Here is a 57,671-nt window from a genome sequence, read left to right on the forward strand (position 1 = left end):
CCAGCACGGCGGCGGCCAGACCCACCGCGCTTCGCTGAGCACCGGCATCGGCGACCTGGACAACGATGGCTACAACGCCTTCGTCACCGCGGAATGGCGCCACCAGGGCGGCATCAAGCTGTCGGACCGCGACCAGTACGGCTGGGCCAACCGCGATTGGCGCGGCCGCGGCGGTAACGACCTGACCCTGGGCGTGCCGACCTCGCTGAACGGCTTCGTGACCCCGGCCAGCTCGCCGTTCCTGTACAACCCGACCGGTACGGGCGGTGCCAATAACGCGGCGAACTTCCTGTTCCTGGATCCGAGCTGCAACTACACCAAATACCGCGCGGGCCAGTGCTCGGTGACCGACAACGCCAGCTACATCCAGCCGGAAAGCGAAAACCTGAACCTGCTGGTCGGCATGACCAAGAAGCTGAACGCCGACTGGGAACTGGCCTTCAAGGGCTCGATGTTCAAGCGCGACAGCCTGAACAACCGCGGCGTCGGCCCGACCTATTCGTCGAGCACCTACGCAGGTACCACCACGCTGAACAACGGCGTGCTGAAAACCGGCGTCGGCCGCATCCCCAGCACCGTGTTCGCTCCGGGTGCCAGCATCGGCGCGGGCGGCATGACGAACCCGTTCGTCGCCGGAACCGCAACGGATGCCAACGGCAACCTGATCAATCCGGGTAATGCCCGCCTGTACGGCTACATCCCGGGCATTGATGCGGCCAGCGTATCGGACAACACCTCGACCACGACCCGCTTCGCCCTCGACCTGACGGGCCGCGCCTACGGCTGGGACCTGCAGCTCGCCGGCGGCCTGACCAAGGTCAAGGTCGACATCGACTACAGCGGCTACGTCGATCGTAATGCCCTGTACAACGCGATCAATGCAGGCCAGTGGAACGTCCTGGGCGGCAACTCGCAGAGCCTGCTCGACCAGGTCTCGCCGCGCTTCTCGAACACCCTGACCTCGAAGCTGAACTACTTCGACGCCGTCGGTTCGCGCGAACTGATGCAACTGGGCGCCGGCCCGCTGGCCCTGGCTGCCGGCCTGCACTGGCACAAGCGTACCTGGGACGCGCCGGCATCGTCGCTGACCGCCAACGGCCTGGTCGGCAACACCTCGGCGTTCGTGGTGGGCGACGAAACCAATACCGCCGCCTTCGCCGAACTGCAGGCGACCCCGATCAAGAACCTCGAGCTGCACGTCTCCAGCCGCTACGACCACTTCGACACCTACGGCAAGTCGTTCACGCCGGCGGCCAGCTTCAAGTGGACCCCGTCGCAGATGTTCGCCCTGCGCGGTACCTTCGCCCGCGGCTTCCGCGCACCGAACCCGGCTGAAACCGGCAATGCAGGTTCGTTCTTCCTGTTCAACGGCCTGAACGACCCGCTGCTGTGCGCCAACGGCCCGCGCGCCGCCGGCACCCCGGTCACCGGCGCCTGCAACATCCAGCCGACCTACGTGCAGACCACCAGCCAGGACCTGTCGCCGGAAAAATCGAAGTCGTACACCCTGGGTATCGTGGTCGAGCCGCTCAAGGGCCTGAACGCCACCCTGGACTACTACAAGATCGACGTGAAGAACCAGATCGTGACCGCAGCCGGCAACGATCCGAGCTACGTGCCGACCTTCGTGCGTAATGACCCGACCCCGATCGACCTGTACACCGGCAACGGCAATGAAGTCGCCGTGGGCACCCCGGCCGTCGGCACCATCGCCTACGCACAGTCGCCGTACATCAATGCCGGTTCGACCAAGACCGACGGCATCGAAGCGGACATCGGCTACCGCTGGCGCCTGCCGAGCGATATGGGTGTCGTGCGCGCGAACCTGAGCGCAGCCCATACGTTCAGCTACGAGCAGTCGGTCGCCGGCGTGACCTACCAGCTGGCCGGCACCCAGGGCCCGTCGGTGGTCTCGGGCGCAACCGGTTCGCCGAAGAACCGTGCCCAGTTCAGCCTCGGCTACTCGAAGGGTCCGCTGGACGTGAACGCGACGGTGAACTACACCAGCAAGTTCTCGGCCCTGGATCCGTCGGTGGGCGGCACCAACTGCGCAACGGCATCGGCTGACATCACTGGCCGCGCCTACTTCCAGGACCTGGACCAGCCGGAGTACTACTGCCACGTCGCATCGTTCACCGTCACCAACCTGAACGTGCAGTACAAGCTGAGCCAGAACCTGACCCTGAAGGGCTCGATCCTGAACCTGTTCGACAAGCAGCCGCCGTACGACCTGAGCACCTACGGCAACTCGAACGTGCAGACGTCGTACAACGCCTCGCTGCACCAGGCGGGCGCCGTCGGCCGCTTCTACAGCCTGGGCCTGGCCTACACGTTCTAAGCTTCGCTTGAACGGATGACGGCGCCAGCGCCGTCATCGCCGTCTCCACGACAGGGGCGGGCGAGTCATCATGCATGACTCGCCCGCCCCGTTTTCGTTAACGGCCGCCTTTCGTCGATTTCACCGGTAACCATTGTTCGGCAGTGAACAGGCCGACCGATACGTTGTTTCTTCCCAACGGTCTCTTCAAGAAAACCTGTTCTACAAATGCCGTGAAAATGCGCTAACACTGTGCATTTCCAGATGAAGACGACGCCCGGTGAGCATTATGGGTGCAATGCAATAATCCCGCTCGCTGTACCGATCCGCAGCGTTTCACGATATTGCGCATCCGGGAACCCTGGCGCAATTCACTGCTTGTAAATACGTATTTTCTGTTGCAATCGCACATTGTCACGAATATTCACGCACTATTTCGGTGCTAACAAATAGTGTTCTTGTCGTAAAGATTGTGTCATTTCTCGAATTGACTCTTGAAGAAAGGATATGTTTTTATGACATGCATATCCGCTGGCCAAGAAATGTTTGTTTTCGGCGGATAGAAGAGAGAAAAACCCGTTTCGTGATTGAAAACAGATGCGGCCGGCGTCAGCGCCGGCTTCGATAACAGAACAGGAAAGATCACATGTTGAAGAAAACTGTCGTAGTCCACGCGCTCGCCCTGGCGTTCGGGGGCACCGCCCTCGTACTGGGCGTTGCTTCGCCCGCTTTCGCACAGTCGAACGCCACCGGCACCGTGTCCGGCCGCGTGGAAGGCACGCCGGGCGCCAGCATCGCGCTGACGAACGTCGAAACGGGCCTGCGCCGCACGGCAACCGTCGACGCCGCCGGCCGTTACCAGGCAACGTCGCTGCCTCCAGGGCACTATCGCGTGGACCTGCTCCAGAACGGCAACGTGGTGCGCAGCACCGAAGTCGACGTGCTGTTGGCCCAGGGCGTCGACGCGTCGTTCACCAATGTCCAGGAAGTCCAGGTGACGGGCCGCCGCAGCCGCATCGACCTCACCACGGCCGCCAACGGCGTCACGTTTACCGCCAAGGAACTGAACAAGCTGCCGGTACAGCAAAACCTGACTTCCATCGTGCTGCTGGCCCCGAATACCACGCGCGGCGATCCGGCATTCGGCAACACCGCTTCCTTCGGCGGCAGCGGCGTGTCCGAGAACGCGTTCTACCTGAACGGCTTCCCGATCACCAATCCGCTCAGCCAGCTGGGTTCGATGGAACTGCCGTTCGGCGCGATCCAGCAGGCCAACGTACTGACCGGCGGCTTCGGCGCCGAGTTCGGCCGTTCGATCGGCGGCGTGCTGGCGGTGACGTCGAAGAGCGGTACCAATACCTGGGAAGCGGGCGCCACCTACTCGATCGAGCCGAACGCATGGCGCGCGAACCGCCGCAACATCATCTACCCCAATAACGGCGCCGAGACCGATGGCCAGATCGACCTGCGCCGCGACAACCGCTCGACCACCACGCGCCAGTATGGCGGCTACGTCGGCGGTCCGATCATCCGCGACAAGCTGTTCATGTTCATCGCCGCGGACCAGACCCTTGGCACGGACAGCTACGTCGGCTCGGCCAGCTCCGCCGCCCCGTCGACGATCGCCGAAAGCGGCTGGAATGCGAACCGTACCTGGGAAAACCGCTGGCTCGGCAAGCTGGACTGGAACATCACCGACAACCACCGCCTCGAGTTCACCAGCGCCGGCGACGACTATCGCGGCCGCTACCAGAAATATGGCTACGTGCTGGACGACAAGACAGTCAACAACGGCATCGTCAACCTGAACGGCCACCCGAACAACACCTTGTACTCGTCGGCCGTGGCGACCAATATGGGGCCGACCGACGCGTATTATCCGCAGCCTCCCGGTTCCAAGCTGAACTCGCTGCGCTACAACGGCCAGATCACCGACGACCTGACCGTCACCGCGCTTTACGGCGTCCTGAAGAGCGAGCGCGGCACGGTCTATGAGCAGGCAGGCCAGAATACGGGCGGCACCGTCCCACCGTCGGTTTCGGTCATCAATTACACCGGTGGCAACGGCCGCTGGCCGGCGCTCGATCCGAATCTGTTCCGTACACACAATATTTTCCCGGGCAACCGCGCTACGCCGGGCGAAGACGAGACGAAGGCAGCCCGCTTCGACATCGAATACAAGATCGGCGACCACAAGCTGCGCGCCGGTATCGACTCCGTCAAGATCGACGTCAGCGGCGCAGGTGTCGCCACCAGTGGCGGCATGAGCTGGAGCTACCGCTGGGTCGGCGCCGGCAACGCTAACACGTCGGTGCCCCTGTCCTTCAGCCGTCCGGCCATCGTCGCCAACTACGGCGGTTCGGGCCTGGCGGGTTACTACGTCCGTTCGAACATCTTCAGCTCGATCACCGACGCGTCCGCGAAACAGAACGCCCAGTACCTCGAAGACCAATGGCAGGTCAGCAAGAACGTGCTGCTGACCCTGGGCGTGCGCAACGACACCTACTCCAACTCGAACGGCGATGGCGAAAAATTCATCGACATGAAGAGCCAGGTGGCGCCGCGCTTCTCGGCGATCTGGGATGTGAACGGCGACCAGTCGCTCAAAGTCTATGGCAGCCTGGGCCGCTACTACCTGCAATTGCCGACTTCGGTGGCGGCGCGCGCGGCGTCGCGCTCGACCTACCTGAACCAGGATTTCACCTATACGGGCGTCGATCCGAACACCGGTGCGCCGCTGGGCCTGGTGCCGATCAATACGCAACAGTCGCCGGACGGTGAATACAACCAGCGCAAGGACCCGCGTGCCATCGTGGCCGACGGCCTGAAGCCGAACTACCAGGACGAGTTGACGATCGGCTTCGACAAGGCATGGTCGCCGGACCTGAACTTCGGCGGCCGGGTCACCTACCGCAAGCTGGGTGCCGGTATCGACGACAGCTGCGACACCCGACCCATCCTCGACTTCGCGCAAAAGAACGGCATCCCCATCCTGGCGCCCGATGCGGTCAACTGCTACATCTACAACCCCGGCCGCGACGTGACCTTGTGGGTGGATGGCAACGACGCGGCCGGCAACCCGGTCGTGACGGGCAAGGGCCAGTATGCGCACTTCACCACGGCGCAGATCGCCGAGCCGAAGGCCAAGCGTACCTACGCGGCGCTGGACGTGTACCTGGAACACCCGATGCGCAACGGCTGGTTCGGGCGGGTCAACTACACGCTGTCGCGTTCCAAGGGCAATATGGAAGGGCAGACCCGTTCGGACACGGGGCAGACCGACGTCGGCACCTCGGCGGCATGGGACTTCCCGGAATTCGCACCGGGTAGCGATGGCCTGCTGCCGAACGACCGCAAGCACCAGTTGAAGGCCTTGGGCGCGTACCAGATCACGCCGGAACTGACGGTCGGTGGCTTCGCGACGATCCAGTCCGGCCGTCCGCGCCTGTGCCTGGGGACCAACAACCTGTCCGACGGTTCCGACGATAACGGCAACGGCCTGGATCCGAGCTTCCCCTACAACGTCGCCTACGGCGGCCCGGGCTACAGCGCCGAGTACTACTACTGTGGCGGCAAGCCGGCGCCGCGCGGGTCCCTCGGCCGCCTGCCCTGGGAAAAACGCCTGGACCTGAACCTGGTCTATGCGCCCAACATGCTCAAGGGACTCGCCGTCAAGGTCGATGTGTTCAACGTATTCAACTCGCAGCGTCCGATCACCCAGGATCCGACCTACGACGAGGGCGACGAGAACGTGCTCGCCGCCACGTACAACCAGTACACGGCCTACCAGGCTGCGCGTTCGATCAAGCTGACGGTGGAGTACAACAAGCGCTTCTGATGAAGCTTGATACGGCGCCGTCCGGCGCCGTATCCATTCACCGCGGCTTCGGCCGCGGTTTTTTTGCCTATCTATATAGCTGCGTTCAGATCCCGCCCCATCCCGCCGCCAGGATCGCCAGCGCCGCCAGCCCCGCCGTCTCGGTGCGCAGCACGCGCGGTCCCATCGACAGGGGCAGGGCGCCGGCGGCGATCGCCGCGTCTTCTTCCTCGTCGCTGAAGCCGCCTTCCGGACCGACCAGCAGCACCACGTCGCGGGCAGTGTTTGCCCGCGTCCATTGCGCCAGCGAGGCGTCCGCGCGCGGGCTGAGCAGGATGCGCGCGGCGCCATCCTGCGGCTGGGCGATCCAGCGGCCGAATTCCTGCACCGGGGCCACGCCGGCCAGGCAGTTGCGGCCGCATTGTTCGGAAGCGCTTACTACCACGCCCTCCCAGTGGGCGAGGCGCTTTTCCGCGCGCTCGCCGGCCAGTTTCACCACCGAGCGCCGCGCCGCCAGCGGCTGGATGCGCGTCACGCCCAGCTCGACCGCCTTTTCCACGATCCAGTCCATCTTGCTGCCTTCCGGCAGGCCCTGGGCCAGCGTGACGGAGAAGGGCAGTTCGGCATCGACGGCGTCGTGGGCGAGGACTTCGGCGCTGGCGCGGCGCTTGCCGATGTCGACCAGGCGGGCACGCACCTGGCCGCCCTCGCCGTTGAACAGCACCAGCTCGTCGCCGGCCTGCTGGCGCACGACGTGCAGGTGGTGGGCGACGGTTTCCGGCAGGTCGACGACGGCGCCGGGGGGGAGCGGTTGCGGGCAGTAGAAGCGTGGCATGGATGGCAAACGGCAAATGGACAGACCGGCATTTTAAATCCGCGGCCCCGTCCTCTGCTAAAATACGCGGTTAAGGCACGCCGCAACGCCACCGCTTCCAATCCTCAGTACCTACCGCACCCATGAAATCTCTGCAAACCACCACCCTGATGGCCAACGCGATCCGTGCGCTGGCGATGGACGCCGTCCAGAAAGCAAACTCCGGCCACCCCGGCATGCCGATGGGCATGGCCGAGATCGCCGTCGCGCTGTGGGACGGCCACTATCGCCACAACCCGGCCAATCCGGGCTGGATGAACCGCGACCGCTTCCTGCTGTCGAACGGCCACGGTTCGATGCTGCACTACGCGCTGCTGCACCTGTCGGGCTACGACCTGACCATGGACGACATCCGCAACTTCCGCCAGCTGCACAGCAAGACCCCGGGCCACCCGGAAGTGCACATCACCCCGGGCGTGGAAACCACCACGGGTCCGCTGGGCCAGGGCATCGCCAACGCGGTGGGCATGGCGCTGGCCGAGTGGCTGCTGGCACGTGAATTCAACCGTCCGGGCTTCGACATCGTCGACCACTACACCTACGCCTTCGTCGGCGACGGCTGCCTGATGGAAGGCATCTCGCACGAAGTGGCGTCGCTGGCCGGCACGCTGCGCCTGAACAAGATGATCTGGCTGTACGACGACAACGGCATCTCGATCGACGGCAAGGTCGAAGGCTGGTTCACCGACGACACCCCGAAGCGCTTCGCGGCCTACGGCTGGAACGTGATCCCCGACGTCGACGGCCATGATGTGGCTGCCGTCGATGCGGCGATCGCCCAGGCGAAGAATTCGGACCGTCCGACCCTGATCTGCTGCAAGACCATCATCGGCAAGGGCTCGCCGAACCTGCAGGGCGGCGACAAGGTGCACGGCGCCGCGCTGGGCGAGAAGGAAGTCGCGGCGGTGCGCGAACACCTGATCTGGGATTCGATCCCGTTCGACATCCCGGCCCCGATCTACGAAGCCTGGGACCAGAAGCAGAAGGGCGCCGCCGCCCAGGCGGAGTGGGACGCCCTGTTCGCCGGCTACCGCGCGCAGTATCCGGAACTGGCGGCCGAATTCGAGCGCCGCATGAAGGGCGAGCTGCCGGGCAAGTTCGAGGAAACGCTGGCCGCCGCCATCGCCTCGACCGTCGAGAAGAAGGAAACCATCGCCACCCGCAAGGCGAGCCAGAACGCGATCCAGGCGCTGGCCGGCGTGCTGCCGGAATTCCTGGGCGGCTCGGCCGACCTGACCGGCTCGAACCTGACCAACTGGAAGGAATCGATCCCGGTGCGCTCGGGCACCCCGGGCAACCACATCAACTACGGCGTGCGCGAATTCGGCATGGCCGCCATGATGAACGGCGTCGCCCTGCACGGCGGCTTCATCCCGTTCGGCGCGACCTTCCTGACCTTCTCGGACTACAGCCGCAACGCGCTGCGCATGGCGTCGCTGATGAAGATCCGTTCGCTGTTCGTGTTCACCCACGACTCGATCGGCCTGGGCGAAGACGGCCCGACCCACCAGTCGATCGAACACGTCTCGTCGCTGCGCCTGATCCCGGGCCTGGACAACTGGCGTCCGTGCGACACCACCGAGTCGATGGTGGCCTGGGGCGAGGCCCTGAAGCGCAAGGACGGCCCGTCGACGCTGATCTTCTCGCGCCAGAACCTGCCGTACATGGAACGCGATGCCGCCACCGTCGCCAACGTGGCCAAGGGCGGCTACGTGCTGCGCGACGTGCACGCGCCGCGCGCCGTGCTGATCGCCACCGGTTCCGAAGTCGAACTGGCGATGAAGGCCGCCGACGCGCTGGCCGGCCAGGGCATCGGCGTGCGCGTCGTGTCGATGCCGTCGACCGACGTGTTCGAGCGCCAGGACGCCGCCTACAAGGCGCAAGTGCTGGGCAAGGGCATCCCGCGCGTGGCCATCGAAGCCGGCGTGACCGACTTCTGGTACAAGTACGTGGGCCTGGAAGGCGCCGTGGTCGGCATCGACACCTTCGGCGAATCGGCCCCGGCGCCCGTGCTGTTCAAGCACTTCGGCTTCACGGTCGAGAACGTCGTCGGCAAGGTCAAGTCGGTGCTGGCATAAGTCTTTGAGTTGATGTACTCCGCCGCGCGCGCCAGGAGACGGGAGCGCGCGGCCGATTTTCGCGCTATGCTTGCGTGATGATGAATTTTTTTCAATCAGGAGTGAATAAATGACGATCAAAGTAGCAATCAACGGTTATGGCCGCATCGGCCGCAACGTCCTGCGTGCCTTCTACGAAGGCGGCAAGAAGCAGGACATCCAGATCGTGGCGATCAACGACCTCGGCAACTCGGAGTCGAACGCCCACCTGACCCGCTACGACACCACGCACGGCAAGTTCCCGGGCACCGTCGAAGTCGACGGCGACTTCATGATCGTCAACGGCGACCGCATCCGCGTGTTCGCGCAGCGCAATCCGGCCGAGATCCCCTGGGGCGAACTGGGCGTGGACGTCGTGCTCGAGTGCACCGGCTTCTTCACCACCAAGGAAAAGGCATCGGCCCACCTGAAGGGCGGCGCCAAGAAGGTCATCATCTCGGCACCGGGCGGCAAGGACGTCGACGCCACCATCGTGTTCGGCGTCAACAACGACGTGCTGAAGGCGTCGGACACCGTGATCTCGAACGCCTCCTGCACCACCAATTGCCTGGCCCCGCTGGTCAAGCCGCTGAACGATGCCATCGGCCTGGAAAACGGCCTGATGACCACCGTGCACGCCTACACCAACGACCAGGTGCTGACCGACGTGATGCACGAAGACCTGCGCCGCGCCCGTTCGGCCACGCACTCGATGATCCCGACCAAGACCGGCGCCGCCGCCGCGGTCGGCCTCGTGCTGCCGGAACTGAACGGCAAGCTGGACGGCTACGCGATCCGCGTGCCGACCATCAACGTGTCGATCGTCGACCTGTCGTTCATCGCCAAGCGCGACACGACCGTGGACGAGATCAACCAGATCATGAAGGCCGCCGCCGACGGTCCGCTGGCCGGCATCCTGACCTACAACACGGCGCCGCTGGTCTCGGTCGACTACAACCACAACCCGGCCTCGTCGAACTTCGACGCCACGCTGACCAAGGTGTCGGGCCGCCTGGTGAAGGTCTCGTCGTGGTATGACAACGAGTGGGGCTTCAGCAACCGCATGCTGGACACCACCGTGGCGCTGATGAACGCCAAATAATTCGTTCCAGCCATAAAAAAACGCTCCTTCGGGAGCGTTTTTTTATGGCGCGGATGACGCAGCGTACCTCATTTTTTCGCGGGCCAGGGCGTCAGGATCTCGAAGCCGTTCTTCGTCACCGCGATCATGTGTTCCCACTGCGCGGACAGCGAACGGTCGCGCGTGACGACGGTCCAGCCGTCGTCGAGCTGCTCGACGTCGGCCTCGCCCAGGTTGATCATCGGTTCGACCGTGAAGGTCATGCCTTCCTTGAGCAGCAGGCCCGTGTTCGGGCGGCCGTAGTGCAGCACCTGCGGGTCTTCGTGGTAGACCTTGCCGATGCCGTGGCCGCAGTATTCGCGCACCACCGAGTAGCCGGCGCCTTCGGCCAGCTTCTGGATGGCGGCGCCGACGTCGCCCAGGCGCGAACCGGGACGCACGGTGCGGATGCCGGCCATCATGGCGTCATAAGTGGTGTCGACCAGCTTCTTCGCTTCCGGCGACGGCGTGCCGGCGAAGTACATGCGGCTGGTGTCGCCGTGCCAGCCGTCCTTGATGACGGTGACGTCGATGTTGATGATATCGCCGCCCTGCAGGATTTCCTTCTCGCTCGGAATGCCGTGGCAGACGACGCCGTTGACCGAGGTGCACAGGGTCTTCGGGAAGCCGTGGTAGCCGACGTTGGCCGGCGTGGCCTTCTGCACCTTGCGGATGTATTCGTTGCAGCGGCGGTCGAGTTCCTCGGTCGAGACGCCGGGGACGACGTACTCGCCGATCATTTCCAGCACCTCGGCCGCGAGGCGTCCGGAGACGCGCATCTTGGCGATGTCCTTGTCGTTCTTGAGTTTGATGGCCATGGTTCGATTGGTGAAACGGCGCGCACGCGAGGGAAGGGGAGGCGGCGGCCAAACGCTCATGATACCGCGTCGCGGCCATGGGCGTCGATCCAAAAAAAATGCCCGCCGGGCGGACCCGGCGGGCATCGGTCAGGCTGTCATGCAAGCGGCCGGGCGGCCGCCGTCATCAGAAGGCCTGGTTGTAACGCACGTAGACGAAGCGGTCGATCGGCAGGTTGGCGTCGACAGCCGACGACGAAGCGGCGCCGAGCACCGTGGTGCGCGGGTTCTTGTCGAAGATGTTGTTGGCGCCGAGCATGATCGTGCCCTTCCACGGGGTCTTGTACGCGACGCTGACGTCGTTGTAGACCATCGCGCCCAGCTTGTTGTAGCCGGTGCCGAAGCTGGCTTCCTGGGTCAGGTACTTGCACGAGGTGTCGTCGTAGCAAAGGTCCTTCACGCGGCCGAAGATGCGCGCGGTCCAGGTGGCGCTCCAGTTGCCCATGTTCCAGTCCAGGGCAACGTTCGACTTGGCACGGTAGTAGGCAACGCCGTTCTCGTCGTAGTCGCCCAGGTAGCTGATGGTGTCCGAACCGTCGCCCGGGTTCTGCTCGTACTTCGTCACGAAGGTCGAGTCCGAACGCAGGGTGAACTGGCCGTACTGGCTACGCGGGAAGCGGTAGGAGAACGACAGGTCCCAGCCCTCGGTTTCCAGCGAGCCCAGGTTGGCATTGCCGCGCGACAGGTTGACCAGCTGGCCGTTGGCATCGCGCTTGAGCGAGCTGCAGTACGACGAGATGTTCTGCGTGTAGCAGTAGTTCAGGACGTCGTTCGCGGTGATGCCGGTGATCAGGTTGGTGACCTTGATGTTGTACCAGTCCAGCGAGCCCGAGAAGCCAGGCACGGCGGCCGGGCTGTACACGAAGCCCAGGGTGTTGGTCTTCGCGCGTTCCGGCTGCAGTGCGTTGTTGCCGGCGCCCGACAGGAACGGAGCGATACTTTGCGTGCCGCGGGTGCTGGTGATCGGGGTGTTGGTCTGGTCGACTTGACGGAAACCAGCGCCCAGGCCGCAGCGTTGCGCCACGATCGGGTTGCGCGCGGCTTCGCCGAACTGGGTGTCGCACGGATCCAGGAAGGTGTCGTAGGTCTGCGAACCGCCGCCGAAGGTGTCACCCACGGTCGGGGCACGGAAGCCCTGGGCCCAGGTGCCGCGGACCAGGATGTCCTTGTTCGGCTTCCACATGAAGCTGGCCTTGCTGTTGTGGGTGTTGCCGAAGTTGCTGTAGTCCGAGTAGCGCGAGGCCAGGTCGACGCTCAGCAGGTCGGCGAAACGCACGCCCTTCAGGATCGGGATGTTGGTTTCCAGGTAGGCTTCGCGCACCTGGTACTTGCCGCGCGTCGGGTTGCCCGCCAGGTCGGTCGAGTAGCCCGACTGCTCGAACTGGCCCGGCTGCTCGTAGCCACGCACTTCGCGGTGCTCGATGCCGCCTGCCACGCCCAGCATGCCGGCCGGCAGCTGCAGCAGTTCGCCGCTGATGTTGGCGGTGGCGCTGTTGATGGTGCTGCCGTAGGTTGCCTGGCCGGTCGACATGATGTAGGCCAGCGCCTCCGGGGTCGACGCGGACGGGCCGCCGATGATGTTGAACGGCGTGCACTCGGCCAGCGCGATCGGCGCATCCGGGGTGCCGCACTGGACGACGCCGCTGCCGTTCAGGAACGACGGGCCCAGGGCGCGCTTCAGGTTGACCAGGTTGAGGTTGCCGGTGCCGAAGGTCGAGCCGCGCTGTTCGCTGTGGTTGTAGCCCACGTCCCAGTTCCAGGCCTTGCCCTTGACTTCGAAGTTGCCCGACAGGGTCGCGTCGACGTGGAAGGTGCGGTTTTCGTTGTCGGTCACGCGCGGCACTTCGATCGTACGGCGCGAGAAGGACAGCTCTTCGCCGATCGGATTGTAGTAGCTGTTCGCGGCGATGTAGACCGGGTAGCTCGGCTGCGTGGTGCTCTGCAGCGGATAGCCGGCGATCTGGGTCGACGATTTGCGCTGCGAGTACATCGCGGTGGTGGTGAACTGCATGTCGTACGGCAGTTCCAGCGTGCCCTTGGTGAACAGCGTGTCCAGGCGGTTCGGCATCTGGAACATCATCTGGCTGGCGCTGTTGAACTTGTCGTCGATGACGCTGCCGTCGTAGGTGTGGTAGTTGGCCGGGTTACGCGGATCGGCGCTGACGCCGCCCGGGTGGTTGATCACCTGGTTCAGGAAGGTGCTGCCGGCAACCGTCGACGACACGCGGCCCCACGGGCCCAGGCCGTAGCCGTCTTCCGGGTGATCCGGACCGTTGGCGTATTGGGTGATGCCGCGCTTGTTGGCCCACACGGTGCCCTGCTCGGTGTGCGACAGGCCGAACATGACAGACGCCTTGTCGGTAGCCGCGCCATAGCTCAGCGAGAAGTCCTTGTTCTTGCCGTCGCCCTTGTCGTTGGCGCCGGTGTACAGGCTCAGCTGGCCGCCATCCAGGCGCTTCTTCAGGATGATGTTGACCACGCCGGCGATCGCGTCCGAGCCGTAGATCGAGGAAGCGCCGTCCTTCAGGACTTCGATGCGCTCGATCATGGCCGACGGGATGGTCGACATGTCGGTGTAGCCGTTGACGGTCTGGGTCCAGCGCTTGCCGTCCACCAGGACCAGCACGCGGTTCGAGCCCAGGTTGCGCAGGCTGATGTACTGGCCGCCGTTCTCGTTGTTCGAGGTCAGCGCGCCGCCGCGGCTGAAATCAGGGGTACCGGCCGAGGACAGCTGGTTCAGGATGTCGCCGACGGTGACCAGGCCAGTCTTCTGGATCTGTTCCTGGGTCATCACCTGGACCGGCTGCGCGGTCTCCAGGTCGACTTGGCGGATACGCGAGCCGGTCACTTCGACGCGCTGCATCGGTGCGTTCGCTTCTTGGGCGTAGGCTGCGTGCATCCCGAATGCGACACTGCCCAGGCACATCAGGCGGATCGAACGGGACAAAGCTTTTTCCATCATGGTTACAAAACTCCTAGGGGTTGGGGCACGGCGGACTGCGGTTAGCACGGCCGTGGAACACGGTCGCTCATGCGACTGTCTGGAAAAACGTATGGATTGGTTTTTCCAAGCCGGCAATGGAATCACCTGGGATGGCAGGGTGTCAACGGTCTTTTGTGCATATACGCTGGACACCCAGTCTCCTGTAATGACGCGAAAAGCCACGAAATGATGGCTTCGCGCGCCTATTTTTTAATCGCCGCGACACAAAATTAATCAATTGACATCTAATGTTGTGTGCGACAGTGCCGTGCAGTCTCGCACCAGAATGCAGCTTTGCAAAGGCGCAACGCACCAAAATGGGATGAATTGATGAATTGAGTTAGAAAAACGTCACTTTTATGCAACGATTCCCATGTGTAAATATAACGTTTTCACGCGCTTAAAATTTTGTATGCATGACAAAGGTTTAAATTGGTGCGCAGGCGTGTAAATGCACCAAAATACAACAATCGACCGTTGTTGGTCCGCAACACAAAATTCGGGGAAATCGGGGCTTGGAGGTGGAATCGGTCCCGGGGCGGCGAAAAATCACGGAATGTTGCCGGCAGCAGGGCGCTGCCGGCAAAAGGGACGAGGCCGGGAGTGTAACTATCGGTCGTCGAAACAGGCTTGCCACAGGCGCGTCACGGCGCTTGCGTGGGCAGCCACCAGCGCGGGTTCCACGCGCGCATTGTCCTGGCCTTGCAGGCGCACCTGGTGCTGCAGCCGGCGCATCGTCCGGTAGGCGCCGGCGACCTCCTCGGCCAGGGCCGCGTCGATCAGGCCCAGGCGTCCGCACAGGCGCAGCAGGGCGATGTTGCCGGCATTGGCCGTCAGTTCCGGGTAGTCCGCCGCATGGCGCAGCACGAGGTATTGCACGATGAACTCGATGTCGATCATGCCGCCTTCGTCCTGCTTCAGGTCGAACAGCGGCGTGCGGCTCGGGTGGGCCTCGCGCATGCGCCGGCGCATCCGGACGACTTCGTCGCGCAGCTGGCCCGCATTGCCGCTCCTGTCCTGGCGCAGCACCCGCTCGCGGATGGCCTCGAAGCGCGCGCCGATGGCGGCGTCGCCGGCGCAGAAGCGGGCGCGGGTGAGCGCCTGGTGTTCCCAGATCCAGGCCGAGCCCTGCTGGTAGCGCTCGAACGCGTTGACGGACGAGACCAGCATGCCGCTGGCGCCGTCAGGACGCAGCGCCGTGTCGATGTCGAACAGGATGCCGGCGGGCGTGTGCGTCGTCATCCAGGTGATGAAGCGCTGGGCCAGCTTGGCGTAGTGGGACGGCGCATCCTGGTCGTCGTCGTCGAACAGGAAGATGACGTCGAGGTCGGACACATAGCCCAGTTCCTTGCCGCCCAGCTTGCCGTAGGCGATCACGGCGAAGCGCGGCACTTCGAGATGGCGCTTGGAGATCGTGCGCCAGGCGCGCTGCACGACTTCGTGCACGATGAGGTCGGCCAGCGCCGACAGGTGGTCGGCCAGGCGCTCGACCGACAATTCCCCGGCCAGGTCCAGCGCCAGCAGGCGGAACATCTGGGCGTGGTGGGCTTCGCGCAGGATGTCGAGCTGGCGTTCGGTGTCGCCGTCGGCCGCGTCGAGCTGGCTCGCCAGCGCGGCCGCCAGCTGGGGCAGGTCCTCGGCGGCATTGCCGCGGTCGTCGAGCAGTTCGTCGAGCAGGATCGGGTGCTGGGTCAGGAAGGTCGCGGCCCAGCCGCTGGCATTGATCATGCGGATCACCCGCTCGAGCGTGTGCGGATACTCCGTCAGCAGCGACAGGTAGGCCGAGCGGCGCGCGATCGCCTCGAAGAAGTCGAGCAGGCGCCCCAGCGTGGCGGCGTGGCTGCCGAGCCCCGCTTCGCGCACGATCGTCGCGATCAGGGGCAGCGCCGTGTTCACCAGCGCCACCAGGCGCGTGCGGCTGGCTTCGGGCAGCGTCTGCAGGCGCGGCGCCTGCCAGGTGGCGAGCAGGCGGCCGGCGGCCTGCTGCGGATCGTCGAACTCCAGCGCGGCCAGGCGTTCGGCGATGGCCTCGCGGCTGTCGTCGCCGCCCAGCGCATCGGGGTCCACCTCGTCGCCGCCGCCGCCATTGCCGCCCTTGTCGGCGAAGATGGCGTCGAACTGGCTGGCCACGAAGGCGCGGCACTCGTCCAGCGCCGCCAGCAGCTGCGCTTCGTCCGCCATGCCCATCATGCGCGCGACCACGAGACGGTCTTCCGGCGCGGCGGGCAGGGTATGGGTCTGGGCATCCTCCAGGTACTGCAGGCGGTGCTCCAGGTTGCGCAGGAACGCGTAGGCGTCCAGCAGGCGCCCGACCACGTCGGCGGTGAGCAGTTCGCGTTCGGCCAGCAGGCGCAGCGTCACGCGGGTGGAACGCTCGCGCAGGGCCGGGTCGCGCCCGCCGCGGATCAGCTGGAACACCTGGGCCAGGAATTCGATCTCGCGGATGCCGCCGCGGCCCAGCTTGACGTTCTGCGTGCGTTCCGGATGCAGGCGCTCCTGGCGGTTGACCTCGGCGCGGATCTGGGCGTGCATGGTGCGGATGGCATCGATCACGCCGAAGTCGAGGTAGCGCCGGTACACGAAGGGGCGGACGATGTTGTCCAGGGCGGCGATGTCGGTGTCGTCCCCCGTCACCGCGCGCGCCTTGACCCAGGCATAGCGTTCCCATTCGCGGCCTTGTACGATCAGGTAGTCCTCGACCATGTTCAGGCTGGCCGCCAGCGGACCCGACTTGCCGTTCGGGCGCAGCGCCATGTCCACGCGGAAGGTGAAGCCGTCTTCGGTGATCTCGGACAGGGCGGCGATCAGCTTGCGGCCCAGCCGGACGAAGAATTCGTGGTTGGACAGCGATTTCTGGCCGGGACCTGCCTGCGTCTCACCGTCTTCCGGATAGACGAAGATGAGGTCGATGTCGGAGGAGACATTGAGCTCGCCGCCGCCGTGCTTGCCCATCGCCAGTACCATCATCTGCTGGGGACGGCCGGATTCCTCGCCGACCGGCACGCCGTGGGCGGCCGTCAGCTCGGCCATCAGTTCGGCCAGGTGCGACTGCACGGCGAAGTCGGCGAAGCGGCTCATGGCGGTGACGACCTCGTCGAGGTCGGCCTTGCCCTCCAGGTCGCGCCGGATGATGGCGCACACGAGCAGGTTGCGCAGCCGGCGCATGGCGCGCCCGAGGGGGAGCGGGCGCGACGGGCCGTCGGGGCCGGCCTCGGCTTCGGTCTTCAGCGCTGCGCCAAGATCGAGGCGGGCCAGCGATAATGCGGACAAGGCGTCGACGCGTCCGGCCCGGGCCGGGTCGGCAGCGAGCCAGCGCCGATAGAAACGCGAGTCTTCCGCGGTCGATAGGGATTGGGTGGGTGAGGCTTGCAACATACAGGCGACTCCTGGCGGGTTTGTGCGGTCCGTGGCGCTTGCTATGGGGTAAAATTGCCCGCCACGCTGCCCTGGGTCAGCGGGATGGTAAGTTGGACGCCGGGAAACTTGCAAGCGCTCCCTTACGACTGACGAATATACACGGGGACATCGAAGACCGTCGCGGGGCGGCGGGCCCCTATTGACGCGAGCTTTCTTGAGCACCTTGATGCACAACCCGGAACCGCAGGCAGAGCAGCAGAGCGAGCAGGAGCGCGGGCCGCCGCATGCCCAGGCGCACGAGCACGCTCATGGCCACGTTCCGCTCGCCGAGCGCTGGGCCGCCGCGCGCGCCTGCTACCGCTACGCCAACCTCGCTTCGCACCATGTGCTCGGTTTCACCGTCAAGGCCGGCCTGCTGCTGTATTTCGCCTTCATGGCGCTGTTCCTGCTGCTGCGCTACGCCATCCTCCCGAACATCGACATGTACAAGCCGGACATCGAGCGCGCCGCCAGCCGCGCGCTCGGCAATCCGGTCACCATTTCCCGCGTCTACGCTTCCTGGCGCGGCCTGCATCCGAATCTCTACCTCGGCGACGTCCATCTGCGCGACCGCGACGGCCGCCAGCTGCTGGCGCTGCCCTCGGTGTCGGCCACGCTGTCGTGGTGGTCGGTGGCGGCGCTCGAGCCGCGCTTCGAGTCGCTCGAGATCAATCGTCCGGAACTCGACGTGCGCCGCGACGCCCAGGGCGTGCTGTACGTGGCCGGCGTGCGCATCGACCCGAATAAAAAGGACGAGGGCGGCGGCGCCGACTGGCTGCTGCGCCAGCGCGAGATCGTCATCCGCGAAGGGCGCCTGTCCTGGACCGATGCGCTGCGCGGGGCGCCGCCCCTGAACCTGGCGGGCGTGACGATGGTGCTGCAGAACCGCTGGACCGTGCACCGCTTCGCGCTGAAGGCGGCGCAACCGCAGGCGGAGGGGAAACCGCAGGGCGATCCGCTCGACGTGCGCGCCCGCTTCACCCACCCGCCGTTCGGCGCCAGGGCGTCCGACGCGGCGCGCTGGAAAGGCGAACTGTACGCCGACCTGCGCAATACCGACCTGGCGGCCTGGAAGCAATACTTCGACTACCCGTTCACGCTGCAGCGCGGCCGCGGCTCCGTGCGCGCCTGGCTCGACTTCGACCATGCGCGCCTGGCCGGCTTCACGGCCGACCTGGCGCTGGCGGGCGTCAGCGCGCGCCTGGCCCCGGATGCGCCGGCGCTGTCGCTGGCGCGCGTGTCCGGCCGCCTGTCGGCCAGCGAGACGATCGCCCCCGGCGTGGAAGACGGCAAGCCGACCTTCGGCGCGCTGGGCCACGAAATTTCCCTGGAAAACTTTTCTGTCGTGACGCGTGACGGCCTCGTGCTGCCGCCCGCCACGCTGGCCGAGTCCTGGCGTCCGGCCAAGCAGGGCTTGCCGGAGCGCTTCGCGGTGCGTGCCCGCCAGGTCGACCTAGGCGCGCTGGCCGCCCTGGCCGTGCAGATGCCGCTGGCGCCCAGCCAGCGCCAGTTGCTGGCCGAGCTGGCGCCGCGCGGCCGCCTGGTCGACGTCGAGGCCGAGTGGCGCGGGCGCTTTCCGAAGATGTCCGGCTACCGCGTGCGCGGCCGGGTCGAGGGCCTGGGTGTGCAGCCGCTGGCCGCGCGCGCGGCCGTGCCTGCCGCCGATCCGGCCCAGCCGGGATTACCCGCGCGCAGCGCGCTGCCCGGCTTCAGCAATTTGTCCGGGAGCATCGACGCCAGCGACGAGGGCGGCAGCGTGAATATCGATGCCGACAAGTTCGCGCTGGCCATGCCGGCCTGGTTCGCCGAGCCGGACATGGCGTTCGACGGGCTGGGCCTGCGCGCGCGCTGGAGCTGGCCGCAGGCCGACCAGTTGCTGGTCGAGGTCGACGGCATGGAGCTCAGCCAGGGTGCCTTGAAGGCCACGCTGTCGGGCCGTCACCTGCTGCCCTTGACGCCCGGGCAGGGGCCGGGCACCGCCGATGTCACGGCCACGGTGGACAACTTCGACATCGCCAGTATCGGCCGCTGGCTGCCCATGGCCACGCCCGAGCATTTGCGCGACTGGCTGACCGGCGCGCTGCAGGGCGGCACCCTGCACGATGCCCACCTGCGCCTGCGTGGCGACCTCGCCCATTTCCCTTTCCGCGCCAGCAATGCGGCCGAACGCGCGCGCGGCGAATTCCGCGTGGCCGGCCGCCTGGAGAACGCCAAGCTCGAATACGCGCCCGGCCACTTCGCTCCCGACAACAAGTCGCCGCTGTGGCCGCTGGCCGAGAACATCGACGGCTCCATCGTGTTCGACCGCGCGCGCATGGAAATCCACGGCGACACGGCGCGCACGCTGGGCGTGGCCCTCTCCAACGTGCGTGCCGTGATTCCCGAGCTGGGTTCGCACGACATGATGCTGGAGATCGACGGCAATGCCGCCGGCCCGTTGCAGGAATTGCTGCGCTACGTGTCCGTGACGCCGGTGCTCGAATGGATCGGCCACTTCACCGAGAACACCCAGGGCACCGGATCGGCGCGCCTGGGCCTGAAGCTGCGCCTGCCGCTCGCGAACCTGCACGAGGCGAAGGTGCAGGGCGCGCTGCAACTGCAGAACAACGACGTCACGCTGTTCCCGGAACTGCCGCCGATCCAGGCGGCGCTGGGCCGCATCGAGTTTTCCGAGCATGGCGTGAACCTGAACGGCATCGGCGCCAGCTTCCTGGGCGGCCCGCTGCAGCTGTCCGGCGGCACCCAGCGCGATGGCGCCATCGTGGTCCAGATGGCCGGCAGCGCGAGCGCCGAAGGCATGCGCGCCACGGCCTCGCTGCCGGCCTTGCAGCGCCTGGGCGCCAAGCTGTCCGGCAGCGCGAAGTTCAACGGCAGCGTCACCGTGAAGGACCACAAGTCCGACATCGTCATCGACTCGACCCTGGCGGGCATGGGCATCGAACTGCCGGCGCCCCTGAACAAGCCTGCCGACGCCGTGCTGCCGGTCCACTTCGTGCTGGCGGGCCAGCCGACGGGACCGGACGGCATCGGCCGCGACGAGCTGCGCATCGGCGTGGGCAACCTGGGCGCCGCGCGCTACCTGCGCGAGCGCCAGCCGCACGGCCCCTGGGTCGTCAAGCGCGGCGGCATCGGCGTCAACGTGCCGGCGCCGGAGCCCGACAGCGGCATGATGATCAACGTCGACATGAAGTCGCTGAACATCGACCGCTGGCTGGCGGCAGGCGCCGAGATCGCAGGCTCGGGCAGTAACGCGGGCACCGGCGCGGACAAGGGCGCGGCGGACGCGGGCGGCGTCTCGATGGCCCAGTACGTGGTGCCCGACACCATCGCCGTCCGCGCCGGCGAGCTGATCGTCGGCGAGCGCGCGCTGCGCAACGTCGTCGTCGGCGTCACCCACCAGCCGGGCTCCTGGCAGGCCAGCATCGATTCGCAGGCGGCCGTCGGCTACGTCACCTGGAACGACACGCCGACGGGCCAGGGCATGGGCAAGGTGACCGCGCGCCTGGCCTCGCTCGACATCCCGGAATCGTCGGCCAACGAAGTCAAGGACCTGCTCGAATCGGGAAAAAGCGCCGTGGCCGGCATCCCGGGCCTGGACATCGTCGCCGAGCGCTTCGAGCTGTTCGACAAGCAGTTCGGACGCCTGGAACTGGTGGCCAACAATGCCCAGGCGCTGGCGGGACGCGAATGGCGCATCGACCGCCTGAGCCTGTCCAACCCGGACGGCACGCTGTCCGCGAACGGCCGCTGGCTGACGCGCGACGGCAAGAGCAATACGGCGCTCAACTTCAACCTCGACATCCACGACGCGGGCCGCCTGCTGGACCGCTTCGGCTTCGCCGGCACCCTGCGCCACGGCAAGGGCAAGCTGTCCGGCGACCTGTCCTGGGCCGGCCTGCCGTACTCGCTCGACATCCCGAGCCTGTCCGGCCAGATCCAGATGAACGTCGAGGACGGGCAATTCCTCAAGCAGGATCCGGGCGCGGCCAAGCTGCTGGGCGTGCTCAGCCTGCAGATGCTGCCGCGCATGCTCAAGCTCGATTTCCACGACGTGTTCTCGGAAGGGCTGGCGTTCGACGGCATCACGGCCAACGCCATGATCCAGCGCGGCGTGGTGCGCACCGACAACCTCAAGATGCACGGCGTGGCCGCCACGGTGCTGATGGACGGCAGCGCCGACATCGCCAACGAGTCGACGAACCTGCACGTGGTCGTCATTCCGGAATTCAACCTCGGCACGGGCCCCCTCGTGTACGGCCTGGCCGTGAACCCCGTGATCGGCCTGGGCAGCTTCCTGGCGCAATTGTTCCTGCGCGCTCCGGTGATGAAGGCGCTGACTTATCACATGCAGGTGACGGGGCCGTGGAAGTCGCCTAACATCGTGAAGCTGGACAATCCAGCCGCCAACGAGCCGTCGGCGCAGGCCGCGAACAAGGCGGCGCCGAAGGCCCGAAAACAATAGGAGCCATTCCATGAGCAAGACCACCGTTGCCGCCATCCAGATGGTGTCGTCGCCGGACGTCCAGGACAACATCGCCACCGCCGGCCGCCTGCTGGCCCAGGCCGCGGCGCGCGGCGCGCGCCTCGTCACGCTGCCCGAATACTGGCCCATCATGGGCATGGCGGACACCGACAAGGTGGCGCGCGCGGAACAGCCGGGCAGCGGCCCGATCCAGGATTTCCTCGCGGGCCAGGCGCGCGAACTGGGCATCTGGCTGATCGGCGGCACGCTGCCGCTGGTCTCCGGCGACGCCGGCAAGGTGCTCAACACGACCCTCGTCTACGATCCGGAGGGCCGGCCCGTCGGCCGCTACGACAAGATCCACCTGTTCGGCTTCAACAAGGGCACGGAATACTACGACGAGGCGCGCACCATCGTGCCCGGCGCCACCGTGGGCAGCTTCGAGGCGCCGTTCGGCCGGGTCGGGATGTCGATCTGCTACGACCTGCGTTTTCCGGAACTGTTCCGCGCCATGGGCGACTGCACGCTGGTCGTCGTTCCCGCCGCCTTCACCTACACGACGGGCCTGGCGCACTGGGAAGTGCTGCTGCGCGCCCGCGCCATCGAGAACCAGTGCTACGTGCTGGCCTCGGCCCAGGGCGGCACGCACCCGAACGGGCGCCGCACCTTCGGCCACAGCATGCTGATCGATCCCTGGGGCGAGGTGAAGGCCGTCTTGCCGGAAGGCGAGGGCGTGGTCGCCGGCGAGATCGATCCGGACTACCTGGCCAAGGTGCGCGAGAGCTTGCCGGCCCTCAAACATCGGACGATGTAGCCGCGGGTCGAACACCGGGTCGGCGTCCAACCTTCAGCACCGGACTCCGACCCCTGCGGTGCACGCCGCCGCAGGCATGGAACGGATATGGCACAATGCCCTATCCTTACCAGAAAGACCCGACGCAATGAAGCCATTCGAACCCAATCTCTCCTCCCTCGCCGTCGCGCGCGATGTCCTCCTGACGCCGTTCGGACTCGACGAAGGCAAGCTGATCACGACGCTGGGGACGATGTTCACGCACAAGGTCGACTATGCCGACCTGTATTTCCAATTCACCAAGAGCGAAGGCTGGAGCCTGGAAGAGGGCATCGTCAAGAGCGGCAGCTTCTCGATCGACCAGGGTGTCGGCGTGCGCGCCGTGTCCGGCGACAAGACGGCCTTCGCCTATTCCGACGACATCTCGCAGGCCGCTTTGCTGGACGCCGCCGCGGCCACCCGCACCATCGCGCGCGCCGGCAGCGGCCGCGTCAAGGTGGCCAATGCCGTGCAGCCGAGCGGCGGCCGTTCGCTGTACCTGCCGCACGACCCCTTGACCTCGCTCGACGCCACCGCCAAGGTCGCGCTGCTCGAACGCATCGAGAAGATCGCGCGCGCCAAGGACCCGCGCGTGGTGCAGGTGATGGCCAGCCTGGCCGGCGAATACGACGTGGTGCTGGTGGTGCGCAGCGACGGCGTGCTGGCGGCCGACATCCGCCCGCTGGTACGCGTGTCCGTCACCGTCATCGCCGAGCAGAACGGCCGGCGCGAGATGGGTTCCTCGGGCGGCGGCGGCCGCTACGACTACGGCTACTTCAGCGAGGAGCTGCTCGACAAGTACGCGGGCGAAGCCGTGCAGGCGGCCCTCGTCAACCTGGAAGCGCGTCCGGCCCCGGCCGGCCCGATGACCATCGTGCTCGGTCCGGGCTGGCCCGGCGTGCTGCTGCACGAGGCGGTCGGCCACGGCCTGGAGGGCGACTTCAACCGCAAGGGCTCGTCCGCGTACGCGGGCATGATCGGCCAGCGCGTGGCCGCCAAGGGCGTCACCGTCGTCGACGACGGCACGCTGCAGGACCGCCGCGGCTCGCTGAACATGGACGACGAGGGCAACCCGACCCAGTGCACCACGCTCATCGAGGACGGCATCCTGAAGGGCTATATCCAGGACACGATGAACGCGCGCCTGATGAAGATGCCGGTGACGGGCAATGCCCGCCGCGAATCCTTCGCCCACCTGCCGATGCCGCGCATGACGAACACGTACATGCTGGCCGGCGACAAGGATCCGGCCGAGATCCTGGCCTCGGTCAAGAACGGCCTGTACGCCGTCAATTTCGGCGGCGGCCAGGTCGACATCACCAACGGCAAGTTCGTGTTCTCGGCCAGCGAAGCCTATATGATCGAGAACGGCAAGGTGACCTATCCGGTCAAGGGCGCCACCCTGATCGGCAACGGCCCGGACACCATGAACCGCATCTCGATGATCGGCAACGACATGGCGCTGGACTCCGGCGTCGGCGTGTGCGGCAAGGAAGGCCAGAGCGTTCCCGTGGGCGTGGGCCAGCCGACGCTGCGCATCGATGGCGTGACGGTCGGGGGTACGGCCTGATCGCTTGAACCGACTGGTTCACGAAAAACCGTCGCCCCTGCGCAGGCAGGGGGCCAATGTTGCATGCATCATCGCTACGCATGCGGCAATCGGGCCCCTGCCTTCGCAGGGGCGACGTTGCTTTATGGTTGCGTTCATGCGAGCGCGGATATCCCGTTTGCTATTAGAACGTATAACGCGCCCCCAGCGTGTACAAGCGGCCGCGCGCGCCCTCGTAGTCGAGCGGGTTGTACGAGGTGGCGCCATAGGTCAGCGGATCGAGCGGCGCCACCTTGTCGAACACGTTCTGGATCGAGCCGAAGATTTCCCATTGCGGCAGCGGCTTCCAGCGGGCGACCAGGTCCCAGCTCGTGAACGAGGCCAGTTCGCAGTCGTTGGGCGCATCGGCACCGTTCGCGAAGTGGCTCGCGCATTCCGGGTCGCCCTCGTACAGGCGGTTGTCGATCTTGCCGCGGAAGTTCGCGTTCAGCGAGACGCGCCAGTCCCTGCGGTCCCAGCCGATGCGGAAGTTGGCGCGGTTGTCGGGCGTGCCGGCGCAGTTGCTGATGTCGCAGTTGCCGTGCGTGCCGGCGAAGTCGCGCTCCGTGCCGTCCGCTTCCCTGCGGGTCCATTCGAACAAGTGGGTGTACTTCACGTCGAAGGACAGGTTGCCCCAGTCGGCCGGCAGGCGGTGGTTGTAGCGCGCATCGATGTCCAGGCCGCGCACCTGGGTCTCGGCCGAGTTGACGTAGCGCGTCAGCACCGCCGTGATCGGACCGGGGTCGCCGGGGATGCCGCTGACGTTGCTCGGGTCGCGTGCCACCGAGCCGGCAGCGATGGCGGCGTCGATCTGTTCCTGGTTGATCTCGTTCTTGCGCTTGATCTTCCAGTAGTCGACGGAGATGCTGGTACGCGGCAGCGGATCCCAGATGATGCCCGCCGTGTAGCTGCGCGAGCGTTCCGGCGACAGGTTCGGGTTGGGCGAAGTGATGACGGCCACCGAGACGGGGTCGCAGGTGCCGGGCACGCCCAGCGCGCAGCGCAGCGGGTCGTCCGAGGTGGAGTAGGCGGCCAGGCCGCCGACGCCGTTTTCCGGCGGGCTCGGGGCGCGGAAACCCCGCGCGAAGGTGCCGCGCAGGGCGAACTCGCGCACCGGCGTCCATTTCAGGCCGGCCTTGGGCGTGTAGGAGTGGCCGACGTCGCTGATGTGGTCGTAGCGGATCGCCGCCGAGGCCTCGATCTGGTAGGGCAGCGGCAGCAGGCCTTCGGCATAGACCGCGTAGGCGTGGTTGCTGCCCTCGTAGGCCGAATAGCCCAGGCCGATGATATTGCCCAGCTCGGTGCCCGTGGTCGGGCGCAGTTCGCTGCGCTGGTAGCGCCATTCGGCGCCCAGCGCCAGGCCGATGTCGTCGGCGGGCAGGAAATTCTTGAACGAGCGCGATCCCTTGACGTCCCACTGGGCCAGCTTGGTGCGGGCCGCATTGTTGATTTCCGGCGACAGCGCCGCGTACAGCTCGGGCGAGTTCAGTCCGGCATTCTCGCCGATGCGCCAGAACGTGCCCGGCGGCAGGGCCGCGTAGGCCGGGTTGGTCGACGCGGCCGCCACGTTGGCCGGGCTCGGGTCGAGCAGGGCGAAGGCGACGTTGCGCTGCAGGTAGCCGTTCTGGGTGTTGTTGGTGTGGTTGTGCGAGAACAGCACGGCCGAATCCCAGTCCCAGCCGAAGTGGGTTCCCTTGACGCCGCCAACCCAGCGCACGAATTCCGACGTGATCAGGGATTCGCGCGGCCCGACGTCGGCGGCCAGGTAGCGCAGCGTGGCCGGGGTGCCGAAATACGGGTTGTCGGGGTGCGTCCCGCCCAGCCGCACGACGCTGTTGTTGACCGGTCCGCCCGGGTAGCCCACCGAGCCGCTGACCCCCGACGGCGTGGTCGAGGAATTGGCGCGGCTGGTGTAGAAGTTGAATTCGCTGTAGGCCTCGATAGTCGGCGTGGCCTGCCAGGTGCCGCGCGCGAAGAAGCTGATGTTCTCCTGTTTCGGCATGGCCTGGTTGTAGCGCTGGCTGGCATCGATCAGGCAGCCGCCGCCCGGGTCGCCCTGCGGGTAGGCGCTGAAGAGGGCCGGGCAGGCCGCGCCCGGGAAGGTGCGCGTGAAGCCCGTGCCGGGGCCCAGGTTGCCGCGGTTGAAGAAGTCGCCCGTCGACCCGACCGGGCGCACGTTGCCGTTGATGGCGCTGCCGGCCCCGCCGCTGCCGGGCACGATGGCGCCGGTGCCGCCCAGGCCCTCGGCGGCGGAAAAGCCCCAGGGTCGCAGGTCGACGCGGCCGATCCAGTCGCGGTCGGAACGGTCGCGGTACCAGATCTCGCCCTGGCGCTTGTACTCGATGCTGAACAGGGCGTTGTAGCGGTCCTGGTCGAGGCTGCCGAAGCCCTTGGTGAACGACAGGTTCGTCTGGTGGCCGTCGCCGTCCTCCGTGACGCCCTGCTGGGCGCGCACCGTGTTGCCCGAGAATTCGCGGCGCAGGATCACGTTGACCACGCCGGCGATCGCGTCCGAGCCGTAGATCGCCGAGGCGCCGTCCTTGAGCACCTCGATGCGGTCGACGGCGTCGGTGGGGATGATGTTCAGGTCGGCGAACTGCTTTTGCCCGTCGTCGGCCAGGCCGTAGGGCGCGATGCGGCGGCCGTTGAGCAGCACCAGCGTCGAGTTGGCGCCCAGGCCGCGCAGCGACACGCCGGAGGCGCCGGCCGCGAAGCCGTTGCCGAAGGTGGTCGGCACCGCGCCGGCATTGTTGACGGCCAGGTCCTGCAGCAGCTCGGCGACCGTGTTCTTGCCGGAGCGCTCGATGTCGGCGCGGTTGACGGTGATGACGGAGGAGGCCGTCTCGGCCTCGGAGCGGCGGATGTTCGAGCCGGTGATCTCGACGCGCTGGATCGGCCTGGCGCCGGCTGTCTGCGCGGCTTCCTGTGCCGGCGCCGGCAGCGCCAGGAGGGCCATGCCGACGGCGCCGCCGCCGGCGAACAGGCGGCGGATCGTGCGCGCGATGGATGTTTCGTGCAGCGAAATTGCAGTCATGTCCGGACTCCATAGGGATAAGGGAACCCTGCCGGCGCAATGCCAGACGGCCGGGGCTTGCCCCGACTCTTGCACCCGCCGCGCATACGGGACTGACATCTCTCAAGGGTGGGGGGTATGGAGGAAATCCCTGTCTGCTTCGCGCAACCGTTCGTCAGTACAGGCAAATGTGGGCGACAGTTGACAGCCAAATAAAAGCTTGCCAATGCCGATGACTCCTTGTTATAGTCGATCGCACACTTTTGGACCGACCATGCACCACGCCGCTTTCTTTACCTTTTATTTTTGGTTTAGCCATTCCAGCCCGACGGCGGTGGAGTAGCGGCAGGTTCACGCAACAACAGAACGAAGTCCGACACGAATTCCAGAAAAACCGCCAGCGATGGCGGTTTTTTCGTTTGGGCCCCCGATTGATCAAAGCAGCCAACCAGCGAACGGAGAACAGCAATGCCCCGCACCGACGATTTACGCATCCGCGAAATGAAGGAACTGACGCCGCCCTCGCACCTGATCCGCGAGTTCCCGGTCACCCCGGCGGCGGAACAGACCGCATCGCAGGCACGCGTGGCGCTGCACCGCATCCTGCACGGCCAGGACGACCGCCTGCTGGTGGTGATCGGCCCGTGCTCGATCCACGATCCGAAGGCCGCGATGGACTACGCGCGCCGCCTGGCCGAGCAGCGCAGCCGCTTTGCCGGCGATCTCGAGATCGTCATGCGCGTGTACTTCGAGAAGCCGCGCACCACGGTGGGCTGGAAGGGCATGATCAACGACCCGTACATGGACAACAGCTTCCGCATCAACGACGGCCTGCGCATGGCGCGCGAGCTGCTGCGCGACATCAACGAACTGGGCCTGCCGGCCGGTACCGAATTCCTCGACGTGATCAGCCCGCAGTACATCGCCGATCTGATCAGCTGGGGCGCGATCGGCGCCCGCACCACGGAGTCGCAGGTGCACCGCGAGCTGGCCTCGGGCCTGTCCTGCCCGGTCGGCTTCAAGAACGGCACCGACGGCAACATCAAGATCGCCGCCGACGCCATCAAGGCCGCCTCGCAGCCGCACCACTTCCTGTCCGTGACGAAGGGCGGCCACTCGGCCATCGTGTCGACCGCGGGCAACGAGGATTGCCACATCATCCTGCGCGGCGGCAAGACGCCGAACTACGATGCCGCCAGCGTCGAGGAAGCCTGCAAGCAATTGGCCGCCAACGGCCTGGCCGCGCGCCTGATGATCGATGCCTCGCACGCCAACAGCAGCAAGAACCCGGCCAACCAGGTGCCCGTGTGCGCCGACATCGGCCGCCAGCTGGCCGAAGGCGACGACCGCATCGTCGGCGTGATGGTCGAGTCGCACCTGGTGGGCGGACGCCAGGACCTGGTGCCGGACCGCGAGCTCGTCTACGGCCAGTCCGTCACCGACGGCTGCATCGACTGGGAGACCAGCATCGGCGTGCTGGACAACCTGGCCGCGTCCGTGCGCCAACGCCGCCTGCGCGGCGAATGAGCGCCTGACGGGGGCAACGCAAAACAAAGTATCGTCGGCTTGCCAGCCGGCAGTATCGTCAGCCAGAATCGTATGTACATGTACATACGAGGATGGCGATGGAAGAACGAATCGACGATGCAACCGGCGCATTGGAACGCGATGCCCGCAACGCGCTGCAGCGTGGCGATCCGGCGCGCGCGGCACGCCTGTGGGAAGCCGTCCTGGCGCGCATGCCGGCCCATCCCGGCGCGCTGCTGGCGCTGGCCCGGCTGCGCCAGCACGGCGGCGCCTTCGCCGAGGCGCGTGCCTTGCTCGAACGCCTGGTGGCGCTGGGCGGCGGCGACAAGCAGCCGTGGATCCAGCTGGCCCTGGTCTGCAACGCCCAGCGCGACGAAGCGCGCGAGGAGGAGGCGATCCGGCGTGCGCTGGCCATCGACCCGACCGACCTGCTGGCCCTGATCCTGCGCGCCGCGCTGTACACGCGCCAGGGGAAGACGCATGCGGCGGCGCGTGCCCACGGCGCCGTGGCCGCGGTGGCGCCGCCGCTCGAGCGCCTGGCGCCGCAGCTGCGTCCGGCCCTGCAGGAGGCGCTGGCCTACCGCGACGCCTACGACCGCGACTTCGGCCGCTTCCTCGACGACTGGATGGCCCCGCTGCTGCGCGCGCTGGACGGCGAGGGCACGGGGCGCTTTGCCGCGTCGCTCGACATCATGCTGGGCCGCAGGCGCCGCTATGACCCGCAGCCGGCGCTGTTCCACTTCCAGGGCCTGGCGCCCGTCACCTTCTTCGAACGGCGCGACTTTCCCTGGCTCGACACGGTCGAGGCCGGCGTCGATGCCGTGCGCGCCGAATGCCTGGCGGTGCTGGCCGACGGTCCGGAACGCGCGCCCGGCTTCGTGCCGTACATGCAGTACGACGAGGACCAGCCCCTGCGCCAATGGGCCGAGCTGAACCGTTCTCCGCGCTGGAGCGCCTTCCACCTGATCGAAGGCGGCGTCCCCAATGCCGCCAACGCGGCGCGCTGCCCGCACACGATGCGCCTGCTGGCCGGCGCCCCGCAGCCGGACCAGCCGGGCCGCACGCCGGTGGCGATGTTCTCCGTGCTGACACCGAGGACGCGCATCCCGCCCCATTGCGGCGTCAGCAACGCGCGCCTGGTGGTGCACCTGCCGCTGGTGGTACCGCCCGGTTGCGGCTTCCGGGTCGGCAACGACGTGCGCGCCTGGGAGGAAGGGAAAGCCTGGGTATTCGACGACACCATCGAGCACGAAGCGTGGAACGACAGCGACCGTCTGCGCGCCATCCTGATGTTCGACATCTGGCATCCGCAGCTGACGGGACCGGAGCGGGCGCTGGTGACGGCGATGCAGGCGGGGATGAATGCGTTTTCGCAGGAAGAGGGCAGCTACGGGGGCTGATGCCGCCGTGCGGGATACAGACTTGGGTCCCTGCCTGCGCAGGGACGACCCCGAAAGGAAACCGCCGCCGGCATCGCTGCCGGCGGCGGTTTTTTCATGCTTCCAGAGAACTGAAATGACTTAGAAGCGGTAGGTCAGGTTGGCGTAGACGAAGCGGCCGTACGAGTCGTACACCTGCGGGTAGGTGTTGCCGTTGCCCGAGGTGCCGGTCACCGAGCTCGACGAAGCCAGCGGCGGGTCCTTGTCGAACAGGTTGTTCACGCCCAGGCTCAGCGCCAGGTTGCGGTTGAAGCGATACACGCCCGACAGGTCCAGGTAGTTGCGACGCGACAGTTCGGCATCGCGCTGGGTGTCCAGCTCGCCTGCCAGCTGCGGGTTGCCGTCCAGCATGTCGTTCTTGACCTTGTCATAGTAGCGCCAGGTGGCCGAGATGTCGAAGTTGAACGGGGTCGACCAGGTCAGGCGGGCCTTGTGACGCCATTTCGGGGTCGGGGTGCCGCAGGTGGCGCCGAACAGGCCCACGCAATCGTAGTCGCCGTTGCCCGGCAGGTTCTCGACCGTGTAGGTACGCAGGTAGGTACCGTTCATGGTGAAGTCGAGGTTGCCGTAGTTCTGCGGCAGGCGCATGCGGTAGCTGGCGCCCACGTCCATGCCCGAGGTGCCTTGCGAGCCGATGTTGGTGGTGCCGGCTTCGACGTAGCCGCCCGGGGTCAGCCACAGCGAGCCGAGCTGGTCGCGGTGGATCAGGCCGCAGTACAGCGGGTTACCCGTGGTCAAGCACTGGGTGAACACGCTCTGGGCGTTGACCGACTGGATGGCGTCCTCGATCTTCAGCTTGAAGGCGTCCAGGGTGATGGTCAGGTTCTTGATCGGCTCGATCACGACGCCCAGCGTGTAGGTGTCGGCGGTTTCCGGCTTGACGTTCGGGTTGCCGCCGGTACGGCCGTTGTACTGGTTGGTCGAGTTCTCCGTCACCTGGCCGTACAGCCCTGCAGGCAGGCCCGTGTTCAGGCACTGCGCCAGCGTGGCTTTCGGGTTTTCGCCTTCGCACGGGTCGTCGTTCGGACCGGCCAGCACGACGGCTTGTCCCGTGTACAGTTCATAGATGTTCGGCGCACGGACGGCGCGCTGGGCCGAACCGCGGAAGCGCAGCTCGCTGATCGGCTCCCAGTCCAGGCCCACGCCCCAGGTGTTGGTCTTGGCGTCGGTGCTGTACTTGGAATGGCGATAGGACGCGTTCAGGTCCAGGCGCTTGGCGAACGGCAGGTCTTCCAGCAGCGGCACGCGCACTTCGCCGAAGGCTTCCTTGACGTTGTACGAACCGGCCACGGCGGGCGAGGCGCCGCCCGCGCCGGACAGGTCGCCGGTCTGGTTTTCGTAGTCGGGCTCGTACGACAGCTTCTCGACGCGCTGCTCGTAGCCGAACGACACGCCCACGCCGCTGCCCGCGGTCGGCAGCTTCAAGCCGTAGCGGGTGAGGTCGGTGCCGAAGTTCATGCCGAACACGCTCTGCTGGGTGTAGCCGCCGGTCGAGCCGGTGGCGTTCAGGTAGTCGAGCGCGGCCTGGGTGATGCCGCCCTGCTTGTACAGGTTGTACGGGACGCAGGCCGGGTCGGTGCCGTTCAGCGCGGAGCGGCACACGGCGTTGCCGTTGGCGTCGGCGACGACGTCCAGCGCGCGGCTGATCAGGCGGCTCGAGAAGTAGCCGGTCGACTTGTCGTTGTGGTTGACGCGGGCGAACTGGCCGAACACGTCGTAGCTCCAGTCGGCGACCATGCCCTTCACGCCCAGCACTTCGCGGAACGACATGTCGGTGATGCTGTTGTTGCGCGGGCCGCCTTCGGTATTGCGCTTGCCGACCGAGACGGTGGTGGTCTGGCCCGGTGCGGTCAGGCCCAGCGCCTGGCGCCAGGCCGCGTTCAGCAGCGGGTTCTCGTAGGCGATGGTGGCCTGCTCGCCGTAGAAGATGCCGCCCGGTGCGATCTGGGCGTCGGTGTTGTAGTGGTGGAAGTTGAATTCGCTGTACAGGCGCGCGTTCGGGTGCAGGTCGTAGTGCAGCGTGGAGTTGATGTTGTACTCGTCCGACGGGCGCTGGAAGAAATTCAGCGGGCCGAAGTTGTAGGCGTCGGTGGCGGTCACGTAGCGGCGCGGATTGCCGTTCGCGTCCGGCGTGAACGCGCCCACGCGGGCGATCGACGTACCCGAGCCCGAGCAGGCGAAGCCCGGGTCGGACGCGCCCAGCGAGCAGGCGGAATAGTCGCGCTGGGCCTGGGTCAGCGCATCGGCGTGGCGGTGCGAGACGAAGAAGGTGGCGTTGCCCTTGTTGTCGGCGAAGTTGGCGCCGGCCAGCAGGCTGAAGTCGTACTTCTTGCCGTCGAAGTTGCGGTTGCCCGGCAGCGGGAAGCCTTTCGAGCGCACCACCGACTGCACCTCGTCGTTGTGCTGGCGGTGGTTGGCGCCCGAGATGTTGGCTTCGAGTTCGACGCCGCTGAAGTCGTCCTTCAGGATGAAGTTGACGACGCCCGCGACGGCGCCCGAGCCGTACACGGCGCCGGCGCCGCCGGTGAGCACGTCGACGCGGCGGATCAGCTGGGATGGGATCTGGTTCAGGTCGGCCGCCGTGTCGAGCACGCTACCGGCCGGCATGCGCTTGCCGTTGATCAGCACCAGGGTACGCTGCGAGCCCATGCCGCGCAGGTCGACGGTGGCGGTGCCGGAGGCGCCGTTGGAGATCGCGGCGCCCTGCGAGGCGAACACCTGGGGCAGGTTGTTCAGCAGGTCTTCGACATTGCGCATGCCGTCGATCTTGATGTCTTTCGAGCTCAGCGTGGTGATCGGGCTGGAGCCTTCGGTATTGAGGGAAGGAATGCGCGAGCCGGTGACTTCCACGCGCTGCAGCGAGGCCGGCGCCTCGGCGCCCGTTTCCTGCGCGACCGCGACGGTGGCGCCGAGCGCCATGCCGCCGGCAAACATCAAACGTACTGAACGAGATAAAACTTTTTCCGCCATCATTTTCTTGAGTCCCTTCTGAACTCTGTGCCGGCTGACACTCCCCTGCCGGACAACAGCTAGTCGTTTATCGATCTTGTCCTTCCCATACCAGCGAAGGCTTTTTATTTGCTACATATCAATAAAAACATTGCAGAAAAACAAAGTCAACGTATTAACACGTATGTATGCATAAATACGACATTTTTGAATGGAATTTTTATTTAAGCCGATATGATCAAATTTAATTTTAATATTTAGATTTTTAATCAAATAAAGTAACGATCTATTTGGTGCGTCAATACTGTTCGTATGTATCGCCGAAGTGCAGGCGTGCACCAATAAAAAACGGGACGGTGATTGCTCACCGTCCCGTTGTCAAACAACTACTTTTTCAGGGTTCAGAACTGATAGCGCGCGCCGACCTTGAAGTAGCGGCCGATGGCGCCGCTGGCATCCATCGGGTTGTAGCTCAGGCCGCCGTAGGTCAGCGGATCGAGCGGCGCGACCTTGTCGAACAGGTTCTGGATCGAGCCGTAGAGCTGCCAGTTGGCGGTCAGCTTGTAGCGGGCCGACAGGTCGACGGTCATGAACGAGGCCAGCTTGCAGCCGTACGGCGCCGGCGAACCGTCGGCGAACTGCGAGGCGCACTTGTCGCCGGCGAAGCGCACGTTGTCCATGCTGTCGCGCCAGTTGGCGATCGCGCTCATGCTCAGCTTGTCGTAGTCCCAGGTGGCGTTCACGCTGATCTTGTTCTTCGGCGTGCCCGCGCAGTTCGACGTGTCGCAGTTGCCGTGGGTGCCGGCGTACTGGAACGCGGTGCCGTTCTTCTCGACGCGCATCCAGGTGGCCACGTGGGTCCAGGTCAGGCCGACGACGGCGCGGCCGTAGCTGCCCAGCGCGATGCGCTGCTTCAGGTCGAGGTCGACGCCCTTGACTTCCGTGTAGCTGGAGTTCTGGTACGGCGCGTTCGACAGCAGCAGGGTGCCCGTGTTCGGGATGGCGACGCCGTTCACGACCAGGTTGTTGTCCTGGCGGATGGCGGTCGGCAGCGCGGCGGCTTCGACGTAGGACAGCGGGTTGATCTCGTTGCTGCGCTTGATCTTCCAGGCGTCCAGCGAGAAGCTGGTGTTCGGCAGCGGATCCCACACCATGCCCAGCGTGTAGCCCTTCGACTCTTCCGGCTGCAGGTTCGGGTTGCCGACCTTGACGGCACCGATGGTGATCGAGCAGTCGGCCTGGGTGGCGCCGCCGGCGGCCGGGGTGCCGCCCGGGCAGCGGATCGGATCGCGCACCGACGAGTTGCCGGTCGACTGGCTCTGGGTGCCGGATTCGGCCGGACCCGGGGCGCGGAAGCCTTCCGAGTAGGTGCCGCGCAGCGCGAAGGTCTTGATCGGGGTCCACTTGGCGCCCAGCTTCGGCGTGGTCGAGTTGAAGTTCTTGTACTTGTCGTAGCGGACCGCGCCGGTCAGCTCGACCGTCTGCAGCACCGGCGCCGCGACTTCGACGAACACGGCCTTGACGTCGTCGGTGCCCTTGGCGGCCACGTAGGACGAGTTGATGGTGCCGTCCTCGGAACCCGACAGCGACGGGTTGTCCAGCTTCAGGCGGCGGTATTCCGCGCCCACGGCCAGGCCCATGTTACCGCCCGGCAGCGCGAACAGTTCGCGCGACGCCTTGAAGTCGACCACGTCCAGCTCGGTGGTCGAATGCGACTTGGCGTTCACGACCATGGCCGCGTACAGCGAGGCCGGGTTCTTGCCCGCCTGGGTGCCGATGTAGTACGGGAAGTACTGGCTGGACGGGTTGCCCAGGGCCTGCTGCAGCACCTTCATGTTGATCATGTTGCTGTAGTTCAGGTCCAGCGCCGATTCCGAGTGGGTGTAGCCGGTGTCGAAGTCCCAGCCGAAGCGCTGGCCCTTCAGGCCGACGACGAAGCGGCTGAATTCGTTGTCGGCGGAGCGGGTGCTCGGGCCCACGTCGAACATCGAGTAGCGCACGCGGGTGGCGACGCCGTACGGGTTCTGCGGATGGTTGGGGGCCATCAGGATGGTGTTGCCGTACAGGATGACGCCGGACGGGTTGGCGGCGTTCGGCGGGAAGGCGACGGTCGAGCTGGTCGACGGCGGCACCAGGGTGAACTCGGTGTCGCGCTTGGAGTAGCCGGCTTCGCCGTACAGCTGCAGGTCGCCGTCGAGGTTCTTGGTGAAGCGGGTGTACAGGTTGACGCCGCCGATCTTCGGCTGCATCGAGCGGAACTGGTCGGCGTACCACAGGCAGCCGCCGGCCGGGTCCTGGGCGGTCACCGGCGAGAACTGCGAGCAGCCGGCCAGGCCGACGTAGTTGCCCGTCTTCGGATCGCGGATCGCGCCGGCCGGGCTCGGGCTGGCGGCGCCCGGGGTGATGTAGCCGGAAGCGAACTGGCCGTTGGCGGCATAGCCCCACGGACGGATGTCGCCGTGGCCGATCCAGTCGCGGTCCGAGCGGTCCTTGTTCATCAGCTCGTGGTTGCCGTACACCTCGGCGTTGATCATCCAGTTGTAGCCGTCTTCGTCCAGGCGGCCCTTGCCCCAGGTGATGGCGGCCTTGCCCTGTTCGGCGTCGTGGTAGCGCGATTCGCCGCCTTCGATCTTGAACACCAGGCCGGTGAAGTCCTTGCGCAGGATGATGTTGACGACGCCGGCGATGGCGTCGGCGCCGTAGGTCGAGGAGGCGCCGTCCTTCAGCACCTCGATGCGCTCGACGGCTTCCATCGGCACCGTGGACAGGTCGGTGAAGCTCTTCTGGCCGTCGTCGGCGCGGGCGAAGGGCGCCATGCGGCGGCCGTTCAGCAGCACCAGGGTCGAGGTGGCACCCAGGCCGCGCAGCGAGATCGCGGTGGAGCCGGCGGCGAAACCGTTGCCGAAGCCGGTCGGCAGCGAGCCGGCGCCGTCGGCGGTCAGGGTCTGCAGGTACTCGGCGACCGTGGCCTTGCCCGACTTGGCGATGTCGTCGCGGCTGATCACCTGGATCGGCGACGCGGTTTCCGCGGTGGCGCGCTTGATGCTGGAACCCGTCACTTCGACGCGCTGGATCGAACCCTGGACGGTGTCCTGGGCCAGCGCCGACGTGCCGAAGGCAAGGTAGGCAAGGGCCAGGGACACTGCTTGTGCTACTGCTTTCTTCTGGTGCATTACGACTCCATCGATGGATTTCTGTTCTTCCTGGTGCGAAAACACATTCCGGCTGGTGCTGGATTCAAGCATGCATATGCTGGAACCTCGAAATGTAAAACCGTACCTCTCTCTTCATTTACATAAAAGAAAAATTTTCCTTTTATTAAATACATAAGATCATCTGTGCATGATGTAAGTCAATACAAGTCCAGGTCCTATTGCGTAGTTACAACACATCGGTATCGACGGCGGTTATGGTCGGATGACATTTTTTCCCGGCGCAGGTCGGCGAATCTCGTCTATAGTTCGGCATGCGCCGCGCATGCGCGTGCTTGAACGATCCGGGAATCTCGATGGTTGCTTATATCCTGCGGCGCCTGTGGCAGATGCTGCCGACCATGGCGGGTGTCGTCGTGCTGGTGTTCGTGCTGTTCAACTGGGTGGGCGGCGACCCGTCCTACCTGTTGGCCGGCAAGATGGCCGATGCCCGCGCCATCGCCAACATCCGCGCCCAGCTCGGCCTGGACGCGCCCTGGTACGTCCAGCTGGGCATCTTCGTGCGCCAGATCCTCACCTTCGACTTCGGCACCGCCTGGGCCACGGGCGAGCCGGTGTCGCACATCATCGCCAGCCGCCTGGGCCCGTCGCTGACGGTGCTGGTGCCGTTGACGATCCTGGAGACGGCGATCGGCATCGCGCTGGCGCTGGCCATCGCCTTCGTGCGCGGCTCGCTGACCGACCGCCTGGTGATGGTCGCGTGCACGGTCGGGATGTCGATCTCGATCCTCGTCTACATCATCGTGTTCCAGTACGGCCTGGCCTACAAGCTGGGCCTGTTCCCCGTGCAGGGCTGGGGCGAGCACTTCTGGGACAACCTGCTGCGCTATGCGACCCTGCCCATCCTGATCGGCCTGGCCGTGTCGCTGGCGCCCACGCTGCGTCTGTTCCGCAGCTTCGTGCTGGACGAGGCGAACCAGGACTACGTGCGCACGGCGCGCGCCAAGGGCCTGTCCGAGCGGCGCATCGTCTGGGTGCACGTGCTGCGCAATGCCGCCATTCCCATCATCACCTACGTGATGTCGAACCTGCCGGCCCTGCTGATCGGCGCCTTCCTGCTGGAGCGCTTCTTCGGCATTCCCGGCATCGGGCGCGAAGTGATCCTGGCCGTCGAGCGCAGCGACTTCCCCGTCATCAAGGCGATCACCGTCTACGTCGCTGCCGCCACGATGGTGTTCAACCTGCTGGCCGACCTGCTGTACCAGGCCGTCGATCCGCGCGTGCAGCTGTCATGAGCGCGCTCGACCATGCTCCCGTTTCGCCCGGCCTGTGGGCGCTGGCCTGGCGCCGCCTGCGCGCCGACCGCGTCGCCATGGCCTCGCTGGCCGTCGTGTGCCTGTTCCTGCTGTCGGTGCTGCTGGCGGCCGCCGGCCTGGTCGCCGCCGACTGGGAAGACGAGGTGGCGGTGAACTATGCGCCGCCGACCTTCGTCGGTCCCGATCCCGCGCTCGCGGCGCTGGCGCGGCCGGCCCCGCCGGCGCCGCCGAACGCCTTCGATCCGCTGGCCGGCGACATCGCCGCGCTGAAGGACCAGCTGGCCGCGGCCGGCGCCGCCGTGCCCGCCGCGAAGGCGGCGACGCTGCCGTTCGGCGCCGACAAATGGGGGCACGACATCGTCAAGAAGACCATCAAGGGCGGCCAGACCTCGATCGTCGTCGGCCTCGTCGCGGCCTTCGTCGCCGTGGCGCTGGGTACGCTGTTCGGCGCCGTGTCCGGCTTCTATGGCGGCTGGATCGACGACCTGTTCAACTGGTTCTACGGCGTGTTCACGGCGATCCCCTCGATCCTGATGATCCTGGCGGTGGCGGCGGTGCTGCAGACCAAGGGCGTCCTGACCATCGTGCTGATCCTGGGCCTGACGGGATGGACGGGGCCGTACCGCCTGATCCGCGCCGAGTACATCAAGCACAAGGCGCGCGAATACGTGATGGCCGCCGATGCCATCGGCGCGTCGAGCTGGCGCAAGATGTTCGGCCACATCTTCCCCAACGTCTCGCACGTGGCGCTCGTGCAGGTGTCGATCCTCGTGGTCGGCTTCATCAAGGCCGAGGTGATCCTGTCCTTCCTCGGCTTCGGGGTGCCCGTCGGCACCGTGTCCTGGGGCAGCATGCTGAACGAGGCGCAGAACGAGCTCATCCTCGGCAAGTGGTGGCAGCTGGTGGCGGCCGCCAGCGCCATGGCCGTGCTGGTGACGGCCTTCTCCCTGTTCGCCGATGCGCTGCGCGATGCGCTCGATCCGAAAGTGAAGTGACCCATGGCTGAACCATTGCTTGAAGTCCGCAACCTGCGCATCTCCTTCCGTACGGACAAGAAAAACACCGTCGAGGCCGTCAAGGGTATCTCGTTCGACCTGCCGGCCGAGGGCACCGTCGCGCTGGTGGGCGAATCGGGCAGCGGCAAGTCGGTCAGCTCGCTGGCGGTGATGGGCCTGCTGCCGCCGGACACCACGATCGTCCACCCGGACTCCTCGATCCGCTTCGAGGGCCGCGAGCTGCTGGAGCTGCCCATCGCCGCGCGCCGGCGCCTGTGCGGCAAGGACATCGCGATGATCTTCCAGGAGCCGATGTCCTCGCTGAACCCCGTGTTTACCGTGGGCTTCCAGATCGGCGAGGTGCTGCGCCTGCACATGGGCATGGACCGGCGCGCGGCGCGCGCGCGCACGCTCGCCTTGCTGGAGGAGGTGGGCATTCCCGATCCGGCCGACAAGATCGACGCCTATCCGAGCCAGATGTCGGGCGGCCAGCAGCAGCGCGTGATGATCGCGATGGCGATCGCCTGCGAACCGAAGCTGCTGATCGCCGACGAACCGACCACGGCGCTCGACGTGACGATCCAGAAGCAGATCATGGAGCTCATCGCGCGCCTGCAGCGGCGGCGCCGCATGGCCGTGCTGTTCATCACGCACGACCTGGGCCTCGTGGGCGAGATCGCGGACAGGGTGATCGTCATGCGCCACGGCGAGGTAAGGGAAGAGGGAGACGCCGCCCAGGTGCTGGGCAGCCCGCGCGACGCCTATACGCGGGCGCTGCTGTATTGCCGCCCCAGGCTGGACGAGCGGCCGCTGCGCCTGCCCGTGATCGACGATGTCCTGAGCGGCAAGGTCGTCGAGGGCATCGCGCTGCCCCAGCGTACGCGCGGCTACGGGCCGGACGATGACAACGTGCTGGTCGTGAAGAATTTGGCCAAAAGCTTCTGGCTTCGGGAGGGCCTGTTCGGCAAGCGCGCCTTCCACGCCGTGAAGGATGTGTCGTTCACGCTGCCGCGCGGCAAGACGCTGGGCGTCGTCGGCGAATCCGGTTCCGGCAAGACGACCGTGGGCCTGACCCTGCTGCGCCTGCACCGCGCGAGCGGCGGCAGCGTGCTGTTCGACGGGCAGGACCTGGCGGCGCTGTCGGACCGCGCATTCCTGCCGTACAAACGGCGCATCCAGATCATCTTCCAGAACCCGTATGCCTCGCTGAACCCGCGCTTCACCGTCGGCCAGATCCTGCTGGAGCCGATGCGCATCCACAGCATCGGCGCGAACGATGCCGAGCGCATCGAACACGCGCGCTGGCTACTGCAGCGGGTCGGCCTGCCGGCCCAGGCGTTCGAGCGCTACCCGCACGAATTCTCCGGCGGCCAGCGCCAGCGCATCGCCATCGCGCGCTGCCTGACGATGAAGCCGGAGATCCTCGTGTGCGACGAATCGGTGTCGGCGCTGGACGTGTCCGTGCAGGCGCAGGTGCTGAACCTGCTGCAGGACCTGCAGGACGAGTACGGGATGAGCTACATCTTCATCTCGCACGACCTGTCGGTGGTCAAGTACATCTCGGACCGCGTGATGGTGATGCACCACGGCAGCGTGGTCGAGATGGCCGACTCCGACGAGCTCTACCGCAACCCCCAGCACCCCTACACCCGCCAACTGCTGGCCGCCATCCCGCGCGGCGCCTGAACTGCTTTAAATCAAACCGGGGTCAGAGCCGGGGTCAGAGCCTTGTTTTGAGCAATTTCTTGAAACCGGGCTCTGACCCCGGCTCTGACCCCGGTTTGCGATTGGTCAAGCTGGCGCTGGTGTTCAACATCGCGTGGGAAGATGCATTTTTCTTATCCGCCGAGGATCACATGACACACAGCCAGCCGCAGCGCAGGGGGTTCCTGCGCTATATGGGGACGCTGGCGGCCCTGTCCGCGCCCGCGCTGCAGGCCGCCGCCAACGAGAAGGACAAGATCGTGTTTCCGCCGATCGAGGCCAAGAGCGAAAAGCCGGAAAAGACCGAGCCGCCGGGCGATCCGTGGAACGAGCGGGTCGGCGTGGCGATCGTCGGCGTGGGGCGGATCAGCGTCAACGAGATGCTGCCGGCGTTTGCCCAGAGCAAGCATGCGAAGCCCGTGGCCCTGGTCAGCGGCGACCGCGCCAAGGCGCTGAAGGTCGCGCACCAGTACAACATCCCCGAGAGTGCCGTGCTCGACTACAAGGACTACGACAAGCTGGCGAACATGCCGGAGGTGCAGGCCGTGTACATCGCGCTGCCCAACAGCATGCACGCGGAGTACACGGTGCGCGCCGCCCGCGCCGGCAAGCACGTGCTGTGCGAAAAGCCGATGGCCAACAGCGTGGCCGAGTGCCAGCAGATGATCGAGGCTTGCCGCAAGGCGAAGAAGAAGCTGATGATCGCCTACCGCAGCCAGTACGAGGAAAACGACCGCACGCTGGTCAAGATGATCCGCAACAAGGAGCTCGGCCAGCTGAAGGAATTCATTTCCGTGAACTCCCAGCACATGGCCGACCCGCAGCACTGGCGCCTGAAGCGCGCGCTGGCCGGCGGCGGCGCGTTGCCGGACGTGGGCCTGTACTGCATCAACGCGTCGCGCTTCCTCAGCGGCGAGGAACCCGTCGAGGTGATCGGCAACACCTACTCGACGCCGGGCGATCCGCGCTTCAAGGAGGTGGAGGAATCCTGCCAGTTCGTGCTGCGCTTTCCCAGCGGCTTCATCGCCAGCTGCACGACGGGCTATGCCTCGCACAAGTCGCAGATGTTCCGCCTGAACGGCACGACGGCCTGGGCCGAGCTGAATCCCGCCTACGCCTACGAGGGGATCCGGCTCAAGGTCTCGCGCCAGGTCGACGGCAAGGAGCACGGCAGCGAGATCCAGGGGGAGAACAAGAACCAGTTCGCCGCCGAGCTCGACCATTTCGCCCGCTGCATCCAGCAGGACCAGGCCGTCCATACGCCGGGCGAGGAAGGCTTGCAGGACCAGCGCATCATCGAGGCGATCTACGCATCGGCGCGCACGCACCGTCCCGTCAAGCTGGCGGCGCCGGGGAGCACGCGGGGGCCGGAACCGCAGGAATCCTGACGCGCGAAAAATGCGCGACTGTTGCGCAAAGGGCGCGCTGGCGGACGATACGCGGATAAATCCCGGGCAAAAGAGGGGAAACCCAAACGCGCCGATGGTTTTCCGCTAACATAGTGAAATGGCCTCGCTTTCGCACCTCATCCACACCTACGGCGCCCTGATCGTGTTCGGTCTCGTGCTGGTCGAGCAGCTCGGCCTGCCGATCCCCGCGTTCCCCGTCCTGATCATCGCCGGCGCCATGGCCGTCGACGGCGGCGCCAACTGGCCCGTGTACCTGGCCGCCTCGGTGCTGGCCTGCCTGCTCAGCGACTATTTCTGGTTCCGCGCCGGGCGTTATTACGGCCGGCGCATCCTGCGCCTGCTGTGCAAGATCTCGCTGTCTCCCGATTCCTGCGTCAGCCAGACCGAGGACAACTTCGGCCGCTGGGGCGCCAAGTCGCTGATGGTCGCCAAGTTCATTCCGGGTTTCAGCACCATCGTCTCGCCGCTGGCCGGCGCCACCGGTACCCGCACCCGCCACTTCCTGATGTTCTCCGCCATCGGCGGCTTGTTCTGGAGCAGCGTCGGCATGGGCATCGGCGCCTGGTTCCACGACAGCATCGACGACGTGATCGCCTGGCTCGGCAACCTCGGCGGCACGGCCATCACCATCATCGCCGTCCTGCTGGGTCTGTTCGTGCTGCTCAAGTACATCGAGCGCAAGCGCAACCTCGGCGCCGCCAAGGTGCCGCGCGTCACGATGGAGGAGCTCAAGGACATGCTCGAAGCGGGCCACGAACCCCTGATCGTCGACGCCCGCGGCGTGACGGCGCGCCAGCTCGAGCAGGGCATTCCGGGCGCGCTGGTCTATGGCGACGCCGTGCCGGAGCGCCTGATGGCCACGCTCGACAAGGAACGCCACATCGTCGTGTACTGCTCGTGCCCGAACGACGTCACCGCGGCCCAGGTCGCCAAGGAATTCGTCAAGAACGGCTTCCACCGCGCCCGGCCCCTGCATGGCGGCCTCGACGCCTGGAACGCGCACTGCGCCGCGGCCCAGGCCGACGCCGAGCTCACGCCCAAGGCCGGGTGACATTTCCCGTCCCGCGAGCAGGCCGGTACGTGCAAGACGTTCCGGCCTGTCGTTTTTAGTAGCGCGACTACTTGTCGCATGGCAGGTGGTTTTGCGCCGGATCGGGGCTGCCACGGGATTCATGTACCTAAACTACAATAAAGACTTGCGTCCAAGCCAATAAATCCTTAAGCTTCCCGCATCCGTTTTTTTGTTGGCAACCATGACCGCTTCGCCAGTTTCCGCCGCCGCTCCCGTATTCGATTCCGCCCATGACAGCCCGCGCCTGCTGGCCGACATCGGCGGCACCAATGCGCGTTTCGCGCTGGAACTCGGGCCGGGCCGGATCGCGGCGATCGAGGTGCTGGCCTGCGCCGCCTACCCGACGCTGCGCGATGCCATGCGCGCCTACCTGGCGCTGCCGGCCGTCGCCGCGCACGGGGACGTGCGCCATGCGGCGATCGCCATCGCCAATCCGGTGACGGGCGATGAGGTGCGCATGACCAACCACCACTGGGCTTTTTCGATCGAGGAAGTGCGGCGCGACATCGGTTTCGACACCTTCGTCGTGGTCAACGATTTTTCCGCGCTGGCGATGGCGCTGCCGTATCTGGCGCCGCACGAGAAGCAGCAGGTGGGCGGCGGCGCGCCGGTGGCGGGCGAAGCCATCGGCCTGGTCGGCGCCGGCACGGGCCTGGGCGTGTCCGGCCTGATCGCGGCCCCGGACGGCAAGGGCTGGACGGCGCTGCGCAGCGAGGGCGGCCACGTCACCTTCGCGCCCGCCAACGAGACCGAGGTCGCGATCCTGCAGTACGCCTGGCGGGAGTTCGAGCACGTGTCGGCCGAGCGTTTCATCTCGGGCGCCGGCGTCGAACTGATCTACCGTGCGCTGGCGGATTACCGCAAGGTGCCGGACGAGGGCCTGGGCGCACCGGAAATCTCGCGGCGCGGCCTGGATCGGACCTGCGCGTTGTGCGAGGAAGTGCTGGAAACCTTCTGCGGCATGCTCGGCACCATCGCCGGCAACCTGGCCGTGACGCTGGGCGCGCAGGGCGGCGTCTACATCGGCGGCGGCATCGTGCCGCGCCTGAAGGAACGTTTCGGCCTGTCGTGCTTCCGCGAGCGCTTCGAGCACAAGGGCCGCTTCGCCGGCTATCTGGGCCAGGTGCCGACCTATGTGATCACGGCCGAATATCCCGCGTTCACGGGAGTTTCGGCCATCCTGGCCGACCGCCTCGGCCGCTGATCGTACCGTCGCGGCGGGACGGTCGCCGATGCGATGCGCACGGCATCTCCCGTTCGCGGTTTTATCGGGTACAATGGCCGTCAATTGGTAGAAACGATGTCGCTCGCTCGCGGGGCGTGCGTCCGGAGCCCATCCTCCGGTGCCGAATCTCCCCCGGGCCTGGCAGTCCTCGCGCCAGCAGCGTTTCGCCGAAATCAACCGTTAGCAATCCGCCTGTCGTGCGGATTGCCGCGTGGCGGGCGCCAAGTCCCCCGCACTTCCGCCCGGAGTTCCGGTCCGGGCGCGGAACCCCGATTCAACGTTGCATCCTACGGGCCAGCCAGGGCTTCGTACCGCAGGCGCTCATGCGCTGGCGTTGAGCGGGATTGTGTTTGATATTTTCTTTGCATCCAGGTGCAAACCCGCTGACGACATCGCTATGAACACTGATGAGGCCAAGAAGGTGCTCGAGACCGCCTTGTTGTGCGCGCGCGAGCCGATGACGCTCCACGGCATGAAGAAGCTGTTCGCCGACGTCGACGGCAGCGGCAGGCAGGTGGGGACGGGCGTCGGCGCGGACACGATCAAGCTCCTGCTGGAAGAATTGCGCCACGACTGGCGCGACCGCGGCATCGAGATCGTCAGCCTGGCCTCCGGCTGGCGCTTCCAGAGCCGGCCCGAGATGAAGCCCTACCTGGACCGCATTTCGCCGGAAAAGCCGCCGAAGTATTCGCGCGCCACGCTGGAAACGCTGGCGATCATCGCCTACCGCCAGCCGGTGACGCGCGGCGACATCGAGGAGATCCGCGGCGTCGCGGTGAACTCGCAGACGATCAAGATGCTCGAGGACCGCGGCTGGATCGACGTGGTCGGGCATCGCGAAGTGCCGGGACGCCCGGCCCTGTTGGGAACGACCAAGCAATTTCTCGACGACCTGGGCCTGGCTTCGCTGTCGGCGCTGCCGCCCCTGCAGCAGGTGGCCGACATCGGCGCCGGCCGCAGCCTGGAGGCGCTGGAAGCGGCCCTGCAACAACAATTTGACGACACTTCACCCGTTGAAGTCCCGATTCACGAGCCTGCGCCCGCATCCGGCGGTTGAGCCCAGGTCAGCAAAACCAAGAAACGAATGATGAATCCAACTGACACCACCGAGACGACCCCTGCCGAGGCAGGGCTGGAGGCGGTTGCCAAGCCGAAGCGCCGCACCAAGGCGCAGGCGGCCCAGGCAGCCGACGGCGCGCAGCCGGCGGCCGCGGCCGAACAAGCGGGTCAATCCGCGGCCGCATCGGCGACGGAACCCGCTGCCAAGCCCAAGCGAACCCGCAAGACCGCTGCCGTGAAGGACGCGGCCCCCGAAGGCGCCGCCGCCGTGAGCGAAGCGCAATCGGCCGGCGCCGCCGCCGAAGGGGCGCAGGCTGCCGTCGCCGCGAAGGCGCCGCGCAAGCCGCGCGCCAGGAAGGAACCCGCTGCACCGGCAGCGGCCGAGCAGGCCGCGGCGCCGGCTCCGATGGCCGAGGCTGCAGCGCAGCCGGCCGCCCAGTCCGCCGATGCGGGCGACGGCGCTGTACGCCAGGGCGGCCAGGACGGCCAGCGCAAGCCGCGCGGCCCGCGCCAGATGCGCGAGCAGCGCCAGCAGCGCGCCGTGCTCCAGCAGGAGCGCCAGGAACGCGCCCCGCAGGCCGAGGCCCCAGCGGAAGGCGCCGCCGAGGCCGCGCCCGACACCGGCCTGGTGACGCACCGTTCGCCACGCCAGCAGAAGAACCAGAAGAAAGGCCAGCAGAGCCAGCGCAGCCAGCAGGTCCAGGGCGCCCAGCAGGGCCAGCCCGCAGGCCAGGGCAAGGGAGCGCAGCCGCAAGGCAGGAATGCGAAGAACGGCAAGGGCAAGGGCAAGGGCGACGCCAAGGGCAAGGGCAACGACGCCGACGCCGTGTTCTCCTTCGTCACCTCGGACGCGTTCGACGCCAACGAGGGCGGCCGCGGCCAGGCCCAGCCCTCCAAGGCGCGCCGCGACCTGACGGCCGACGACGACGCGCCCAAGCTGCACAAGGTACTGGCCGAGGCCGGCCTCGGCTCGCGCCGCGACATGGAAGAATTGATCGTCGCGGGCCGCGTGTCGGTGAACGGCGAGCCGGCCCACATCGGCCAGCGCATCCTGCCGACCGATGCCGTGCGCATCAACGGCAAGCTGCTGCAGCGCCGCGTCAACAACAACAAGCCGCCACGCGTGCTGGTGTACCACAAGCCGGCCGGCGAGATCGTCAGCGCGGACGATCCGGAAGGCCGTCCGTCCGTGTTCGACCGTCTGCCGACCATGAAGACCGGCAAGTGGCTGGCCGTGGGCCGCCTCGACTTCAATACCGAGGGCCTGCTGCTGTTCACGAACTCGGGCGACCTGGCCAACCGGCTCATGCACCCGCGCTATAACATCGACCGCGAGTACGCCGTGCGCACGCTGGGCGAGCTGGAAGAAGGCATGCGCCAGAAGCTGCTGGCCGGCGTCGAGCTGGAAGACGGCCTGGCGAACTTCACCAAGATCGCCGACGGCGGCGGCGAAGGCGTCAACCGCTGGTACCGCGTGGTGATCGGCGAAGGCCGCAACCGCGAGGTGCGCCGCATGTTCGAGGCGGTCGGGCTGACCGTCTCGCGCCTGATCCGTACCCGCTACGGCGCGATGACGCTGCCGAGCGGCCTCAAGCGCGGCCGCTGGGAAGAGCTGGAAGACAACGACGTGCGCAACTTCCTGACCGCCTTCGGCATCGAGAAGAAGGGCGGCCAGGGCGGCAATGCGGGCGCCGGCGCCGGCAAGGGCCAGCAGGGCAACGGACGCCGCAACGGCCACCAGGGCGAGGACCGCGAGCCGAACGGCAACCGCATCGACCGTGCCGACGCCAACCGCAATGTCGACCCGTTCGGCCCGCCGGTCGTGCGTGCCGGCGCGGGCCGCGGCCAGGCCGGCATCCTCAGCGTACTGGGCGTGCCGCCGGCGCCGGCCGGTCGTCCGGGCAGCCAGGGCGGCCGCCCGGGTGCCCAGAACGGCCGCGCGGGCGGCCAGAACGGTCGCCCGGGCGGGCAGGGCGCGCGCGGCGCGAATGGCGGCGGCAAGGGTGGCGCCAAGGGCAAGGGCCCGCGCCAGCCGGATCCGCTGCAGACCACCTTCGGTTTCGCCGGCGCCGGCCAGAACCGCCGCGGCCAGGGTGCGCGCGTCAGCGACTCGGGCATGCCGCGCCGCGGACGCCGGGGTTGATTCCGGACGCATCGGGCGCATATGGGGCGGATGCTGCACTGCACGCCAGTCCCGGCGCCCGCTTCGCCAACGGTGTAAACTGTTGCATGGGTGTTCATTTTTGAGGGAATGGCAATTGCGGCCATTCCTGGTTCGGGTTATAATTGACGTCTAACCCGAGTCGTTGTTCCCAGTGTTGTTTGGTGAGCTGCCTCTGGTTGGGAACAAGAAGATGGGCAGTTGCCCATTTTTTTTTTGTTGAATCGTTTTGAGGGTCCGGCACCGGACCGGTGGAGAGAAGCTGTGCAGTTGTTCGATTTGATTGCCACGACAGTCGCTGGACTGGGCTACGAACTCGTCGATATCGAGCGGGCCGAACGAGGCATCCTGCGCGTCTTCATCGACTTCCCGGCGGCGGTGGCGGACGAAAAGGGACCGATCTCGGTCGAGGATTGCGCCACGGTGAGCCACCAGCTGTCGCACCTGTTCACGGTCGAAAACGTGGACTACGAGCGCCTGGAAGTGTCGTCGCCCGGACTGGACCGTCCGGTGCGTACCCTGGCCGACTTCGAACGCTTTGCCGGCCACGAGTGCACGGTCAAGCTGCGCGTCGCGATGCCGGGCACCGCGAACCGCAAGACCTACACGGGCATCCTGCATGCGCCGCAGGGCGACAAGATCGGGTTGGAATTTGAAAGCAAGGACGGCGCGGCGTTGTTGGAATTTACGCTGGCCGAACTGGACAAGGCACGCCTGGTGCCGAAGGTGGATTTTAGGAGTCGCAAAGCATGAGTCGCGAAATTTTGTTACTGGTTGATGCGCTCGCGCGCGAAAAAAACGTCGACAAGGAGGTCGTCTTCGGCGCTCTCGAGTTCGCGCTGGCGCAAGCCACGAAAAAGCGCTACGAGGGCGATGTCGATATCCGCGTGAGCATCGACCGCGACAGCGGCGAATTCGAAACCTTCCGCCGCTGGCACGTGGTGCCGGATGAAGCGGGCCTGCAGCTGCCGGACCAGGAAATCCTGCATTTCGAAGCCAAGGAACAGATCGCCGACATCGAAGTCGACGAGTACATCGAAGAGCCGATCGAATCGGTCGAGTTCGGCCGCCGTTTCGCCCAGGACACCAAGCAGGTCGTGCTGCAGCGCGTGCGCGATGCCGAGCGCGAGCAGATCCTGCAGGACTTCCTGGAGCGCGGCGACGCGCTGGTGACGGGCACCATCAAGCGCATGGAGCGCGGCGATGCGATCGTCGAGTCGGGCAAGATCGAGGCGCGCCTGCCGCGCGACCAGATGATCCCGAAGGAAAACCTGCGCATCGGCGACCGCGTGCGCGCCTTCATCCTGCGCGTGGACCGCAATATGCGCGGCCCGCAGGTGATCCTGTCGCGCACCGCGCCGGAATTCATCATGAAGCTGTTCGAACTCGAAGTGCCCGAGATCGAGCAGGGCCTGCTGCAGATCAAGTCGGCCGCCCGCGACCCGGGCGTGCGCGCCAAGATCGCCGTGTTTACGGCGGACAAGCGCATCGACCCGATCGGCACCTGCGTCGGCATGCGCGGTTCGCGCGTGCAGGCCGTGACCGGCGAGCTGGGCGGCGAGCGCGTGGACATCGTCCTGTGGTCGGAAGATCCGGCCCAGTTCGTGATCGGCGCGCTGGCCCCGGCCAACGTGTCGTCGATCATGGTCGACGAAGAGAAGCATGCGATGGACGTCGTGGTCGACGAGGAAAACCTGGCGATCGCGATCGGCCGTTCGGGCCAGAACGTGCGCCTGGCGTCGGACCTGACCGGCTGGAAGATCAACATCATGACGGCCGAGGAATCGGCCAACAAGGCTGAACAGGAAACGGCCGCCGTGCGCGTGCTGTTCATGGAAAAGCTGGATGTGGACGAGGAAGTGGCCAATATCCTGGTCGAAGAGGGGTTCTCGAGCCTCGAGGAAGTTGCTTATGTGCCGATCTCGGAAATGCTGGAGATCGAATCGTTCGACGAAGACACCGTCAACGAACTGCGCACCCGTGCACGCGATGCGCTGGTGACCGAAGCGATCGCTTCCGAAGAAGGCCTCGAGGGTATGGAAGAGGCGCTGGCCAACCTGGAAGGGATGGACCGCACCACCGCCGGCAAGCTGGGTCTGGCCGGCATCAAGACCCTGGAACAATTCGCGGGCCTGGCCTACGACGAGTTCGGCGCCATCCTGGCCTTGCCGAGCGAGCGTGCCCGCGACCTGATCACAAATGCATTTAATGATGTGACCGATGATGAGATGAAATTGGTCGACGCTAAATACGACGACCGCGCCAAGGCCCTGCAGGCGAAAGCCTGGAGCCAGGTAGAAACGGCCAAGGCATAAATGAAGTGCAAAGACCGGAGCCACCGCCCCGGTCTTTCGTGCTTTATTAAGCAGGAAAATTTCTTTATCATCTCGCGACACATAGAAAAGAGGACTGAATGGCGAGTAACAACGTAGCCCAATTTGCCACCGAACTGAAGATGCCTGCAGACTTGCTGCTGACGCAGCTGCGTTCTGCTGGCGTCGAGAAAAGTTCGACGTCAGATCCCTTGTCCAAGGATGATAAGGATAAGCTGCTGAACCATCTTCGCCGTACCCACGGCACCGCCGACGCAGGCGAAAAGAAGAAGATCACGGTGACCCGCAAGGAAACCTCCGAGATCAAGCAGGCTGACGCCAGCGGCAAGTCGCGCACGATCCAGGTCGAAGTGCGCAAGAAACGCACCTTCGTCCAGCGTGACGATCTCGTCACGCCGAAAGCCGCCGCCGCTGCCCAGGCAGCGCCGGTGATCGACGCCGCCGAACAGGCGCGTCGCGAAGAAGAAGCGCGCCGCCAGTCGGAACTGATCGCGCGCCAGGAAGCGGAACTGCGCGAGAAGCAGGAACGCCTGGCCAAGCTCGAGTCCGAGAAAGCCGCGCAAGCCAAGGCCGCCGAAGAGCAGGCCAAGCGCGATGCCGAGGAACGCGCCCAGCGCGAAGCGGCAGCCGCCGAGGAAGCGAAGAAGGCGGCCGCCCAGGAAGCATCGGCCGGCGCCGCCGACGCGGCCAACGAAGCCAAGCGCGCCGCCGCCGACGCAGCCAAGAAGGCCGCCGACGAGGAAGCCAAGCGCAAGGCCGACGAAGCCGCCAAGGAAGCCGCCGAACGTGCCGCCGCCACCGAGCGCGCGCGCAAGGCCGTGGCCGACGAAGTGGCCCAGATCAAGGCCATGATGGCGCAGCCGCGCCGCGTGATCAAGGCGCCGGAACCGGCGCCGGCCAAGCCGAAGGCGGCCGAGACCACCACGCTGCACAAGCCGGCCGACAAAAAGCCGGGCGAAGCGAAACCGGGCGAGTCGACCGGCAACGGCGCGCGTCCGAAACCGGGCGACAAGAAATCGATCAAGTCGGCCAACGTGGCTTCGACCTGGTCGGACGACAAGAAGCGCGGCGCACCGGGCGGCGGCCTGAAGGGCCGCGGCGCGGCCCCGAGCGGCGGCCGTGACGGCTGGCGTGCGGGCGGCGGCCGTGGCGGCCGTCGTGGCGGCCACGACGAGCGCGAATCGAACTTCCAGGCGCCGACCGAGGCGATCGTCAAGGACGTCCACGTCCCCGAGACCATCACCGTGGCCGAGCTGGCGCACAAGATGTCCGTGAAGGCATCGGAAGTCATCAAGCAGCTGATGAAGCTGGGCCAGATGTGCACCATCAACCAGGTGCTGGACCAGGAAACCGCGATGATCGTGGTGGAAGAGATGGGCCACAAGGCCTTCCCGGCCGCCGTCGACGATCCGGAAGCGATCCTGGCCGACCAGGGCGAGCATGCCGAGTTCGAATCGAAGCCGCGCGCTCCGGTCGTCACGGTCATGGGCCACGTCGACCACGGCAAAACGTCGCTGCTGGACTACATCCGCCGTGCGAAGGTGGCGGCTGGCGAAGCCGGCGGTATTACCCAGCACATCGGTGCGTACCACGTGGACACCCCGCGCGGCATGGTCACCTTCCTGGATACCCCGGGTCACGAAGCCTTCACGGCAATGCGTGCCCGTGGCGCCAAGGCGACCGACATCGTCATCCTGGTGGTGGCGGCCGACGACGGCGTGATGCCGCAGACGAAGGAAGCGATCGCCCACGCGAAAGCGGCCGGCGTGCCCCTGGTCGTGGCGATCAACAAGATCGACAAGCAGGGCGCCAACACCGACCGCGTGACCCAGGAACTGGTCGCCGAAGGCGTCGTGCCGGAAGAATACGGCGGCGATTCGCCGTTCGTCCCGGTGTCGGCCAAGACCGGCCAGGGCATCGACGACCTGCTGGAAAACGTGCTGCTGCAGGCCGAAGTGCTGGAACTGAAGGCACCGGTCGAGTCGCCGGCGCGCGGCCTCGTGGTCGAAGCCCGTCTGGACAAGGGCCGCGGCCCGGTCGCGACGATCCTGGTGCAGTCGGGTACCCTGAAGCGCGGCGACGTCGTGCTGGCGGGTTCCTCGTTCGGCCGCGTCCGTGCGATGCTCGACGAGAACGGCAAGTCGGTGAGCGAAGCCGGCCCGTCGATCCCGGTCGAGATCCAGGGCCTGACCGAAGTGCCGAGCGCAGGCGAGGAAGCGATGGTCATGGCCGACGAGCGCAAGGCGCGTGAAATCGCCCTGTTCCGTCAGGGTAAGTTCCGCGACGTGAAGCTGGCCAAGCAGCAGGCGGCGAAGCTGGAAAACATGTTCGACCAGATGGCCGAGGGCGAGGTCAAGAACCTGCCGCTCATCATCAAGACGGACGTGCAGGGTTCGCAGGAAGCGCTGGTCGGTTCGCTGCAGAAGCTGTCGACCTCGGAAGTGCGAGTGCAGGTCGTGCACGCTGCCGTGGGCGGCATCAGCGAGTCGGACGTCAACCTGGCGGTTGCCTCGAAAGCGGTCATCATCGGCTTCAACGCCCGTGCCGACGCACAGGCGCGCAAGCTGGCGGAAGCCAACGGCGTCGACATCCGTTACTACAGCATCATTTACGATGCGATCGACGAGATCAAGACGGCGATGTCGGGCATGCTGGCACCGGAAAAGCGCGAGCACGTCACCGGCCAGGTCGAGATTCGCCAGGTCATCCTGGTGTCGAAGGTCGGCGCGATCGCGGGCTGCCTGGTGGTCGACGGCGTCGTCAAGCGCACCTCGTCGGTACGCCTGCTGCGCAACAACATCGTCATCTGGACCGGCGAGATCGACTCGCTCAAGCGTTTCAAGGACGATGCGAAGGAAGTGCGCGCCGGCCTGGAGTGCGGCCTGTCGCTGAAGAACTACAACGACATCCAGGTTGGCGACACCCTGGAAGTGTTCGAAGTCCAGGAAGTGGCGCGTACGCTGTAAGTACCCGCCGTTACCAGTAGGAGTACCATTCGGGGTCAGGAGTCCTGCGCCAGGCGGCGCCGGTCCCTGGCCCCGAATTTTTCCAACGTCGTCCCCGCGCAGGCGGGGACCCAATGTTGCGTGCACGGCCGCAGCAAAAACTCAGGTCCCCGCCTGCGCGGGGACGACGGTTGTATTGTAGAAAACATGGCAAAACACAGTAAAAGCATTCCCCAGCGCGGCCTGCGCGTCGCCGACCAGATCCAGAAGGACTTGTCGGAACTGATCGCGTTCGAACTCAAGGACCCGCGCGTCGGCATGGTCACCCTGAGCGAGGTGCGCCTGACCCCGGACTACGCCCACGCGAAGATCTATTTCACGCTGCTCAAGGACAGCCCGGAAGAGGTCAAGCAGACCCTCGAGGGCCTGTCCAAGGCGGCCGGCTTCCTGCGCGGCCAGCTCGGCAAGCGCCTGCACATCCACACGCTGCCCCAGCTGCACTTCGTGCACGACACCTCGACCCGCCGCGGCCTGGAAATGTCGGCCCTGATCGACCAGGCCAACGCCACCCGCGCCGCCGACTTCGAGGACGACACGGGCGCCGACGCCAAGAACACGGACGCCGAGTGAACGCGCGTCCTCCGAAGAAGCCGCGCGACCTCGTCGACGGCGTGCTGTTGCTCGACAAGCCCGTCGGCCTGTCCTCGAACGATGCGCTGATCAAGGCCAAGCGCGTGGTCAACGCCAAGAAGGCGGGCCACACGGGCACGCTCGACCCGTTCGCCACGGGCTTGCTGCCGCTGTGCTTCGGCGAAGCGACCAAGTTCTCGCAAGACTTGCTGGAAGCGGACAAGACCTACCTGGCCGACGTCCACCTGGGCGTGACCACGACCACGGGCGACACCGAAGGCGAGATGCTCGACACGCGTCCCGTCGACGTCACGCCCGAGCGCATCGAGGCGGCGCTGGCGCAGCTGCGCGGCCCGATCCTGCAGGTGCCGCCCATGTATTCGGCCCTGAAGCGCGACGGCAAGGCCTTGTACGAGTACGCGCGCGAAGGCATCGTGCTGGAGCGCGAGGCGCGTCCCGTGACCATCCACGCGCTGGAGATGCTGGCGTACGACGCGCCGATGCTGACGATCCGCGTCACCTGCAGCAAGGGTACCTACGTGCGCGTGCTGGGCGAGGACATCGGCAAGCTGCTGGGCTGCGGCGCCCACCTGAACGCGCTGCGCCGCATCCAGGTCGGCAACCTGACGGTCGCCGGCATGGTGACGCTGGAGGAGCTGCAGGCGCACGCGCAGCCGTTGTCGCTGCTGGCGCCCGTCGATGCGCTGCTGTCGAGCTTCCCGCAGGTGGAGCTGACGCCGGAACTGGCCGCACGATTCCTCAATGGCCAGCGCCTGGCACTCGGCCGCGAACCGGTCGCGCTGCCGCAGGCGCAGGGCAGGGTGCGTGTGTACCACGACGGCAAGCTGCTGGGTACGGCGCTGCTGCAGGAGTACGGCATCCTGGCGCCGGAGCGCCTGATCGCGCGCCCGACGCCCTGAGGTTCCGGCAACCGTTGCAAGCCGGTTGCAGCGTCCGGGACCCGTTCGCCGCCGGCCGATCGGTGCGCATGTCATTTTCCTGCCATATTTTGCCCCCATGCTGGCGCGAGCTTGGCCAAAAACGCTCGGGTTCGCGCCAAACCGTTGAATTTACAAGGCTTTTACTTTTGCCGCGATGCGGCGTGAAAGCCGAGACGTGCTATACTTGCCGGCTTAGGAAAAAAATCGGCCCTTTGAGCTCATCCGACCATCACGCAACATCCTGTTGAAATAACACACATGTCAAACACCAAACGCGCGATTCGTAATATCGCAATCATCGCCCACGTTGACCACGGCAAGACCACCCTGGTGGACCAGCTGCTGCGCCAATCGGGCACCTTCCGCGAAAACCAGGCGGTCGACACCCGCGTGATGGACTCGAACGATCTCGAAAAAGAACGTGGCATTACCATCCTGTCGAAGAACTGCGCCGTCGAATACGAAGGCACCCACATCAACATCGTCGACACCCCGGGCCACGCCGACTTCGGCGGCGAAGTGGAACGCGTGCTGTCGATGGTCGACTCGGTGCTGCTGCTGGTCGACGCCCAGGAAGGCCCGATGCCGCAGACGCGCTTCGTGACCCGCAAGGCGCTGGCCCTGGGCCTGAAGCCCATCGTCGTCGTCAACAAGATCGACCGTCCGGGCGCACGCGCCGACTGGGCGATCAACCAGACCTTCGAACTGTTCGACAAGCTGGGCGCGACCGACGAGCAGCTCGATTTCCCGATCGTCTACGCCTCGGGCCTGAACGGCTACGCCGGCCTGGACGAGAGCGTGCGCGGCGGCGACATGAAGCCGCTGTTCGACGCGATCCTGAAATACGTGCCGGTACGCGACGACAATCCGGACGGTCCGCTGCAGCTGCAGATCACGTCGCTGGACTACTCGTCCTACGTGGGCAAGATCGGCATCGGCCGCGTCAACCGCGGCCGCGTCAAGCCGGGCATGGACGTGCTGGTCGTGAACGGCCAGGACGACAAGAGCCCGATCAAGGGCCGTATCAACCAGGTGCTGAACTTCAAGGGCCTGGAGCGCGTGCTGGTCGACGAAGCCGTCGCCGGCGACATCGTCCTGATCAACGGTATCGAGGACATCGGCATCGGCGTGACCGTGACTTCCGTGGACACCCCGGAAGCGCTGCCGATGCTGACCGTCGACGAGCCGACCCTGACCATGAACTTCATGGTCAACAACTCGCCGCTGGCCGGCCGCGAAGGCAAGTTCGTCACCAGCCGCCAGCTGCGCGACCGCCTGGACCGCGAACTGAAATCGAACGTGGCGCTGCGCGTGCTGCCGACCGACGACGACACGACGTTCGAAGTGTCGGGCCGCGGCGAACTGCACCTGACCATCCTGCTGGAAAACATGCGCCGTGAAGGCTTCGAGCTGGCCGTGTCGCGTCCGCGCGTCGTGTTCAAGGAAATCGACGGCGTGAAGTGCGAGCCGTACGAGAACCTGACCGTCGACGTCGAGGAAGCCAACCAGGGTGGCGTGATGGAAGAACTGGGCCGCCGCCGTGGCGACCTGCAGAACATGGAATCGGACGGCAAGGGCCGCGTGCGCCTCGAGTACCGCATCCCGGCCCGTGGCCTGATCGGCTTCCAGGGCGACTTCATGACCCTGACCCGCGGCACCGGCCTGATGAGCCACGTGTTCGACGCCTACTCGCCGGTCGACAACGGCAAGGGCGAACTGGCCGGCCGCCGCAACGGCGTGCTGATCTCGCAGGACGATGGCCAGGCCGTTGCCTACGCGCTGTGGAAGCTGCAGGACCGCGGCCGCATGTTCGTCGAGCACAACACCCCGGTGTACGAAGGCATGATCATCGGTATCCACTCGCGCGACAACGACCTGGTCGTCAACCCGATCAAGGGCAAGCAGCTGACCAACGTGCGCGCCTCGGGCACCGACGAAGCCGTGCGCCTGGTGCCGCCGATCCAGATGTCGCTGGAATACGCGGTCGAGTTCATCGAGGACGACGAACTGGTCGAGATCACCCCGAAGAGCATCCGACTGCGCAAGCGCTACCTGAAGGAACACGAGCGCAAGAAGGCCAGCCGCGAAGGCGCGTAAGCCTTCAGGCAGTCGAGAAAAACCCGCTGCATGCAGCGGGTTTTTTTTCGTCTGGAGAATCCAGTGAAACGCAAATGAACGTCGCCCCTGCGAAGGCAGGGGCCCAATTGCTGCTCGCGCGAGCGCAACGCGGAGAAAATTGGGCCCCTGCCTGCGCAGGGGCGACGGTTTTTTTGGGGGGGGTTAACGCAGGCCGAGCAGCGCCAGCACGCGTTCGCGGCTGACGCCGACGAGGGCGGAAGAGAGGGCCAGCAGCGACTCGTAGTCGGTGCTGGCGGCAGCGGCGGCGAAGTCCTCGGCCGCCAGGTCGACTTCCGGCGGCGGCGTCTGGGCCTGCGCCACGTCGACGTTGGCGGACGACAGCGCGCTGCTGGCGGCGCTCTGCGAGCGGTGCACGCGTTCCAGCGCCTGCACCACTTCGCGCAGGCTCTGGCGCAGCGCGTCCGAGCCGGCACCCGTATTCCACTGCTGCGGCGCCAGGCTGGGCTGCACTTCCTCGGCCGCGACACGGCCGATGCCGCTCACGGCGATGCTGTCCTTGACGGCGGGCCAGTTCGATTCGGGCGTCGAGAACACGAGGGCGCCGCCATCGAGGCCGGCGCGCACGCCCAGCGGCGCCATCGCGCGGTCGATCGCGCGGGCCAGCTGCTCGTTGGTCTGGTCGCCGGTGACGGTGGCCGCCAATTGCGGTCCGCCGGCGCTGCCGATCGAGAAGGCGATGGTCTGGGGCGCATTCTGCTGCAGGGTGTCGATGTCCAGCGCGCGGATGCGGAAGCGTTGCGTCGAGGGCTGGGCCGTGAACTTCAGGTCGCTGTCGATGCCGCCGCCGCCTTCGGACTTGCGCGCGGCGAGCGCGCGGGCGAGCTGGCGCACCTGGTTGTCGAGTTGCGGACGGCTGTTGCCGGCGTTGCCGCCGCGGCTGCTGCTGGCCAGCTTGGCCGTCAGTTCGCCCTTCAGGTTCTCGAGCTGGCTGGCGACGCGTTCGAGGTAGTCGAGGGCCTGCTGGGCGCGGGCGACGCCGTCCTGCAGGCCGCTGTCGATGCGCGCGCTGCTGCGGCGCAGGGCGGCGGGCTTGGCCGAGGAAGCGGCGGCCGTGCTCTCGGCGGCGCCGGCGGCCGCGCCGGATGCGCGCGCCGGCACGAGCGCCGTCGCGCCCTTGCCGCGCACGGTGCCGAGGGCGCTGCCCGTCGTGGTCGGTCGAAGGGTGGTGTCCATCACAGTACGTCGAACAGGGAGAGGTTGCCGATCTTGCCGTAGGCCTTGTACGAGGCCTGCAGGGCAGTCGTGTAGCCGGTCAGCTCGGTCGCGGCGACGGCCACGTCGACGGAGCCGATGTCGTTGATCGCGGTCTTGTTCGACAGG

General features: G+C 66.4%; 32 protein-coding genes (1 of these 32 running past the window's edge). 23 read left to right on the forward strand and 9 right to left on the reverse strand.

The annotated features are described in order from the left end of the window. Both QPK32_RS07630 and QPK32_RS07635 read left to right on the forward strand, forming a co-directional pair. Positions 1-2,338 (forward strand): TonB-dependent receptor domain-containing protein (locus tag QPK32_RS07630; RefSeq protein WP_290412196.1); only part of this gene is annotated, 2,338 nt, incomplete at its 5' end. Between the two features lie 625 nt (positions 2,339-2,963). Then, positions 2,964-6,155, forward strand: a complete 3,192-nt coding sequence (locus QPK32_RS07635) for a TonB-dependent receptor (RefSeq protein WP_290412197.1) — start codon at positions 2,964-2,966, stop codon at positions 6,153-6,155. Between the two features lie 85 nt (positions 6,156-6,240). Here QPK32_RS07635 and QPK32_RS07640 read toward each other — a convergent pair whose 3' ends face one another. Then, positions 6,241-6,969: a 16S rRNA (uracil(1498)-N(3))-methyltransferase gene (locus QPK32_RS07640; RefSeq protein ID WP_290412198.1), complete on the reverse strand. Its 729-nt coding sequence runs from the start codon at positions 6,967-6,969 to the stop codon at positions 6,241-6,243. A 122-nt stretch (positions 6,970-7,091) separates the two neighbouring features. On the opposite strand from QPK32_RS07640, the gene tkt reads away from it, so the two are divergent. Continuing rightward, a complete protein-coding gene (gene tkt, locus QPK32_RS07645) occupies positions 7,092-9,086 on the forward strand; it encodes a transketolase (RefSeq protein ID WP_290412199.1) in 1,995 nt (664 codons plus the stop codon). Positions 9,087-9,195: 109 nt separating this feature from the next. Then, positions 9,196-10,206, forward strand: a complete 1,011-nt coding sequence (gap, locus tag QPK32_RS07650) for a type I glyceraldehyde-3-phosphate dehydrogenase (protein ID WP_290412200.1) — start codon at positions 9,196-9,198, stop codon at positions 10,204-10,206. A gap of 68 nt (positions 10,207-10,274) precedes the next feature. Here gap and map read toward each other — a convergent pair whose 3' ends face one another. The 3 genes from map to glnE form a co-directional block, all read right to left on the reverse strand. Beyond that, complete coding sequence (gene map, locus QPK32_RS07655; RefSeq protein WP_290412201.1) at positions 10,275-11,042, reverse strand: type I methionyl aminopeptidase; 768 nt, start codon at positions 11,040-11,042, stop codon at positions 10,275-10,277. A 166-nt stretch (positions 11,043-11,208) separates the two neighbouring features. After that, the gene (locus tag QPK32_RS07660; RefSeq protein ID WP_290412202.1) at positions 11,209-14,043 is read right to left on the reverse strand and encodes a TonB-dependent receptor domain-containing protein; all 2,835 of its coding nucleotides are present in this window, start codon (positions 14,041-14,043) and stop codon (positions 11,209-11,211) included. A gap of 630 nt (positions 14,044-14,673) precedes the next feature. Continuing rightward, positions 14,674-17,439: a bifunctional [glutamate--ammonia ligase]-adenylyl-L-tyrosine phosphorylase/[glutamate--ammonia-ligase] adenylyltransferase gene (gene glnE / locus QPK32_RS07665; RefSeq protein ID WP_290412203.1), complete on the reverse strand. Its 2,766-nt coding sequence runs from the start codon at positions 17,437-17,439 to the stop codon at positions 14,674-14,676. A 196-nt stretch (positions 17,440-17,635) separates the two neighbouring features. Here glnE and QPK32_RS07670 point away from each other — a divergent pair, with 196 nt between their 5' ends. The 3 genes from QPK32_RS07670 (at position 17,636) to tldD (ending at position 24,324) form a co-directional block, all read left to right on the forward strand. Further along, a complete protein-coding gene (locus tag QPK32_RS07670) occupies positions 17,636-21,922 on the forward strand; it encodes a YhdP family protein (protein WP_290412204.1) in 4,287 nt (1,428 codons plus the stop codon). 10 nt (positions 21,923-21,932) lie between these two features. After that, positions 21,933-22,736 carry a carbon-nitrogen hydrolase family protein gene (locus tag QPK32_RS07675; RefSeq protein WP_290412205.1) on the forward strand — a complete coding sequence of 268 codons (804 nt, stop codon included), beginning with the start codon at positions 21,933-21,935 and terminating at the stop codon, positions 22,734-22,736. Between the two features lie 127 nt (positions 22,737-22,863). Beyond that, entirely contained in the window at positions 22,864-24,324 is a 1,461-nt protein-coding gene (gene tldD / locus QPK32_RS07680; protein ID WP_290412206.1) for a metalloprotease TldD, read from the forward strand. Between the two features lie 163 nt (positions 24,325-24,487). Here tldD and QPK32_RS07685 read toward each other — a convergent pair whose 3' ends face one another. Beyond that, entirely contained in the window at positions 24,488-27,376 is a 2,889-nt protein-coding gene (locus QPK32_RS07685; RefSeq protein WP_290412207.1) for a TonB-dependent receptor, read from the reverse strand. A gap of 447 nt (positions 27,377-27,823) precedes the next feature. On the opposite strand from QPK32_RS07685, the gene aroG reads away from it, so the two are divergent. After that, positions 27,824-28,882 (forward strand): 3-deoxy-7-phosphoheptulonate synthase AroG, encoded by a 1,059-nt coding sequence (gene aroG, locus QPK32_RS07690; protein WP_290412208.1) that lies wholly within the window; start codon positions 27,824-27,826, stop codon positions 28,880-28,882. A gap of 98 nt (positions 28,883-28,980) precedes the next feature. Next, positions 28,981-30,282, forward strand: a complete 1,302-nt coding sequence (locus QPK32_RS07695; protein WP_290412209.1) for an aspartyl/asparaginyl beta-hydroxylase domain-containing protein — start codon at positions 28,981-28,983, stop codon at positions 30,280-30,282. A gap of 120 nt (positions 30,283-30,402) precedes the next feature. On the opposite strand, the gene QPK32_RS07700 is transcribed toward QPK32_RS07695, so the two are convergent. Both QPK32_RS07700 and QPK32_RS07705 read right to left on the reverse strand, forming a co-directional pair. Then, positions 30,403-33,255, reverse strand: a complete 2,853-nt coding sequence (locus tag QPK32_RS07700) for a TonB-dependent receptor (protein ID WP_290412210.1) — start codon at positions 33,253-33,255, stop codon at positions 30,403-30,405. A gap of 416 nt (positions 33,256-33,671) precedes the next feature. After that, a complete protein-coding gene (locus tag QPK32_RS07705) occupies positions 33,672-36,443 on the reverse strand; it encodes a TonB-dependent receptor (protein WP_290412211.1) in 2,772 nt (923 codons plus the stop codon). Positions 36,444-36,778: 335 nt separating this feature from the next. On the opposite strand from QPK32_RS07705, the gene QPK32_RS07710 reads away from it, so the two are divergent. The 14 genes from QPK32_RS07710 to typA all read left to right on the forward strand — a co-directional run bounded on the left by QPK32_RS07710 (position 36,779) and on the right by typA (position 56,309). Then, complete coding sequence (locus tag QPK32_RS07710; protein WP_290412212.1) at positions 36,779-37,717, forward strand: ABC transporter permease; 939 nt, start codon at positions 36,779-36,781, stop codon at positions 37,715-37,717. After that, positions 37,714-38,733: an ABC transporter permease gene (locus tag QPK32_RS07715; RefSeq protein ID WP_290412213.1), complete on the forward strand. Its 1,020-nt coding sequence runs from the start codon at positions 37,714-37,716 to the stop codon at positions 38,731-38,733. The genes QPK32_RS07710 and QPK32_RS07715 overlap by 4 nt, the downstream gene beginning before the upstream one ends. A gap of 3 nt (positions 38,734-38,736) precedes the next feature. After that, positions 38,737-40,419, forward strand: a complete 1,683-nt coding sequence (locus QPK32_RS07720) for an ABC transporter ATP-binding protein (protein WP_290412214.1) — start codon at positions 38,737-38,739, stop codon at positions 40,417-40,419. Positions 40,420-40,589: 170 nt separating this feature from the next. Further along, positions 40,590-41,825, forward strand: a complete 1,236-nt coding sequence (locus QPK32_RS07725) for a Gfo/Idh/MocA family protein (protein ID WP_290412215.1) — start codon at positions 40,590-40,592, stop codon at positions 41,823-41,825. 238 nt (positions 41,826-42,063) lie between these two features. Beyond that, a complete protein-coding gene (locus QPK32_RS07730) occupies positions 42,064-42,897 on the forward strand; it encodes a VTT domain-containing protein (RefSeq protein ID WP_374046710.1) in 834 nt (277 codons plus the stop codon). A 202-nt stretch (positions 42,898-43,099) separates the two neighbouring features. Beyond that, positions 43,100-44,122 (forward strand): glucokinase, encoded by a 1,023-nt coding sequence (locus tag QPK32_RS07735; RefSeq protein ID WP_290412217.1) that lies wholly within the window; start codon positions 43,100-43,102, stop codon positions 44,120-44,122. Positions 44,123-44,540: 418 nt separating this feature from the next. Next, complete coding sequence (scpB, locus tag QPK32_RS07740; RefSeq protein ID WP_290412218.1) at positions 44,541-45,200, forward strand: SMC-Scp complex subunit ScpB; 660 nt, start codon at positions 44,541-44,543, stop codon at positions 45,198-45,200. A gap of 30 nt (positions 45,201-45,230) precedes the next feature. Beyond that, positions 45,231-47,345, forward strand: coding sequence for a 23S rRNA pseudouridine(2605) synthase RluB (gene rluB, locus QPK32_RS07745; protein WP_290412457.1), 2,115 nt, complete (start codon positions 45,231-45,233; stop codon positions 47,343-47,345). A gap of 282 nt (positions 47,346-47,627) precedes the next feature. Continuing rightward, positions 47,628-48,116, forward strand: a complete 489-nt coding sequence (gene rimP / locus QPK32_RS07750) for a ribosome maturation factor RimP (protein ID WP_290412219.1) — start codon at positions 47,628-47,630, stop codon at positions 48,114-48,116. Beyond that, a complete protein-coding gene (nusA, locus tag QPK32_RS07755; RefSeq protein WP_290412220.1) occupies positions 48,113-49,678 on the forward strand; it encodes a transcription termination factor NusA in 1,566 nt (521 codons plus the stop codon). The genes rimP and nusA overlap by 4 nt, the downstream gene beginning before the upstream one ends. 98 nt (positions 49,679-49,776) lie before the next feature. Continuing rightward, a complete protein-coding gene (infB, locus tag QPK32_RS07760; RefSeq protein ID WP_290412221.1) occupies positions 49,777-52,662 on the forward strand; it encodes a translation initiation factor IF-2 in 2,886 nt (961 codons plus the stop codon). A 186-nt stretch (positions 52,663-52,848) separates the two neighbouring features. Further along, positions 52,849-53,271 (forward strand): 30S ribosome-binding factor RbfA, encoded by a 423-nt coding sequence (gene rbfA / locus QPK32_RS07765; protein WP_290412222.1) that lies wholly within the window; start codon positions 52,849-52,851, stop codon positions 53,269-53,271. Continuing rightward, positions 53,268-54,191, forward strand: a complete 924-nt coding sequence (gene truB, locus QPK32_RS07770) for a tRNA pseudouridine(55) synthase TruB (protein ID WP_290412223.1) — start codon at positions 53,268-53,270, stop codon at positions 54,189-54,191. Before rbfA ends, truB begins: the two co-directional genes overlap by 4 nt. A gap of 279 nt (positions 54,192-54,470) precedes the next feature. Further along, positions 54,471-56,309, forward strand: a complete 1,839-nt coding sequence (typA, locus tag QPK32_RS07775; protein ID WP_290412224.1) for a translational GTPase TypA — start codon at positions 54,471-54,473, stop codon at positions 56,307-56,309. A 183-nt stretch (positions 56,310-56,492) separates the two neighbouring features. Here typA and QPK32_RS07780 read toward each other — a convergent pair whose 3' ends face one another. Both QPK32_RS07780 and flgL read right to left on the reverse strand, forming a co-directional pair. Beyond that, positions 56,493-57,524, reverse strand: a complete 1,032-nt coding sequence (locus tag QPK32_RS07780; protein ID WP_290412225.1) for a hypothetical protein — start codon at positions 57,522-57,524, stop codon at positions 56,493-56,495. Continuing rightward, a protein-coding gene (gene flgL / locus QPK32_RS07785) for a flagellar hook-associated protein FlgL (RefSeq protein ID WP_290412226.1) crosses the window boundary here: on the reverse strand, positions 57,524-57,671 show its 3' end. The gene runs 764 nt beyond the window's last position; the window shows 148 of its 912 coding nt (coding positions 765-912); its start codon lies beyond the right edge, outside the window — the gene reads right to left on this strand; it ends in the stop codon at positions 57,524-57,526. Before flgL ends, QPK32_RS07780 begins: the two co-directional genes overlap by 1 nt.

Origin of the sequence: Massilia sp. YIM B02763 (assembly GCF_030412015.1) — a bacterium.
GTDB lineage: Bacteria > Pseudomonadota > Gammaproteobacteria > Burkholderiales > Burkholderiaceae_D > Telluria.

What these genes read in the sequence shown, in the direction of transcription:
- QPK32_RS07635 (WP_290412197.1), top strand. Translation starts at nt 2,964, where the DNA reads ATGTTGAAGAAAACTGTCGTAGTCCACGCGCTCGCCCTGGCGTTCGGG.
- QPK32_RS07640 (WP_290412198.1), bottom strand. Translation starts at nt 6,969, where the DNA reads ATGCCACGCTTCTACTGCCCGCAACCGCTCCCCCCCGGCGCCGTCGTC.
- tkt (WP_290412199.1), top strand. Translation starts at nt 7,092, where the DNA reads ATGAAATCTCTGCAAACCACCACCCTGATGGCCAACGCGATCCGTGCG.
- gap (WP_290412200.1), top strand. Translation starts at nt 9,196, where the DNA reads ATGACGATCAAAGTAGCAATCAACGGTTATGGCCGCATCGGCCGCAAC.
- map (WP_290412201.1), bottom strand. Translation starts at nt 11,042, where the DNA reads ATGGCCATCAAACTCAAGAACGACAAGGACATCGCCAAGATGCGCGTC.
- QPK32_RS07660 (WP_290412202.1), bottom strand. Translation starts at nt 14,043, where the DNA reads ATGATGGAAAAAGCTTTGTCCCGTTCGATCCGCCTGATGTGCCTGGGC.
- glnE (WP_290412203.1), bottom strand. Translation starts at nt 17,439, where the DNA reads ATGTTGCAAGCCTCACCCACCCAATCCCTATCGACCGCGGAAGACTCG.
- QPK32_RS07675 (WP_290412205.1), top strand. Translation starts at nt 21,933, where the DNA reads ATGAGCAAGACCACCGTTGCCGCCATCCAGATGGTGTCGTCGCCGGAC.
- tldD (WP_290412206.1), top strand. Translation starts at nt 22,864, where the DNA reads ATGAAGCCATTCGAACCCAATCTCTCCTCCCTCGCCGTCGCGCGCGAT.
- QPK32_RS07685 (WP_290412207.1), bottom strand. Translation starts at nt 27,376, where the DNA reads ATGACTGCAATTTCGCTGCACGAAACATCCATCGCGCGCACGATCCGC.
- aroG (WP_290412208.1), top strand. Translation starts at nt 27,824, where the DNA reads ATGCCCCGCACCGACGATTTACGCATCCGCGAAATGAAGGAACTGACG.
- QPK32_RS07695 (WP_290412209.1), top strand. Translation starts at nt 28,981, where the DNA reads ATGGAAGAACGAATCGACGATGCAACCGGCGCATTGGAACGCGATGCC.
- QPK32_RS07700 (WP_290412210.1), bottom strand. Translation starts at nt 33,255, where the DNA reads ATGTTTGCCGGCGGCATGGCGCTCGGCGCCACCGTCGCGGTCGCGCAG.
- QPK32_RS07705 (WP_290412211.1), bottom strand. Translation starts at nt 36,443, where the DNA reads ATGCACCAGAAGAAAGCAGTAGCACAAGCAGTGTCCCTGGCCCTTGCC.
- QPK32_RS07710 (WP_290412212.1), top strand. Translation starts at nt 36,779, where the DNA reads ATGGTTGCTTATATCCTGCGGCGCCTGTGGCAGATGCTGCCGACCATG.
- QPK32_RS07715 (WP_290412213.1), top strand. Translation starts at nt 37,714, where the DNA reads ATGAGCGCGCTCGACCATGCTCCCGTTTCGCCCGGCCTGTGGGCGCTG.
- QPK32_RS07720 (WP_290412214.1), top strand. Translation starts at nt 38,737, where the DNA reads ATGGCTGAACCATTGCTTGAAGTCCGCAACCTGCGCATCTCCTTCCGT.
- QPK32_RS07725 (WP_290412215.1), top strand. Translation starts at nt 40,590, where the DNA reads ATGACACACAGCCAGCCGCAGCGCAGGGGGTTCCTGCGCTATATGGGG.
- QPK32_RS07730 (WP_374046710.1), top strand. Translation starts at nt 42,064, where the DNA reads ATGGCCGTCGACGGCGGCGCCAACTGGCCCGTGTACCTGGCCGCCTCG.
- QPK32_RS07735 (WP_290412217.1), top strand. Translation starts at nt 43,100, where the DNA reads ATGACCGCTTCGCCAGTTTCCGCCGCCGCTCCCGTATTCGATTCCGCC.
- scpB (WP_290412218.1), top strand. Translation starts at nt 44,541, where the DNA reads ATGAACACTGATGAGGCCAAGAAGGTGCTCGAGACCGCCTTGTTGTGC.
- rluB (WP_290412457.1), top strand. Translation starts at nt 45,231, where the DNA reads ATGAATCCAACTGACACCACCGAGACGACCCCTGCCGAGGCAGGGCTG.
- nusA (WP_290412220.1), top strand. Translation starts at nt 48,113, where the DNA reads ATGAGTCGCGAAATTTTGTTACTGGTTGATGCGCTCGCGCGCGAAAAA.
- infB (WP_290412221.1), top strand. Translation starts at nt 49,777, where the DNA reads ATGGCGAGTAACAACGTAGCCCAATTTGCCACCGAACTGAAGATGCCT.
- rbfA (WP_290412222.1), top strand. Translation starts at nt 52,849, where the DNA reads ATGGCAAAACACAGTAAAAGCATTCCCCAGCGCGGCCTGCGCGTCGCC.
- typA (WP_290412224.1), top strand. Translation starts at nt 54,471, where the DNA reads ATGTCAAACACCAAACGCGCGATTCGTAATATCGCAATCATCGCCCAC.
- QPK32_RS07780 (WP_290412225.1), bottom strand. Translation starts at nt 57,524, where the DNA reads ATGGACACCACCCTTCGACCGACCACGACGGGCAGCGCCCTCGGCACC.